Raw genomic sequence first — 57,447 nt, forward strand, 5'->3', positions numbered from 1 at the left:
TCCGGCGAGGAGCACATCGCCATCGTGGACGCCATCGAATCCGGGGACGGGGAGCTGGCCGCCGAGCTGATGCGCAAGCACCTCGCCCACAGCCGGGGCATCTGGGCCGGTCAGAAGGAAGGCGGCAGCTGAACCGGTCGGCGACTGTCGCCGCCGCATTCCCGGTTTCCCGGTCTCCTCGCCGCGGGGCCTTTTTTGCAGGCCGCCGACGCCGAGCGTCATGTCGGCTCTCGGGCGAGCCGGCCATGCGGGCGAAGCTCACGGGTTGATTGATTCGAACTCCGACCTCTTGACAGCCGCAGACGCTGCCGCTTCAGTGAGGTATCACACCTCAGGCCCGAGATGGTTTCCGGCCTGATCGCCAAGCCCGCACAGCGCCGGGCTGGTCACCCGATCGCCGGATGGCCCGAATCGGAGAGAAGACATTGGCCAGCAAGAAAAAGGTCATCGAGCTCGAAAACGTCGTGAAGAAATTCGGTGACCACACCGTGGTCGACAACGTGTCGATGACCGTGGCCCAGGGCGAGGTCGCTGCCATCATCGGTCCGAGTGGTGCGGGGAAGAGCACGCTGCTGCGCTGCGTCAACCTGCTGGAACAGCCTGACAGCGGCAAGATCCGGGTTGCCGGCACCAGCATCGACGCCGGCAGTCAGATCAGGGCCAAGGACCTCGCGAAGCTGCGCAGTGTCGTCGGCATGGTCTTCCAGTCGTTCAACCTCTTCCCACACCTGACTGTACTGCGCAACATTACGCTGCCGCAGGAGCAGGTGCTCGGACGCAGTTCGGAGGAAGCCCGCAAGCGAGCTCTCACCCTGCTGGAGCGCGTCGGGCTGGCGGACAAGGCCCAGCAGTATCCGAACCGGTGTTCAGGCGGGCAGCAGCAGCGCATCGCCATCGCGCGGGCCCTCGCGCTCGACCCTGAGGTGATGCTCTTCGACGAGCCCACCTCGGCGCTGGACCCGGAGCTGGGGCTCGAGGTGCTGACGGTGATGCGGGAGCTCGCGGACGAGGGCATGACCATGGTCGTGGTCACCCACGAGATGGAGTTCGCGCGGGACGTCTCCGACCATCTCGTCGTCATGGCCGACGGGGCCATCCTCGAAGAGGGCAAGCCGACCGACATCTTCGCGGCGCCCACGCATGCGCGCACCCGGCAGTTCCTCAGGGCGGTGGATCGCGATGGGGTCTGACGTCCTTCTCACGGTGCTCAAAGGGGTGCCGATGACGTTGCTGCTGACCGGGGCGAGCCTCGGGATCGGCATCGTCGGCGGCCTCCCGTTCGTCGCGGCCCGGACCTCGAAGCGCCCGCTGCTGCGCATGGTGTCCCGCTCCCTGATCGAGATTCTCCGGGGCATCCCGCCGCTGGTGTGGCTGTTCATCATCTACTTCGGCCTGGGCAACTCACTGCCGCAGATCGAACCGCTTCAGGCGGCGATCATCGGTTTCGGACTGATCTCGTGCGCCTACATGGCCGAGATCTACCGCGGCGGGCTCGCCGCGGTGCACCACGGGCAGTGGGAGGCGGCCAGAGCCCTGGGCATGAGCACCTCATCGATCGTCCGCAAGATCATCGCGCCACAGGTCCTGCGCATCTCCGTGCCGGCCACGGCCACGTACGGCATCGGCCTCTTCAAGGACTCCTCGGTCGCCTTCACGATCGGTGTCACGGAGGTTCTCTACTGGGCCAACGAGCAGTCACGTTCGACCAGTGACGCGATCAAGCCGTTCCTGGCCGCCGCCGTCGTCTACATCGTCATGTCGGTGGTCTGTGCGGCACTGGCCCGCTCCGTCGACCAGCGCCTGCAGCGAAGGGTGGCCCGATGACCTTCCTCACCGACTGGGGAAACTCCTTCCCGCAGCTCCTGGACGGACTCAAGACCAGCGTTCAGCTGTCGGCCGGCAGTCTCGGGCTCGGCATGCCGCTCGGACTCCTGCTCGCCCTCGGCTCGGCGTCACGGATTCGGCCGATCCGCTACGTGGTCATCGGCCTCGTGGAAATCGGACGCGGCACACCGGCCCTGGTGATGCTGCAGATCGTCTACTTCGGTCTCCCCAGCCAGGGACTCTCGCTGACCAACTTCGTCTCCGCGACGCTCGCCCTCGCCCTGACGACCGGCGCCTACGCGAGCGAGATCATCCGCGGTGGTCTGCAGTCCGTTCCGCAAGGCCAGTTGGAGGCGTCGGGCGCCCTCGGCATGAGTCGCTTCGCCACACTGCGCTTCATCGTCATCCCCCAAGGGCTGCGAGTCGCCATCCCCTCCCTCCTGGGGCTGGCCATCCTGATCTTCCAGGCCACCTCCCTCGCGTACACGATCGCGATTCCGGAGCTGCTGCAAGCCGCCTACCAGGTCGGCTCCGCCACGTTCAAGTACCTGAGCGTCCTCTCCCTCGCGGGCCTCATGTACCTGGCCATCACCATCCCCGCGAGCTGGCTGACCGAGCGCGTCGAGCGCCGCCTCGCCCGGCACGTCTGAGACCCCGGAGGCGAATCGCGTGTCCAGGCACCGCCACCCCCGCACACCCCCGCACACCTGAATGCGGCTGTCGGCTCCCGGCCGCGGACCGGTCAGGCGCCGACAGCCGCCTGCGGTGAGCGGCGCCCGCACGGCCCTGCGCGGCACGGTGAGGTTCGGCCACACCGAGGACGACCACCGGCGAAGGCATCGGCACGCACCCCACACAGGGCGCCGACCGTCACCAGCGCCCAGTCACTTGATCAAGCAAGCCGGGGGACCCGACAGAACCTCGGGACGAGAACGCGAAGCCGTTCGCCCGGGTATGAAACACCAGGGAGAAACAATGAACATCAAGTTCCCGGCCTCCATGGCCGCGGTCACGATCCTGGCAGCGGCCTCCCTCTCGGCCTGCGGCAGTGGTTCGTCCCCGACGGCCGTCAGTGCCGACTGCAAGCCCAAGCACGAGTTCAAGACGGTGAAAAAGGGCACGCTCACCGTGGCGGCCTTCGACTTTCCGCCGTTCAGCAAGATCCAGGGGAACAACCTCACCGGCGTCGACGGGGAGATCGCCCAGGCGATCGCGAAGATGGAGTGCCTCACTCTGACCGTCAAGCCCGCCGGCGCCGCCGCGGTCATTCCGACCGCGCAGGCGGGACGAGCTGACCTGGCGGCCGGAGACTGGTACCGCACCGAGGCGCGGGCGAAGGTGCTCGACCTGTCCGATCCGCTCTACCTCGACGAGATGGCGCTCGTGTCCGAGGAAGGCGTGAGCTCCATTCCGGACCTGAAGTCCAAGGGGCTCACGGTCGGCACGACGGAAGGCTTCCTCTGGGTCACGGAACTCAAGAACTACCTCGGCGGCAACCTGAAGACCTATGCCTCGCCCGTGAACTGCTACCAGGACGTCCAGGCCGGCCGCCTTGATGTGTGTGCCGACAGCTACGGCTCGGCCGTGTACACGACCAAGGGCAAGAATCTGAAGGTCGAGAAGGCCAAGCCCTTCGACGAGGTCGCCGCCTCGGTTCAGGCCGCCCAGGCCACCTTCCCCATGCCGAAGGGACACGAGGACCTGGTGAAGGCCATCAACGAGGACATCGCATCTCTGCGCAGCAGCGGCGAAATCGCGAAGATCCTCACCCGCAACGGCCTGCAGGCCAGTGCCGCCGAGGTCGGTGACCCGCGCCTGATCAAGTGACACGGGTGCTGAGCGGAGTTCGTACGGCAGCCGGAGACGCGACGGCCTCTCCGGCTGCCGCCGACCGGGCGTGACGCACATCCCGGCGAGTGGCATCCGGCAGGGCCGTGACGTGGTGCGACGCCCGGGGCCCCTGCCATGAGCTCGCCATGAGCTCGCCGGCTGCGCATGTCGCCGACAGCCGACAGCCGACAGCCCGGCAGGGGGCGTCCAGGGGTGGACAATCCACCAGAAGGCAAGGCGCTCTATATGAGGTGTTACACCTTAAATCTGGGTCACTGCAGCAGCCTCGGACTGGTCGGGCTTCCCTCTCCCGCAGGCGGACGCCCCGTTCCCCGCCCCCGCTCGCCCCAAGGGAAGCCGCCATGATCCCCTCACCAGCCATCACCAAGCCGCGCAGCTCATCACGGGTCGTGCCCCACCGCGAACTCCCCGCACGCAGCGCAAGCGACACCGCGTGCTTCTCCCGCCGCCGTACCCTGCTCACCCCCGAGACGGCGACGGGGCGCCACGCCGCCATCGCCCTGCCGGCCGAGGGGCGCAGGGTCCGCGACGTCCGACACTTCACCGCGGCCGTGCTGTCCCAGTGGGCCATAGCGGACGACGACGCCGACTCGGTGCTCCTCGTCGTCGGTGAACTAGCCGCCAACTCCGCCATGCATGGGCACGCTGAGCTCGAAGTGCTGCTCTCGTTGCACGGACACGTCCTCGACATCGAGGTCGTCGACAGCGGCTCCGTGCGAGGGCACCGCCCCTCAAGGTCGAACGACGACGGCGAGTACGGCCGCGGGCTGGACATCGTCGCGGCCCTCGCCGACGAATGGCAGACCTGCCAGAGTGCCTCCGGATGGCAGGCCTGTGCCCGAATCCGTGTCACTCCGCAGCCGCTCGCATGCTCGCTTCGCGCGACCCCTGAAGGCACATGAGAGGCACTGCCGCCTATCTCATGTCCAAAGGACGAATCGACACCATGAGCACACCGACGCTCGAACTCTCCGACGAACACCACTCCCTGCTTGCGGGAGAGGCGGGCGAGGCCGCCGCGATGTGCATGCGCATCGTCACCAAGGTGGCTCGCCTGCGCGGGGCGAAGCGCCTGGTCCCCATCGAGTCCGCGCACTTGGACGGTTGCCTCTATCACGGCCAGGCAGGTCTCGACTTCGTCAATCGGGTCGTCGACGGCGGCGGCAAGGTGAGCGTGCCGACCACCTTGAACGTCGGCTCTCTCGACCTGCTCCACCCTGGCCTGGTACGGACACCTGCCGACGAGACCACTGCCGCCGGCCGGCTCATGGCCGGCTACCAGGCCCTCGGCGCCCGCCCGACCTGGACCTGCGCTCCCTACCAGATCGGGCACCGCCCCCAGATGGGTAGCCATGTCGCCTGGGCGGAATCGAACGCGATCGTCTTCTGCAACTCCGTGCTCGGAGCCCGGACCGACCGCTACGGCGACTTCCTGGACGTCGCCGCCGCCGTGACCGGTTTCGCCCCGGAGGCGGGCCTGCACCTGACCGCCAACCGCCGGGCCACGATGATCATCGACTGCACGGGGCTGTCCGGCGCTCTCAGGTCAACCGACGCGCTCTACCCCGTGCTCGGCTACCTCGCCGGAGAACTGGCCGCCACAGCCGTGCCCGTCTTCACCGGCCTGGAGGACTTCGTACCGGGTGAGGACGCGCTCAAGGCCCTCGGAGCCACCGCAGCCTCCTCAGGCGGTGTGGCCCTCTTCCACGTCGTCGGCGTAACCCCCGAAGCACCTACTCTGGACAGTGCCCTGCAAGGTGCTGATGCCCAAGGAGTTCCGACCGTCACGCTGGACGCGTCCACGGTCCGGGCGGCACGCGACCGGCTGACCACTGCCTCCGGGGACGAGGTCGACGCGATCAGCCTGGGCACACCACACCTCTCGCTCACCGAATTCGCCGCCCTCGCCGACCTCCTCGTCGACGGCGAACCGTTCCACCCCGAGGTCACCGTGTGGGTATCCACGAGCCGTCTCGTGCTGGCCGCAGCCGAGGCCGCGGGATATGCCAAGACCATCACCGAGGCCGGGGGGAAGATCCTCGTCGACACCTGCACGTACATCACACCGGTCCTCAGCCCGAACACCCGCATCGTGATGACGAACTCCGGGAAGTGGGCGCACTACGCGCCAGGCAACATAGGCGTGGACGTGGTGTTCGGAAGCCTGAGCGAATGCGTCCGGTCGGCGCGGAGCGGAAAGGTTGTCCGTGACGATGACACGTGGCGTTGAGCTGCAAGGACGAAGCCTGCACCCGGGCGAAGCGACAGGCAGCATCCTGCGGCTGGAACCCTTGTCCTTCTGGGGCGGCACCAATCTTGAAACGGGTACGATCACCGATGAGCGCCACCCCCAACGGGGCCAGAGAGTGACAGGACGAGTGCTCGTCATGCGCACCGGACGCGGATCCTCCTCCTCGTCGTCCGTGCTCGCCGAACAACTACGCTCCGGCGTCGGCCCGGCAGCGATCGTCCTGGCACAGCCGGACTCCATCATCGTGACGGGTGCCATCGTCGCCGCCGAACTCTACGACCACCATCTGCCCGTCGTACAACTCACCCAGGACGAACTCGACAGGCTGCCGGACGGCGATTCCGTGTTCGTGGAAGCGGGCGTGGCGGCAGCGACCATCATCTCCGCCCCCGAACCACGGAAATGACGCAACCGTCGGCGCACGCGTCCCAGGCCGTGTCCGCAAAGTGTTTGGTGCGTTTTGACTCCACCGCCACGTGACCACGTGGTCAACGACATCCTGCGGCAGCTGTCGACCGGGGCGGCCTGTCGGGATCTGCCCGAGCGCTATGTGCCGTGGAAGAAAATCTACGAACGCTTCTGCCGCCGGTCCCCTGGCGCTCGGCAGCCCACGGCGGGCTGACGTCGAAGATCCACCTCGTGCGACGGTGAGCGCCATCCCGCTGGCCTTCACGATCAACGCCCGGAACGTCGACGACTGCACATCCGGGTCACCCTCGCCTGCCTGCAACTCTCGCTGCCCGTCTGCCTGCCTGACCTTGCGGACACGACCTACGGCTCCAGGGCCGAACCAACTGCTGAGAGTCTGCCCATGTGCGTCGATCACCGGGAACGTGGCCGCGCTGGGCCGCCGCCGACGTCGGGCGACACGTGGGCATTCTGGCGGCCCCCTTGCAGGCGGACCTGGACGCGCCGCCTCGAGCGCTACGACGCGGCGCAGTCGTTGTCAGCCGGTGTCGTGTCTGCTTTTCAGCCGCCAGGGGCGTGATTCCGGCTCCTGTCCACATCCGCCTGAATGGTGACTCTGGCTATCTTATGGGTGATACCCGTCAGATAGGGGCAAGTGGGCTGCCCTAGGGAAATCTTGTTCGAGCGTGGTGGCTCGGTGACCGGCGGCTGGCGCTGTGCAGGTGCGTGGCGATCCGCAACCACGAAGTGGGCCGGAAGACCGCCCCGGCCCTCGGGCGGCTGTCGCTCGCGTGGTGGCGCGTGTCGCATGCCGCGGCCCACTACATTGGCCCGCGGCCCAGGGGGCAGCCAGTGTGCTGGTAAAGCTCGGCCAGTCCCCCTAACGTTTTCGCCTGTCAGAGGCTGCTCCCCGCACCGGGGACGCCCCTCCTACGGAGGTCACCGCCATGACCCAGGACGCGAAGTCCCCGAAGAAGCTGCGGAACAACCGCTCCGCCCTCACCCACAAGGTCGGCTACGCCCTCACCCATCCCGGCCGCGTCGCCCCGTATCTGCGCCGTGCCGCACGGGACACCTGGCTGCGCTGGAAGCATCCCGACCACGTCGGCTACTACCGTGCGGTGATGGCCTGCGACACCCGCCGCAACCCGGAGGCCGCGGTCGGCAGCCAGACCCACGAGCGCTGGCTGGCCCTTGGCCAGATGCAGTTCGACTACCTGATCGAGCACGGGATGAGCCCCGGCAACCGGATGCTCGACATCGGCTGCGGCAACCTACGCGGCGGCTGGCGCTTCATCGACTACCTCGATCCGGGGAACTACTACGGCATCGACATCTCGCCGGACATCCTGATCGCCGCCAAGAAGACGCTCGTCGAGCGCGGACTGCAGGGCAAGCTGCCGCACCTGACCATCACCGGCGATCTCACGCTGGACTTCCTCCCCGATGATCACTTCGACGTCGTGCACGCGCACAGCGTCTTCTCCCACTCGCCGCTGGAGGTGATCGAGGAGTGCCTCGCCAACGTCGGCCGTGTCCTGACCGACCAGGGCTTCTTCGACTTCACTTTCGACCGCACCGAAGGTACCGAACACCAGGTGCTGCGGGAGGACTTCTACTACCGCACCGAGACCCTCCTGGCTCTGGCCCGCAAGCACGGCCTGTACGCCTGTTTCATGGAGGACTGGGAGCAGCGACCCCACGGCCAGTCGAAGATCCGGGTGAGCCGTTCCCCTCTGCCGGGCTCCGGCCACGACGACGGACTGTCCCAGCACCAGCCGCCAGTACGGACCCTGCCCGCGTAATGCCGTCGCGGGTCAGCCATCGCCATCGGCGAGACATCCGCCGATGGCGATGGCCAGGCTCCCTGACCAGCAGGCGGCCTTCCTTGCTGTGGAGTCAGCGTATGGCGCGCCGGTCAGCGACCCGACAGAAGCCGGGCCGCCGAGGTCGTCCCCGCGGGCCGTGCCATTGGCCGCGGTGTCCTGCGGCTGCCGACCGGGGCGACCTACGTACGCCTCGAGCGGAAGGCGGACGCGCGGGGCGGGGCGCACCGGCACCATGGGAGGGTGGGCCGCCGACGGCGTCATGGTGCGCGCCCAAAGCCTCTTCCGCGGCTGGGGGTCGTCCCCGCACCACGGGCGAGCCTGCCGGGGCCGGGCGGGGGCGGGGGTTGGTGCGCCGTGGTCTTCCCGTGGCGCCACCAAGTTCGCAGCTGGTCGCGCTGGCCGAGGATTGGGATCGCGACTCCACCCGACCCAAGGGCTGCCCAAGCTGTTCGAGGACTGGGGCACCGAGACCTTGCAGGCCCATGGCAGGGCCCGCGCCGCCCAGCCGATGTTCGCGACGCCGAGGCGGCGCAGATGCAGGCCGAGCTGAATGAGGCGATCTGATACCGATCACCGTCGACATCGACGTCATGCTCGCCAAGCCGAAGATGTCCGTGGGGGAACTCGCCGAACGCGTCGGCAACTCACCGAGTCGTTGAAGAACGTGCTAAGCGTGTGGGTGATCAGGATCATGGGGGCCTGTGCCTCGTCTTCGCCGCCCTCTGGCCGGTCTGCCGGGACATCACCGACCGGCGTGCCACGCGCCGACGCCAACGAACCGCTGAGCACGCCTCTGCCGCTCAGGCCGATCAATCCGATGAAAGCCCACCTGCGGCGTCACCAGCTCACTCCGGCTCCGACGCAACACCAGAGGCCGAGCGGAGTTCTGGTTCCTGAAAGCGCACATCGGAGCGCTACCTGCCTCCTCATGCGCGCAGTTGTACGCCGTTACGTCGTTACGCCGGTACGCCGAAGCGGCGGACACGGCCCTTGAAGCGGAAGCAGTCGCGTTTTCGCGGAGTCAGCTCGGCGGCACGGTCGACCGCGAATACGTGGTCCTGGCCGGCCAGATCACCAGTCAACCCCAGGCACTCGGCCGTGACGTCCCCGCGCTGATCCGTGCAGACTCCACCCCTCCTTGCCGACCCGACCGGACATGCGCCGGCCCCGGAGGAGCAGCCAACGTCTCCGGGGCCGGCGTGTCAGATGGTGCCGGGCGCTTGAGCAACCATTTGACGGTGCTTCAAGCGCCCGGGGCTCTCACTGCGGGGCTGCCCCGAAGCACCGGTCGGTGCCGTGCAGGCTCCACCCCTCGTTGCCGGCGGCGTGTGAGGCGAGGCTCTTCCAACCGCAGACCTGGAGCGCCCAGACGGGTCCGCTCACCTGAAGGTAATGCTTGCCCTGCAGGTCGATGCCCTTACGGTCGGTACCGCCCACGACATTGATGTCCAGCCACACCCGGTCTCCGGTGTTGTGAACCACGCCCAGCCGGAAGGTGGTGTCACCCCACTTGTTCCCGCTGCACGCGGCGCGAGCATTGCCGCTGGTGGTCGTCAACAGACAGTAGTCCGCGATGACCCCCGTCGTGATCGCGTCGATCCGGATGTTGTAGCTGCCTTCGGCGTGTGCGGTGGGCGCGGTCGTGGTGACCAGCCCCGCAGCCGCCACGAGTGTCGCTCCGGCCGTCATCATCTTCTTGGCGATGTGGACCATGTTGACTGCTCCTTCAGTGAGATCAAGAACGGGAACCTTGAGAACCGGCACCTGCGCCGGCTGGCTCGGCGGGCGATGCGGATACGGGCCTTCCAGCGGGGTCCGGCCGCCGCCCGGCGCCTGGGTCAGCTGGGGAAAGGGACGGCGTCGGCGGGGTCGGCGTGCCAGTTGGTGGCGATGGGCCTGTCGACCGTGGCGGTGCCGGGCAGGTCGAGGGTGATGGTGTTGGCCTCGTCGCCTGCGATGGACAGGTGGAGCAGTTCGAACTGCTTGCCGTAGTCGTTGTTGGTGGTCTTGGGGTTGATACCGGCGTAGGCGGCGGTGGAGCGGGAGAGAGTGACGTTTTCGCTGACGGCATGCTGGGCCGGCGACACCTCGGTGTCGGGGGTGTAGCCGAAGGACGCGGAGGGGAAGACCCCCTTCAGGTAGCAGGTGACGCCGGGCTTGGCCGTCGCGGTGATGAGGTAGTAGCCACCCGCTTGCGTCTTCGAGCTGACCTTGAAGGTCAGGTCGTTGGTCTTGCAGGCTCGCACGGTGTTGCCTCGGCTGTCGGTCGTGGCGCCGGCGGTGGCGGTCGCAGTGGCGGCGAGGGCCACGGACGCGGCTGCGGCCAGGGCGAGGCGGGCGGAGCGGGCGGCAAAGAGCGAACGCATCGAAATCTCCATGGTGCGAAAGTGGGTCGTCCAGCGGACTGCTTGGACGACCACAGCTTGTTCCGCCATCCGTCCCGCCCACCACACAAGGCGGCCACTATGGGACGCTGGGACGCTGGAACGGGCGCTGACCAGCACTGACGCTGACAGCCTGGAACGGAGTGCCGGGACACGGGTAGCCGCTGATCCCTCGCGCGGGCCCGTGCGATGTGCCACTCCCACCCGTCACCCGAGAGAGCATGCCGGGGCTCTGACTGCAGACGCCGTCGCCTTGGAGGCCCGCAGACGCTCCGAAGTCGATGACGAGATGCCCCAACCCCAAGTCCAGCACCGGGGTGGGCGCTCCTGGGCGTCACGGAAAAGGAACGGGAAAAGGGAGCGGCCGACTGTCGGCCCCCTCCGTACCCTTGGCGCCCAGCCGCTTGGGCTGTGGCCCGTGCCGGGCCTTGGATCACGGGAAGCGGGACCGCACAGTGACATCGATCCAGCCCTCCTCCCCCCCCGACGACGGAGCACCGATGAGATGCGGCTCGTGAGGTGACGCAATTCCGATCGCGGGGGGCATGAGATGTGCGAGCACCTCCCGCCCCTGATTCCCTCACCGACGCCGGGGTGGGTGTCAGTGAGAGGTGGAACAGTGTCCCGGAATGACGACATGAGGTGGGGACGATGGGTGACTTCTTCGAACGGATCGTCGACATCGAGGTGGCCGACGAGGAGGCCGGGCCGCTCGCGGAGCGGATGGTTGCATGGATGATCGGCGAGGGACTGATCACGCGCGAGCTGTCCAGCGACGGGGTGTACAGCCTGACCGTGGACGAGGGCTACCTGCCAGGCCCCAACTGGGCACAGGCCGTTGCCGATTCATCAGACCCGGGCTGGTTGCCGGGCCCCGTGGCCGTCATTGTCGGGCGCAACTACCACGTCGGCGGTCAGGGGGCGGATGAAGCGGAGGACGCCGTCTGCCCGCGCTGCGCAACCAAGATCGTGATCATCAACTACCCCGAGGAGTTCGAGGCGGACGAGGAGGTCTGGAAGCCGTTCAGGGACGGCATCGCCGCCTGGAAGGAAACGGGTGACGGGAGTGCCCCCTGCCCCACCTGCGGCGCCTCGGTCTCGGTCACCGAGTGGCAGTGGGACTCAAGTTTCGCGGTGGGCGCCCTCGCTTTCGACTTCTGGGGCTGGCCGCCACTTTCCACCGGCTTCTGCGCGACGTTCAGCCGGCAGCTGGGACACCGCACTGTCGAGCACATGGGCAAGTTCTGACGGGAAACCTCGTACGTAAGCGCGGAAGCGCACGCGACACGAGCCAGGTTCTCGCAGGTCAGGGGCTTCCGCCAATAACTCACACCCCGGTGGGTGCCGAAGGCCGAGGCCGACTTCCAGACTGCCGTCGACGGCGGCCTGTTCGAGGAGTGCCACCACCTGGACGTGAGGAAGGCCCCGAACAGCAAGGGTGACAACAAAAGAACTGGCGCGCGACCAGTGGCGCCCCCCGAGGGCCTCCCTGACCATCGACTGCGGAGTCTTCCAGCAGTTCGGTGACGACCTGGTCGTAGCCGGGGCGGGACGGGTCCCGGTTGAGGCGGGGTTCCATGGCGACCATGATGCGTAGAACGTCATCCACCGCCGTCGTCGCCGTTGTTGTCGCTGTTGTGTTCGCCGCTCTCACGTCGTGTTCCTCGGACTCTTCAGACGGGTCCTTCGGCGAGCGTGAGCCCAGCGTGTCCGGTTCCGGGTCACCGGCGTCCGACCCCACGCCGACTCCCACAGAGACGGCCACGCCGCCGACGTCGGCGGCGCCCGCCGGGCCGTGCGCTGACGGTACGTGCGAGATCGAGGTCGCCGTGGGGGACGTCGTGACAGTGCCGGAAACATATGGCCTCGGGCCGATCGAGGTGACGGCGATCACCGGCGGCACGGTCGAGATGGCTGCGCCGCTGACGGGGTCGGGCTACGGAGTTTCGGGCTGTTCCGGTGGCGGCGGCGTTTCGTCGCAGGGCGGCGGCATCGGGCTGAGCTGTGAGGAAGGCACCGTCGCGACCATCAACGACGCCATGAGCCTGGAGGTCGTCGAGACCCTCGACACCGCCGCCGTCATCCGTATCGAACCCGCCGGGTGACGTGCGGCTCGCCTTTTGGGGCAGGGCCTGCCGGCCGCATGGTACGCGCTCGCGCGAGCCAGCCGTCAACACGGTGCCGCAGCGGCATACCAGCTGCTGCTCCTGCGGGCTCCGGCGCGCTCCGGCGCGCTCCGGCGCCAGGAGTGAGGCCCCCTTTGATCCATCACGCTGCGACGGTCACCCGAATGGCGGAGCATCCCACAGAAGCCGGCAATCTAACTTTGAGTGATCGATGCTGGTCATCTGCGTGGAGGTGCCGCCCATGCCCACCAGTTCCGCCCGCCCGGAGCGCCTCGGGCCGACCGAAGTCGGCCCGGGGGACGCCCGCTACGAGGCACTGCGCCGGGGTTTCAATCAGCGGTGGATCGCCGCACCGGATTACGTGGTGGTGGCCGTCGGCACCCGTGACGTGGTCGCCGCCCTCGACACCTATCTCGCAGGCCAGACCCGCGGCGGCTCGCCCTCGTCCGGCCGTATCACGGTCCGTTCCGGCGGGCACTGTTACGAGGACTTCGTATGCGGTGACGATGTCGCCGTCATCATCGACGTCAGTGCCATGAACGGGGTCTACTACGACTCGGAGATGGAGGCCTACTGCGTCGAAGCAGGCGCCGGCAACTGGCACACCGCCTCCCAGCTGTACCGGTGTCACGGCCTCGCGCTGCCCGGCGGCTCGTGCTACTCCGTCGGCGCCGGGGGGCACATCTCCGGAGGCGGTTTCGGCCTGCTCTCACGCCTGCACGGGCTGACGGTCGACCACCTGTACGCCGTGGAAGTCGTCACCGTGCGCGACCGGACCCACGCCGAGGTGACCGTGGCTCGCAAGGACTCCCCGGAGCCGGCGCTGCGGGACCTTTGGTGGGCGCACACCGGTGGCGGAGGTGGCAACTTCGGCGTGGTGACCCGGTACTGGTTCCGCGGCCTTCCCGAGCCACCGGCCCAGGTGCTGCTGAAAACCCTCGCCTGGGACTGGAAGATCTTCAAGGACCGGCCGGAGAAGTTCACCGCGCTCGTGCGCCGATACGGCCAGTTCTTCGCACACGAGCGCACCGGCGACGGCCCCGACTTCCAACGCGCCTTCGACTACCGCGACCTGTTCACCCTGCTGAAGCTGAACAACCACGCCGCGGGCAAGGTCGGCCTGATCCTGCAACTCGACGGCACCCGGGACGACTCCGCCGAGCGCCTCAAACTCTTCCTCGACTGGCTCGCCCCCGAAGCGGACTACCCCCCGTCTCGGCTGGACGTACAGATGGGCGAGCACCCCCCGCTCGACTCACTGCACATCCCCACCCGGCTGCCCTGGCTGACCGCGACCCAGAACCTCAACGACTCCGGCCCCAGCCGGTGCGGCAAGTACAAGTCCGCCTACCACACCGCCAACTTCACCGAACGTCAATTGCAGGCGATCCACCGCCACCTGACCAACCAGCGCTACGCCAACGACCAAGCCCTGCTCCAGGTCGACTCCTACGGCGGCCGCATCAACGACATCGACTCCGCCGCAACCGCCGTTCCGCAGCGGTCCTCCGTCCTGAAGCTCCAGTACCAGACCTACTGGACATGGGGAAAGGACGCCAACCACGACGGGGCGTTCGACTACCAGGACGCCCTGGCCGACCCGGCCATCGCCGCGCCGCACCTGGCCTGGATCCGTGACTTCTACCATGACATGTACGAAGAGACCGGCGGCGTGCCGACGGTGCGCACCGCTCGTGCGCAGGAGCCGTACCCCAACACCGACGGCTGCTACATCAACTATCCCGACGCGGACCTCAGCGACCCCGACCTGAACCCGCCGGGTGTGGGCCAGCCCTGGCACACGCTCTACTACGGGAGCAACTACCCACGGCTGCAACGAGCCAAGGCGTACTGGGACCCGCGCAACGTCTTCCGGCACCGACAGTCGGTCCGCCTCCCGAACACCTGAGAAAGGCAAGGGGTACCGGCGCCGTTCATGTAATACGGCGTGCCGATGGGCGGTGCCTCGCGACCCTTCAGGTCGGCCGCATCGCCTTTGCGTACGCGGACTGGAGTGCCCCAGTTTTCCCGACCCCTGAACACCGCCTCCGGATACGCACTGCAGCCGACTGTCGCCCACGCCGCCGCCGACGCCCTCGCCTTGGCCGCCACCGTGGTGCAAGACAGCCTTTCGCTCGTGCAGTGGGCCATGGATGACATCGGTCTGACCGCGGAGGTCCAGGGCCTGAACCGTCTCTGCTGTGCCGGCGGCGGCCAGCCGCCGCAGCGCAACGCCCCATGCCCCTGCGGCACTGGCCGTAAGTACAAGCGATGCGTTCACCGATGGGGGCAACCGGGCACCCCACCCCCGTCAGCCGTCGCACAGTGAGAGACCGGTTGCGGGCCTGTGGAAGGCGCCCACACCGCTCGCCGTACCTGCCTTGCGCCTTGGCCTGCGATGGCCCGGTGAGATCGTGCAACCGGCGGACGGATCGGCAGCCCACCCCTGGCAGCACTCCGGAGTGCCTCAAAGGCCCGTAACGGCGACCACTCCGCGCCCAGCCGCCGAGCTCCGGCGGTCGTCATGCTCGCACGCGTCCAGCGCCAGGCCGCCCCCGGACCGGAGCTCTCCGGAAAGACGTCATCGAGAGCGTATGGGCGAGGAACGGCATCTGCTGCATTCCAATGCCATATGTGCAACGCTTGTTTGAATTGATGCGAGAAGGAAGAGGCCCGTGCCCACCTACGAACTCGCCAATCGCCTGGTCATTGGAATCGCCTCCAGCGCCCTGTTCGACCTGGCGGAGGCAGATGCTGTCTTTCGTGAGCAGGGCGAAGAGGTTTATCGGGCCTACCAGGAGGAGCATCTGGACGACACGCTGAGCACGGGGGTCGCCTTCCCCTTCATCCGCAGGCTGCTGTCCCTGAACGATCTGAGCCCACTCGACGACCCCCTGGTGGAGGTCATCGTCTTGTCCCGCAACGACCCTGACACCGGCCTGCGGGTCATGCGGTCCATCGAGTCGCACGGCCTGGCGATCAGCCGGGCCATCTTCATGCAGGGACGCTCGCCCTACCACTTCATGCCGGCGCTGAACATGTCCCTGTTCCTGTCCGCGAACGAGACCGACGTCCGCGAGGCCGTTGCTCTCGGTCTCCCGGCAGGCCGTGTCCTCGGCCCCGCTGCAGCCGACGACACCGAAGACCAGGACCTGCGGATCGCCTTCGACTTCGACGGAGTCCTCGCCGACGACGCCTCTGAACAGGTCTTCCAGAGCGACGGCATTGAAGGCTTCCGTTCCCACGAGACCGTGAACGCCGCGACGCCGCACGATCCTGGCCCGTTGCGGGACTTCCTCGCCAGCCTCAACCGGGTCCAGCGGCGCGAAGAAGATCAGCGGACCAACCACCCGGACTACAAGATCCGCGTCCACGTCTCACTTGTCACCGCCCGCAGCGCCCCGGCCCACGAACGTGCGGTGCGCAGCCTGAAGGGGTGGGGCGTGACCGTCAACGACGCCTTCTTCCTCGGCGGCATAGACAAGAGCACGATCATGCAAGTGCTCAAGCCCCACATCTTCTTCGACGACCAGGTCAGCCACCTCGCCGGAACCTCCCGCAACACGCCCAGCGTGCACGTCCCCTTCGGCAAGATCAACGAGTGAGGCCTGGGTGAAGCGACCGTCGGTGGTCACGGCCAGAGCCACGCAGACGGACCGGTTGGCAACCGTACCGTCCTGGATCTTCACATGGATGGCATCGATGAAGACCACAGGATAGACGGCGTCGAGGGGACGGCTGTGCCATTCGGCCATGCCCTCCAGCACCTTGTCGGTGATGGTGGAGATGGTCTGCCGGGAGACCTCGGCGCCATAGACCTCGGCCAGGTGCGCCTGCACCTCGCCGGTGGTCAGGCCCTTGGCCGCCAGGGAGATGACCATCTCGTCGACGCCGGTCAGGCGCTTCCGCCGCTTCTTGACGATCTTCGGTTCGAAGGAACCGCCGCGGTCGCGGGGCACGGTCATCTCCACCGGTCCGACATCGGTCAGGACAGTCTTGGAGCGTTTGCCGTTGCGGGAGTTGCCACCGTTCTTGCCGACCGGGTCGTGCTTGTCATAGCCGAGGTGGTCGGTGATCTCGCCCTCCAGGGCGGACTCCAGCAGCCGCTTGGTCAGCTGCTGCAGCAGGCCGCCATCGCCGGTCAGTTGCAGGCCCTCGGCCTGGGCCCGGCTCACCAGCTCGTCGATCAGCTGGTCGTCCACAGCCTTTGCCCGCAGCCTCCACGGGCTCGACAGCCTCGGATCCGGACACGTTCTCACTGGTCATCGATGCATCTTCCATGATCGGGAGTTACACCGAACGTCTTCCAGTCCCGCATACGGCCGAGGAAGCCGGCCGCTGCGGTATCGCTCAGGCACCAGCCACCTACCACGCCACCCTCGACGCGGTGTGTGCTGAGGCGTCTGCCACGCACATCCAATGGCGCCGCAGTGTCCAACACGACGCCTGCCTTGCGCTCTTGCTCGCCGCCAAACGGACGACTGAGGCAGCCGAGCGCAGGAGCGTTCTTCGCGTTGGCGGTGGCTCCACTGTGGTTGGGCGTTTCAGTGGCATGGTGGCGCGCCAGGCGCTGTACTAGTGAACACCATTGATTCCACAGGACAACTTCACTCAGTTTCACTCAGTGCAGGCGCAATCAGAACTCAGTGGACGCGCCATCAGACGGGGGTGTACGTGTCGGACATCGAATTCATGCTGGGTCAGATCGTTCCGGCCGCGGGAGCGGCAGTGGCCGTGTACGGAGCTGCTGTGCTGCGACGGGTCGAGGACGAGGCAGCAGGAGCCACCCTGCGGCTCGGCCAGCGGTTGCTCGCCCGCATTCGGGGCCGCGCTGCCGATCCGGCCGCGATCGACCGGGCCGTGACGGACCTCGCCGCCGATCCCGACGACCCGGACGCGCTGGCCGCATTGCGCCTGCAGATCAGGCGGGCCCTCGCGGCCGACCCCGCGCTCGTCGATGAGATCGCCGCGCTGCTCCCTGCGCCCGGACATGCTCAGAGCAGCGGAGCCCGAAGTGTGGCGGTGAGCGGGAACGTCACCGGAATCGTCTCGACCGGAGACGGTGCGATGAACGTCCAGCGCCAGCGACGGGCGACGGCAAGGTGCCGGACCTGCCGGTGATCCCCCCGCACCCGACGCACGAACCGAGCGCCGCCGAGCCGATGGTCAGGACCGACGGCGGCGACGCAAAAGTCGTCGTGCACGGCGACGTAAGGGGCATCGTCACCACTGGCTCGCACACCATCAACGTCATCTACGACGGGAAAGCCCTCGTCGAGATCACCAACCTCCGTGACCTCACCCCGCACCAGCCGCCGCCGCTGCCCTCCGCGGGCCGCAGCAAGCTGTTCGGCCGGGGGACACTGGTGGACGACGTAGTCGCGCAGCTCGGCGGCGGCTCCAGCGTACAGCTGTACGGGAAGCCGGGGGTCGGGAAGAAGGCCGTGGCCGCGGCGGTGCACCGGAAGCTGGCCGCCCAGAGAGTTCGGGGCCACGTCCTGTACCCGCGTGCCGGGCTGGACGAGGACGATTCGCTGCAGGCGCTGTACAGGCGGCTTGCTGGGGCGTTCTTCGGTACGCACTTCCTGCGGGACATCGACGAGACGCAGCTGCGTGCGGCCGTGGCCACCGCGGACTTCTCCGGTGCGCACGTCACCGTCGTCGACTGCGCATTGCCACAGAACGATCTGGCGCGACTCCTTGAGACCTTCCCTGGCTGCACGTTCCTGTTCACGTCCCCCTACGCGACGCTGCCCGACACCGACGCGACCCATCTCGTCCGGCCCCTGTCCCGCACCGCCGCCATCGAGCTGCTCAGCGCGGAAGTGGGGCTCTCACTCGGCCCGGCGGGGCTGCAGAAGCTGCAGTTCGACCATGTATGGGACGAGTCGGGCGGCGCGCCTCAACGGATATGCCAGTACGCCCGGTTCATCAAGGCTTCCGCCCAGTGGGAGCGGCGTGCCCGTGGGGCCGACGAACCGCGGGACGAGCCGCCGCCCGTCGATCCGGCGCAGCTGAGCCCACGACGCCAGGCGGAAGCCCTGGCCGTCGACCTGAGCGAGCCGGCGCGTCGAGCACTGGTCGCGCTGGCGACGTTCGGCACGGCGCTTCCTGCTGCCTGGATCGCTTCCGTCACTGGCGATCCACAGGACGGAACCGCCGCTTCGGAGTTGCACGACCGGCGCCTGGTCAAGCACTTCGCCGGGACGTACTGGATCACCGAGGACGCCGCCGCAGCCGTCCACAGCCAGGGGTGGGCTCCGGCCGCTGCGACCACCGCGGCGGAGGGGCTGCTTGCGGCACTCGGGAAGCAGGACGGACCGTCAGGCCCTGAGCCGGACACGTACCTCTTCCTGGCCATCGCCCGCGCGCTGGTCCGAGAGGAGCAGTGGGCGCTCACCTCACGGTTCGTGCGCATCGCCGGTCCTCGGGCACTGACCGAGGGCCGCGGTCAACTGGCACTACAGCTGTACGTGTTGGGCCGGATGGCGGCCGCGCGGGGAGGGATGAGCAAGGACATCAAGTTCTACGACCGGGCCGAGAAGCTGACCCGCGACCTCCTTGACGGAGACAAGGCAGGCACCACCGCGGCAGCCGCGGTACTGCTCGCCCCGGCGCTCGGGGCGGCCGCGGTCGAGAGCGGCAAGGCACTCGGTTTCTTCGGGAAGATCTTCGCCACCGTCTCCACCAAGACGGGTGCCTCCGTGGCTGCCGGCGCTGTTGTGGTGGCGGCGACCACAGCGGTCGTGGTGGCGAATGCGAACGACATGCCTGCGGGATGCGAACCGGCGTACGCGGCGCTGGAGGCGTACGACACCGGTGACAAGACGCGTACGTATGACGAACTTGCCAAAGAGACCCGGGAGTTGACCTCGGAGCTCAGGGCTGCTGCTACGGAGGCGTCCGAGGCGGACATTCGGTCCAAACTCAACCAGCACGCGGACGACCTCGACGCCAAGACAGCGGCCGATGTGCGCGAGAACGACGAACAGATGAACGTGAAGTACCCCCCTCACCCTGACGTCGTCGCGGCCCTGGCGGCCGGCGACGGGCTGCAGAACAACATCTCGACCCTGCAGGCGATCAGGGCGGTCTGCCCCAGCGAATGACCCCTGAGCGGCGTCCGGGCCCCGCACCCGGGCGCCGCTCAGGCCACCGACCTGATCCGCCCCGCGGGCGCCTGCCCACCGTCGGGGTGGATCGGGGTATGCGCGCCGGTCAGCGTGAGTTTGAGCGCCAGGTCGGCCAGCTAAGCACTCCTCCTTCCCAGTGCGGTAGGCCGGCGTCATGCCGCCCTCGCGGTCGCCGTTGTGGCCAGTTCGCGCAGGGCCGTGACGACGGCGAGTGGGAGTCCGGCACGTTCGAGGGCCAGGTCTGCCTGCGTGCGGTGCGCGGTGATCAGGCGCTCGACCGTGGCACGGGCACCCGTGGCGGTGAGGATGCCGCGGATGACCAGCGTGCCTTCCACGTCCATGTCCCGGTCGCCGATGAGAGCGTTCATAGGGCGGCGCTCGGCCGGAGTGGCGTGCCGCCATGCCAGTGCCAGCAGTGCGGTGTGTTTGCCCGCCGGATGTCATCCAGAGCGGGCTTGCCGGTGATCTCCGGGGCGCTGAAGGTTCCCAGCAAGTCGTCCCACAACTGGAACGCCTCCCCCCACGGCAGGGCTTACGCGCTCAACTCTGCGCGCAGTCGGGGGCTGCCACCGGCCAGGTCCGCTCCGATGTGCAGGGGGCGCTCCACCGAGTACTTCGCGGTCTTGTACCGCGCGATTGCCAGGGCCTGCTCTACTGTGCGACATCCCGCAGTTCGAGACCGATGTACTCGCCGGCTTCGTGCTCGCGCGGCCTTCAGCGGGCCTGGTGGACGGCACGATCCGCGGGGAAGTCGGGCACCTGGAGCTGGAACAGACAGCTGAGCACGCACCATCGCCTTCGGGAAAAGCACTTGGCCCGGACTGACGGGACTTGAAGAATGACTGCCATGCAGATTCGACAGGCACGGTCTGATGACGCGTCAGCGGTCGCCGGTGTCTACGTGCGGTCGTGGCAGGCGGCCTTTCCCGGTCTTGTTCCCCAGCACTACCTCGACGCAATGGACCCAAGCCGCGAAGAGTCCGAGTGGAAGACACGGATCGCGGAAACACGGTGGCCATCGTCGGGGGTACTGGTAGCCGAAACCGAGGCCGGGATCGTCGGATTCGCAAGTTTCGGCCCGTCTCAGGACATCCCCGTCACCGCGGAAATCGGCACGCTCTACGCGATGCCCGAGGTCTGGGGCACAGGGAGCGGAAGGCAGCTGATGCTGGCCACGTTGGCGGCTATCGGACAGGCCGGCTACACACAGGCCACCTTGTGGGTCCTGGAAGACAACGAACGTGCCCGGCGCTTCTACGAAGCCGCCGGCTGGGGCGCAGACGGCGCAGCCGTGGAGGACTCCACAGGCGGCGCCTCTCTCAACAAGTTGCGCTACCGCTGCCCTCTTGGCTAGTCCGCTCCCCGTTTTGTCCGTCCACGGAGCCCGGAAGCGGCGTGTTCGCGGGTTCGAGTCGAACTCGCGGGTCCGATGCCGTTCGGCATGACGACTCTCCCGCCGCAAGGGTTGAGCTTCCGGAACCTACCGGGGGTGCCCGGGCATTGCGAAGTCCTCCGCGCGGATCTACCGGATCTCGCTGACGACATGGGGGTGGATGCTCGCCGGCGAACCGGCGTCGGCCTGCCGGGCGCGAAGCCGCCCGTCATCCCCGTCGCCGCGATCGACGACCCGGCGCTGCCGGAGGTGCTGGCCGAACTGGTGGCGGCGCCGGCGGACGAGATGGACGCCGACACCGTCAACCGGGAGCTGTCCATCGCACGCGAGGCGATCGGCTGGTGGCAGTGTTGGCCGGATCGACGTCGACCCCGACGATCGGCATCGAGCGGCGGCCAGCACCGCCCGACCGCACCAAGACCCTGACCGAGAACCAGATCGCCGCCCTGCGCCGCCTGGACGTCGCCCTGCGGGAGAGGGCGTGCTGGAAGATGCTCTACGAAGCCGCGGCAAGGGCCGATGAAGTCCTGTGCCTGAACGTGTAGGACCTGTACGCGCAGGACAAGCGCGGGAAGATAACCGCCAAGGGCAGGGCAACAGAGGGGATCCACTGGCAATCCGGCACCGCCCGACCCCTGCCCCCGCCTGATCGCCCGCCGCGCCCGCGGCCCGCTGTTCCTCACCGAGCGGTTCGTCCACGCATCAGCAGCCGACATCATCAACCAGCCCACCAACGTCTGGGCCTTCGACAGCAATGGTGCCCGAAGCCAACTCACGGCCCTGTTCTCCCGAAGCTACGGCGAAGTGACAAGTAACTCTCTGTAATCAGAGTGACGCTCGGTCAGGGAGAGCAAGGCGGGGCCCGGGGAGTTCGCCGGCCGCCTGGAGGGCGGCGAAGTCGGCGTGGGCTGCCTCGACGGCTTCGGGGTATGCCTCGCGCTTGGCGTGTTCGGCGAGCGCCCGGTAGATGCTGGCCACCGAGGGGTTCTGTCCCTTGCGCTTGCCGGTGGGGATGAACAGGTCGGGCTGGATCTGCTCGACGGACTCGCCGAGCGCCCGGCGCCGGAGCACGGTGTGGAGCATGTCGTCGGTGATGACCGGGGGCCGGCCGCCGTGCTTGCCCTTGCGGGCCGCGGTGTCGAGCCCCTCCAGGGTCGACTCGCGGATGTTCTCCCGCTCGGTCTCCGCCATCGCGGCGAAGAACGCGAACAGCAGCTTGCCGGGGCCGGTGGGGTCGTAGATGCCGGCCAGGGGTCCGGCGAGCATCTCCAGGACCAGGCCGTGGGCGGTGAGGTGGTCGGCGAGCGCGGTGAGTTCGGCGGCGTCCCGGCCGAGGCGCTTCATCTCGTACACCGTGAAGCTGACCCGGCAGTGCGGGGCGTGCGCCTTGACCTCCCGCGCGGTCCGCAGCGCCTCCTCGAACCGGGTGCGTACCCGGACGCGGGTGCTGATCTTCTCGCTGAAGATCTTGTCCCTCGGGATGCCGTGCTTGCTGAGCGCGTCGAGCTGGGAGTCGAGTTCCTGCCCGAGGGTCGAGCAGCGGGCGTAGCCGATGCGGATGTACGCGCTCGGCAGGTGGGGGTCGATCGGCGCGGGCGGCGGGGTGCCCGGCCGCCACGGCCGGCCCGGTCCGCGGTCGGCCGGGGTCGGTACCCGTAGCGCCTTCTTCAGCCGGGGCACCATGGTGAAGCGGCGGGTGTGGTAGGCGGAGGCGACCGCGCCGCCGCGCGAGCGGCAGGGCGAGCCGGGCTGGGCGTCGCACTTCGGACAGGCGTGCTATTCGACGTCGTCCGCATCCGACCGGTCGGTTGGCGAGGGCTGCTGAGGGGCCGTCATGGGCCCGCATTTTCGCACAATGCAAGTCTCAGAAGGGGGTCCGTCCCACTTTTGAGTGAGAACGGGTTCCGAGAACCGATCGGGTGCCGAACGGGGTCCGGCGTCCGATTGTTGATCTTGCTCGCGCAAAGGAACGTTTATGAGAGTTGAGAGTTCGTGTTACGTCGCTTTTGGCGGGCTTCGGCGACTGAGGTGCTTGATACTCAGCGAGGTGGGGTTACCAAACCCGTCTCATAGGCGGTGATGACAAGTTGGACTCGGTCGCGGGCTTCGAGTTTGGTGAGTAGCCGCGCTACGTGTGCCTTCGCCGTGGCCACGCTGATGTAGAGGTGGGTGGCGATCTCGCTGTTGGACATGCCGCGTCCGACGAGGAACAGTACCTCGCGCTCCCGCTCGGTGATGTTCCCGACCGGTCGTGGATGCAGAGCTGGTTCGGGGCGGGCGGCGAACTCTGCGATGAGGCGGCGCGTGACGCTTGGGGCGATCAGGGCGTCTCCGGCGGCGACAACGCGGATCGCCCCGAGGATGTCGTCCAGTGCCATGTCCTTGACGAGGAATCCGCTCGCACCCGCTCGGAGCGCGCCGTAGATGTACTCGTCGTCGTCGAACGTGGTGAGGATAAGGACGCGCGTCGCTCCAGCGGCTGCTGTGATCAGCCCGGTGGCCTCAATGCCGTCCATGCTTGGCATGCGGATGTCCATCACCGCCACGTCGGGCCTGGTGTCCCGGACCAGTTGGACCGCTTCGGCGCCGGTTCCGGCTTCTCCCACGACGTCGATGTCGGGGGCGTCGGCCATCAGGACGCGCAGACCGCTGCGGACCAATGGCTGGTCGTCGGCGAGCACGACGCGGACCGTCATGAGATGTGCACTCCTTCGGGGAGGGGGAGCCGGGCTGCCACACGAAAGCCGCCCTCGGGTAGCGGCCCGGCGGTGAACTGGCCGCGCAGCAGGGTGACGCGTTCCCGCATTCCGGTGATGCCGTATCCGGTGCCGGAGGCGGGGCCGCCGCGGCCGTCGTCGGCGACCTCGATGGTCAGTTCGCCGTCTTGGTAGCCGATGGTGACGCGGCATTCGGGGGTGTCCGCGTGGCGTACGACGTTGGTGAGGGCCTCCTGGACGATCCGGAAGGCGGCCAGGTCGATATCGGGCGGTAGGGGCCGTCGTTCTCCGAGCCATCGCACGTCGGCATGGACGCCCGCGTCCTTCGTTGACGCGGTCAGCCGGTCTAGGTCGGCCAGTCCCGGGGCAGGCTCGCGCGGCGGGGCCTCCGCCCCGGTGCCCGGTTCGGTGCGGCGCAGTGCACCCAGGGTGCGCCGCAGCCCGGCGAGGGTTTCCCTGCTGGTGTCTTCGATGGTGGCCAGTGCATTGCGGGCCTCGTCCGGCTGTGTGTCGATGACCCGGCGGCCCACGCCTGCCTGGATGGCGATGACGCCGATGCTGTGCGCGATCATGTCGTGCAGCTCACGGGCGATCCGGAGCCGCTCGGCTGCGACGGCCTGGGCGGTGGTCTGCGAGCGCAGTGCCGCGGCGTGCTCGCGGCGTTCGCGAACCGAATGGCCGGTCATCCAGGCGGCGGCAAGGGCCAGGATGAGGACCACGACCGTGCGGGCGAAGCCGTCCGTCCCGGTCCCAAGACGTGCGGCGAAGGCGACCTGTACGCCGAGCGTCGTGACGGCAGCGGTGACCGCGATGCGGCGAGGCCGGGTGGCCACCATGTATCCGGCGGCGAGGTCGTTCGCCAGAACCAGCAGATACACGACCTGCCAGAACGGCGTCGTCGTCGCCGTGACGTACGTACCCAGAAGCATCAGTGCCAGGGCCGGCAGCGGACGGCGGCGCAGCAGTCCGAGAGGCAGGACCGTGACCGCGGCCGCCGACACGAAGGGCAAGCCGGGGGAGTCGAAAGGCGTGCCGCGTGCCGCGAAGAACAGCACGAACGGGTAGGCGATCGCCCCACACCAGGCCAGAGCCACCCGCGCGGCCGGCTGCAGGTGCCAGGACAGCAGGGGACGCGGCTTGGCGGACATGGGGCGATCGTAATCGCCTGACCAGCGGCGGAACATTGGCCCGTGGGCGTACGCCCATGGGATACAAGCCCTCCCGCCAGTGCAGCCGACGGGCCGATGCCGGACGGGCACTCTCCCCGGCACCGTTGGCCGGGTGATCGAAGTCAACGAACTGACCAAGCGATATGGCAAGGCCACTGCCGTCAACGGCCTGACCTTCACCGTGCGCCCCGGCCACGTCACCGGGTTCCTCGGCCCCAACGGTGCAGGCAAAAGCACCACACTGCGGATGCTCCTCGGCCTGACCGAACCCACCAGCGGCACCGCCACCATCGACGGTCACCCGTTCCGGGACCATCCGCGCGGCCTGCGCCACGCCGGTGCCCTGCTCGACGCCCATGATGTCCACGGCGGTCGCAGCGCAGTGGCCTATCTGTCCGCCCTGGCCCGCAGCAACGGTATTCCGCGGCGCCGGGTGGACGAGGTCCTTGAGGAGGTAGGACTGGCTCCTGCGGCCCGGCGCCGCATCGGCGGGTTCTCCCTGGGCATGAAACAGCGGCTCGGCATCGCCACGGCTCTGCTCGGGGACCCTCCGGTGCTGCTGTTCGACGAGCCGGTCAACGGCCTGGACCCGGAGGGCGTGCGATGGGTGCGCGGCCTGTTCCGGCGGCTGGCGGCCGAGGGGCGCACGGTGTTCGTCTCCAGCCACCTGATGAGCGAGATGCAGAACACCGCCGAGCACCTGATCGTCATCGGCCGGGGCGAGCTGATCGCCGACGAGAGCGTGGCGGAGTTCGCGGCCCGCGGCACCCGCCAGCGCGTGACCGTGCGGACGCCCGACCCCACCGCGCTGGCAGCCGTGCTCGAAGCCGAGGGTGCTTCGGTACAGCCGGACGACTCGGTCACCGACGCAGAGGAATGGCTCACCGTGACCGGCCTGAGCGCGGCCCTCATCGGGGAACTCGCCGCCCACCACCGCATCGTGCTCCTTGAGCTGGCCACCCGCACCGCCTCGCTGGAGGAGGCGTTCATGGAACTCACTGCCGACAGCGTCGAATACCTCGCAGGAGAATCCCGATGACCTCGACCACCACACAGCAGACGGGGGTCTCGACTGCCGTGCGCGCCGCCGAGCCCGGCGCCCGCTTCCGGGACCTCCTTGCCGCCGAGTGGATCAAACTCTGGTCGCTGCGGTCCATTTCCTGGGCGTTCGGGGTCAGCGCGCTGGTCATCATCGCCATCAACATCAGCGCGGCCGTCGCGGACTACAACAACTGGCCGACCTACAACGAAGGGATCCGAGCCCTCTTCGTTCCCATCTGGGCCATGCGGGACGCCTTCACCATCGGCGCCTGCATGGTCCTGATACTCGCCACCGGCAGCATCGGCGCGCTTACGGTCGTCGGCGAGTACAGCACCGGCCAGATCCGCACGACCTTCGCGGCAGTACCGGCCCGCCGATCGGTCGTAGCGGCCAAGATGGCCGTCGTGACGGCAGTCATGCTCGTCTACGGCGCGGTCGTCGCGGGAACCTCTTTCGGCGTGACACAGGCCATCCTGTCCGGTCGGGGCATCGGACTGTCCCTCGGCTACCCCGGCGCGCTCCGCGCCGTCGCGGCGTCCGCGCTGCTCGCTCCGGTGTGCGCGCTCGTCGGGATGGGACTCGGCGCCCTCATCCGGCACACCGCAGCCACCTTGGTGACGTTCACCGGAATCCTTCTGCTGCTGCCGTTCCTCCTCAACGACCGCCACCGCTGGTCGTCCGCCATCCTTCACGCACTGCCCCGCAGTGCGTGGGAACGACTGGTGCAGATGGGCGACCCCTTCGAATCAGCCCCCTACCCGGCGACCATCAGCGGGTCGTGGATCGTGTACGCGGCTTGGCCCCTCGCCGCAGCAGTCGTCGCCGTGGTTGCCGTCCGCCGGCACGATCTGTGAGCCCGCAGGGCCTGGCTGTCAAAGATGCACACCGGGCCGTTGCAGCAGGCTCTTGGTCCGTACTCGCCGGGTGCCAGGCGGGAGTGTGACGGCTCCGCCCCGCGCTCAGGCTTCCGGCCTGGTCATGCCGCGCGGTGCAGGTTGAGGGGTCTGCGAGTCGGACGCCCTACGGGGGCCGGGCACCAGGGATGCCTCGGCGGCGAGGGCGAGGTGTGAGTTCATGTCCAGCTCGAACCGACCGTAGGGGGTTCACGTGGGTCCAGAACAGCGGGGACAGCGCCCGCCGATCGGCGTCGGTGAGCCGCTTCTGCCACTTCTCCTCGCTCAGGATCTCCTGGAGGAGCAGCGTGTTGACGTGCACCAACGCCGACTGGAGCAGGTGCAAGGCGAGCATGGAGACCTCCTGGGACTCCTTGTCGGAGCCGGTCAGGTCGCCGTCCTTGCCGTAGAACAGGTCGTGGTTGGCGGAGTTCCAGTTCTCCACGACCTGGAGCCCGTCGTTGATCTCGCGCCGAAGGTCCGCGTCGGCGAGGTAGTCGCAGATGAACGCCGTACGTACCGCGCGTCCCAGTTCCTCGATCGCCCGGTACGTCGGGTGCTTGGGCCCGCCGCGGGTGAAGCGGCGCAGGACCTGCTCGGCCTCGGCGGTGCCCAGGCGCAGGGCGGTGGTGTACTTCACGATCTGGTCGTACTGCTGGCGGATCAGGTCCCAGTCGATCGTTTTGGTCGACAGGACCGGCGCCAGGTTCGGCCACTTCTCGTCCTCCCCGGCCGCCGGCCGGTACAGCCGCGCGGAGCCGACGTTCTTCAGCCTGGGCAGCAGGTTGAAGCCGAGCATGTGGGCGAAGGCGAACCCGACGATGGAGGCGCCGTGCGTGTCGGTGTACTGCCGGTCGATCTCCACGTCCGTGCAGTGCCGCAGCACGCCCTCGATCATCGCCGCGACCTCGGAGGCCGAGCAGGACTTGAGCTGGCTGTAGACGCACAGCGACTTCTTCTCGACGTGCCAGTAGATCATCACGCCGGGTCCGCGGTACCGCTGGTGCCACTCGGTCATGAAGTTCGAGGACCAGACCGTATCCGGGGCAAATGGGTGAACAGTGGGTGTTCGCGCAGGTAGAGCGTTTGCGGTCGTGTCCGTAAGAGATCGATGTCAGGAGGTCTCGTGGCGGGGGCAGGTCATGGCCTGAGGCAGCGTTGTCGCGCCGGGCGACTTCGAGCACCTGCTCCTTCGACAGCCCCGGCGGATAGGGTCGACCACGTCCGAGAGAGCGCCGAAGCCCTGGCTCTGGGCACCGAGGAGTCGTCGATGCACCATCCGGACCCGCGGTATGCCGCGCGGCTCGCCGCGTATGGGACGGTGGCCACGCGTCTGTCTCTGCTGAGTGACTGTCGGCTCGGTGAGGTCGTGGCCGCCGCAGCCCCGCTCGGGTCCGGCATCGGCGGCAGGTCTGCGGAGCTGGACATCGATGGCACGCGGGTGTTCGTCAAGCGGGTCCCCCTGACGGACACCGAGTTGCGGCCAGAGAATGCGCGGTCGACGGCGAACCTCTTCGGACTGCCGATGTTCTACCAGTACGGGGTGGGCTCAGCGGGGTTCGGGGCCTGGCGAGAGCTGGCCGTGCACGTCATGACCACCAACTGGGTCCTCGGGAACGAGTACGAGGGTTTTCCGCTGATGTACCACTGGCGCATCCTGCCCGACTCCCCTCCAGAAGGATTCGCCGACGAGTTCGGGGGCATCGACGGTGCGGTCGCGCACTGGGAGGGCTCATCGGCCGTGCGCGAGCGTCTGGAGTCCATCGGGCGGTCTTCGTCCAGCCTGGTGCTCTTCTTGGAACACGTCCCGCAGACACTTGGCGACTGGCTGCACGACTACCGGACCGCCGCGCCGGAGGGCGGGGAGGGATCGCCGTACTTGTGGGTGGAGGAGGCCCTTTCGCGAGGGACTGCCTTCATGAGCTCGCACGGACTCGTCCACTTTGACGCCCACTTCGCCAATGTCCTGACCGACGGTCGGCTGCTGTACTTCGCGGACTTCGGACTCGCCCTGAGTTCCGGCTTCGAACTGTCAGCGGCCGAGGCAGAGTTCCTCTCCGACCATCTTTCGTATGACCGCTGCCATACTGCGAGTCATCTGCTCCGCCACCACCTGCCCGATGGCCTGCGCGGCGATATGGAACACGAGGCGTTCCTGCGCGAGTGGATCGCCGGCCACCGGCCCGATGGCGTCCCACGCGAGATCGCCGCGATCATCGACCGGCATTCCCGAGCTGCCGTGATCTTCGGCGAATTCGCCCGCCGTCTGCTCACCGAGAGCAAGCGGACGCCATTTCCGACCGCCGAGATCGGGCGGGCCTGGAGCACCACTGCGGTCGCGGCGCCCCACTGAGGCCGGACTACGGCAGAAGGTCGCCGTCAGGATGTTTCGGGATGGGTGGTGTGCCGAGGGCCGAGGCGGCGCCGCAGTTCGAGGTTCTCGCTCTGGGCGGCTTCGAGGGCCTGCCTCAGGGCTTGGACCTCGTCGCGGTGCCGCCGCTTGAGCTCGGCGAGCTGGGCGGTGAGGGTGCGCACGACGCTGCTGGGCGAGTCGTCGGGCGGCTGCGTGGCCGACTGTGGCGGGTGGCTTCGCTGCTGGGTCCGCAGCTGCTCGACTCGTCGGCGAATCTCGGTGCACCGGTAGAGGAAGTCGAGCGAGACGCCTGCGGTCTGGGCGAGGCCGCGGAAAGTGATGGGCTGCCCTTGGCGGATCAACTCCCGCAGGCCCTGCTCGGCGCGGGCCTGGGCGGCGGCGCTCTTGCGGGCTGCGGCCTGGCGGAGGTTGTCGGGGTTTCCGCGCATGCCGGTCACCTCCCGTCCCGGTCACGGGTGATCGCATCGGTGCGGGCTTCGACGCCGGCCCCGCGGACGGCCTGCAAGGGCCCGTCGGCGCGACGGGTCTGTTCCAGCTTGAGGATGATGTGGCCGAGGGCGTCCTGCTCCTGGCGGCGCCCGGCGAGCCAGACGTTGTCCTCGCCCATCGGCTGCCCGGTCCGGGCCGTGAATGCCTGCTGCCGTTCCTCGATGAGTTGGGCGGTGCGCTGCCGCTGAGCCGTGAGTTCCGGGAGGAAGGTGGCGTCCGTGGCGAACTTGTCGCAGGTCAAGCAGGCGTTTCCTTTCGCGCATGCCTGACGGGGCGGCAGCAGACACAGCCCGTTGGGCAGGATCCGGTCGGTGCGCTTGTCCAGCTCCAGCATGTCGTAGAGGTCGTGTGGATCGGTGGACAGCTCGCGGGCGTCGGCGGTGATCTTCCGGTAACGCAGGAACTCCCGCTCGTGGGTCTCGGCCAGGGTCTGCGCGTAGTTCATCAGCATGGTCGGCGACATGTGGCCGAAGTACCGCTGGACGACGTGCAGCGGGACCCCGGCGTTGAGCAGGCTGGTGGCCTTGGTGTGCCGGAATCGGTGGGTGCGGTTGAAGTCCACCAGCCGCCCGGCCTCGTCCCGGATGTCGAGCCGGGCGGCGAACTCGGTGAGCTTGTCGCGGACGACCTCGACGGTCAGCGCCCGGTCGGCCCGGCGGTTGAGCTTGCGCGCGAGGAACAGGTACTTCGGCCGGGTGCCGGGGAGCCAGTCGGCTGCCCGGTGCTCGTCGACCCACTGCTGCTGAGCCTGGATGATCGCGACGATCTCGGAGTCCACCATGATCGTGTCTGGGGCTTTGTCGATCTTCGTCTGCTGGTAGCGGAGCTTGGCGACGAAGGCGCCTTCGTCCTCCGGGGCCGGGGTGGGGCGGTTCAGGGGCAGCAGTGGGTCGCGGTCGAGCATGACGATCTCGCTGATCCGCCGCCCGGTGCGGGCCAGCAGCATCAGCACGTGCATGACCTGCGGGTCGCCGAGTCCGCCTTCGTCCTCGGGGCGTCCGAGGAGGTCGATGTTGGCCATGATCTGGCTGAGTTCGCTGTCACCGATGACGTACTGCAGGTCGGGGCGGACACGGGGACGCTTCTTCTCGCTGCGCCTCCAGAGCACCGTGTGATGGGGTCCAAGTTGCAGCCAGCCGGGTTCGTCGAGAGCGCGGGCGGCCGTCTCCTGGTGGTCGTGCATGAAGACGTAGAACTGCTCGACGTCGGTAATCAGGTCGGTGATCCGCAGCTGGGACAGCGGCTGACCGCGGTTCGGCCCGCCACGGGCCGGCAGCTGGCACAGGTGGCTGCGGTAGTCGAGCATGAATGCCCGCAATGCGGCAGCGTCGTCGCACAGCCAGGGGCCCGGCACGGGCTGCTGTTCGAGGTAGTCGCCGAGGAAGCCGATGCCCCCGCGGCGGGCCCGGGCGGTGGACCAGGTCAGTTCGCCGGTCTCCATGTGCACCTTCAGGTACCACTGGAGTCCCCGCCGCAGCCAGAACGGATTCAGGCTGTGGAAGGAAAGCCGGCCCGCCCCCTGCGGTTCGTGCGGGCGGCGGGGGATGCGGGGATCGAGTCGCAGTCCCCCGGTCTCGCGCTGCCACCACGGCTGGTCGTCACAGGCCCACCACAGCATCTGGTAGCAGCGTCGCAGCACGCGTTCCATCGCCCGGCGCGTACTGAGCGCCGGAAGCTCACCGGTCCGGCGGGCGCGGGTGGCGGCCAGCGTGCGATACCACCACTGCGGTGTGCGCTCCAGCAGAGAGGCCGGGATCTGGCCCTGGGGCATCGACTCGAAGGCGTCGTTCAGCCGCCGTACCAGGGTCTGGAAGGTGGGCACCGGGACCTTGGCGCCGATGGCGATGAACTGCCATGCGCACCAGGTCAGTTCGCGGGAAATGGCGGGAGGCAGGCTGGCGAAATCCAGCGTGAAGCGGTGGCCGGGCGCGCGTCCGGCAGGCCGTGTGAAGCCTTCCGTGAACTCGTCGGGGATGTCTGGCGAGTTCCAGGTCACTGTCCGCAGGCCCGCTGGGATCTGCGACCACAGCACGTCCAGGGTCTCCGGGCGGAAGCCGATCGGCTCGCTGAGCTTCTCCAGCGTGACGTTGACGCTCATGAACACAGTCCGATCGCTTCGATGGCCTCGATCGAGGCCCGCCACCTGGCGGTCAGCGCTTTCCAGTCGGCCACGGCCCGCAGTTCGGCGTCCTCGGTGACGTGGGCGTACGTGTTCAGCGTGGTCTGCACGTCGGCGTGCCCGAGTCTGCGGGAGACCACGTGGACCGGCACCCCGGACAGAAGCAGCGCGGTGGCGTGGCTGTGCCGGAACCAGTGCGGCGTCCAGTTGTCGGGGACACGTCCGGAAAGCTGGCGGCGGAGCCGGTCCACCAGGTCATAGACACTGTCCGGCTGCCATGGCGCAAACCGGGGCTCACGGGCGAGGTTGACGAAGACGTACCAGTCGTCGAGGTCGCCGACCGCCATGTCCGCTCCGGCGTCGCACAGCTGCCACAGGTACTCGCCGTAGAGCCGATCCAGTTCGTCGGAGATGTAGAGCTTGCGGTAGCCGCCGCCCTTCACGCGCACCCGGTGCGGATGCTCGCGTGGGACGACCTCGATGAACGGCGTGTCGCCGCGGCCGGTGTGCCAGTCCCGGTGCCGCAGCCCGAGCGCCTCGCCCAGCCGCAGCCCGGTCTCGGCGAGCAGGGCCCACAGCAGGCGGTCACGTACGGACCCCCGCCACTCGCGCAGGGCCAAGTCCCAGACCGCGCACGCATCGCAGATCCCATCGATCTGCTGCGGGGTGAGCACCGGGGGCGCCCCGGCATGGCGCTGGCGGACCCGGATGACGCTCTCGCGACGACCTTTGCGCCGCGCGATGTGCTCCAGCAGCGGCTTGTAGCGGCCCCCGGCACTGTGCACCAGGCGGTGCAGATCACGGCCGACATCGACGCCGTTGAGCTGGTGGAACTCGTAACAGGACAGCACCCCGCGCAGCCGCACCGCGACCGTCGACTCACCGAACCGAGCTTCCCCGGGCGTCAGAGATGTGATCTGCGGCCCTTCACCGGTCCGTAGCCAGGTCAGGAAGGCGCCGAAGTCCTCCAGCGTCACCACGTCCCACGACAGCCCGAAGGCGTCCAGGAACTGCCACCACAACGCCAGGGCCCGGGCGTAGGACTTCACCGTGTTCGGCGAGACCTTCTGCGCCCGCAGGTATTCCAGGTACTCCTCCGCCGGCCCCACCACGCGGTGGTCACGGCCGAGCACTGTCCACGTCCGCTCGCCAGTACCAAGTGTGAGGCGCTGCGTTCGGGGCCCAGAGAGATCCATTGCTGTCGTCACGGGCCGCAACGTACGCGCCCCGGATACACCGTCCGTGACAGCAGGAGAGACACACTCTAGAGATCACTCATGCTGCGTAGCGGACGGCCTCCGGCCGCCCCGGATAACAGGAGCCGAACTTCTTGGAGTCGCTCGCGCAGGCGGTGCCCTCGCCCCACCACGCCTGATCGCGGGCGGCGAAGGTGGCGTTGACCAGCCGCACCAGCGCCGCGCGCATGTTGGTCCGGTTGACAACAGGTGCCGTACGCGGCGCAGGACGGCCTCGCTCTCGCCGTGCTTGCCGGTGACCGCGACGCGCTTGATGCCCATGTTCGTCTCGAGCGCGAACAGCACCAACAGCAGCCGGCGTCGCAGCACCGCCTTCGGGACCGCCTCCCTGGTGGCGACCGAGGTGAACTCGCCGGTGAAGCCGGTGGCGAACTCGGCCTCCTTGAGGATGTCGATCAGGTCGATGGTGCCCCAGCGGCGTTCGATCTCCGTCTTCAGCGCGACGAGGTTCTCCGGCTCCTCCTGCTTGCCCAGCGGCGAGACCTTGATCCATGGCTCGCCGTGTCTCTTGACGATGTCCACCCCGCCCGTGGTGCCCAGCTCCAGCGCCGTGTCGAAGCGGGTCAGGGCCTCGCGTAGCCGATTCTGAAGAGCCTCGATGAACTTCTCCGGGTCCTGCGGCGTCCTCGGGGTTCTGCCACCGGTTCGCGCCCGGCACCCAGATCTCCCGCCGCCGCAGCGCGTCCCGCAGCGCCACGAGCACGCACAGCTCGTACGGGATGCGCTCGACCCGGCCGCGCTCATCCACCACCGCCTTGCGCCACTCCTCGCGCACCACCCCGGCCAGCGGGATCTTCTCCGCCTCGTCGAAGAACGCGCCCTCCTTCGCGATGGGCTGGTCCAGGTACCGCTTGAGCAGGTCGATCGCGTCCATCACCGGCCGGTAGGCGGTGTTGTTGCACTTCAGCTCCAGCGCGTTCAGCAGCGGCGAGAGCATCCGCCGCCAGTGGTTGGAGTACGACGAGCGCAGCACCGTGCGCACCCGGGCCCGGTAGCGGGCCTCGTTCGCCGCGGCCTCCGCAGCGAGGGCCTTCAGCGTGGACTCCCCGGCCACCGGATAGATCACCTTGCGGACCGTGCCGCCCGGCTCCGCGACCGCCGCCTCCGCCAGCCGCAGCAGGATGCCCTCCTTGCCGCGGACCCGCTTGAGCTCCTTGGTGAACTCGCCCTCGACCTTCTTCTCCGCCCGCGTGTTGATCTTCTGCACGAGCTGGATGAACAGCTCCACCAGCGAGTCGGTGATCTCCGTCTCCCGCACATGGCACAGCGTCGACAGCAGTGTGTACCGCACCGGCCCGGCCGCCGCCCGCAGGTCCGAGGGATACTCCTTGGCCGCCCGCGCCCGCCAGGCCGCCACCAGCTTCCCCGACACGTCCCCGAACAGCTCCGGCGGGAGCTGAAGCCCGCGCACCCGCTGGAGCTTGTTCACCTCCGCCAGCAGGCTGTCCAGCCCCAGCGCGCCCGGGTCCGCCTTCAGCTCGGTGAAGAACGTGCCCCCGCCGCCCGCGCTGTCCGCGTCCGCGTCGGCGTCCTCGGCGATCAGGTCGTCCAGCCGGGACCGGGTCGCCGCCGACAGCCGGCCTACGGTGGCCGCGCAGAACCGTTCCTCGAAGGTGCTGACCGCCTTGCCCACCAGCCGGTCGATCTGTCCCGGGGCCGGCGGCTCCAGCCGGTCCTTGCGGCAGCGGGCCACCACCGCCTCCGCCAGCCGGTCCCGGTTCAGCTCCACCCCGCACAGCTCGACCGCCAACCACTCGGCGAGCTGGGCCTGGTCTTCCTCGGTGCACTCACGGAAGCCGAACGCGCCCCGGATCTCCATCCGGTGCCGCTTGATCGCCCGCCCCGACCAGTCGTACGCGGCCCACTCCTCCGCCGCCACCCTCACCTGCTGAGCGACGTACGACACCGCCGGCACCGGGATCTCTCCGGCGTCTTCCGGGAACCGGGCCTCCACCTCGAAGAACTTCAGCAACAGGGCGAACCCCAACCGGTTCGCCCCCGACTTGTTCCGCAGCCGCTCCTGGTCCTCCTCCAGCAGCGTCCAGACCTCGATCAGGTCCTCCGGCTCCCACTCCTGCCGCACCCCAAGCTCCTTCCGGTCGTCATGACCGGACCAACCTCGCCGAGCACCGCCCTCGATGACCCCAGAAGATCAAAAACGCTGACAAGCACACCCCAGATCCGCTACAGAGAGCTACTTGTCACTTCGCCGTAGCTTCGGGAGAACAGGGCCGTGACCGCCGCCTGGCCGCCTGGCTGGAGACCATGCGCTGCCGCGCCGACACCGGCCACCTCGCCCCCGCCCGCATCGCCTCCCTCAACGCCATCGACCCCTTCTGGAACCCGCTCTGGAGCCTGCGCTGGCAGTACACCTACGCGCAGATCAGACGCCGCCTGACCACCAGCACCTGGCGATGCACCTACCACCGCCACGACAGCCGTGACTCCGCCTGGGACAGCTGGCTGGACCGCCAGATCACCCACTCCCACCTGCTCGATCCCCAGCAGAAGCACCTCCTGGCCGCCCTGGCCCGCGCCTGCCCCGACGCCCACCCCCACAGCATGCTGCTGACCCGCCCCACCAGCCTGCGCGAGAGGGCCTTCAACCGCGGCCTACGCGCCGCCCGCCAGTACCACCAGCGCCACGGGCACCTCGACATGCCCCAGGACCACACCGAAGAGATCCTCGGCGACCAGGTCCACCTCGGTGCCTGGCTGATCCGGCGGCGCAGGGACAGCGCCCAGATGACGCCCCGCCAGCAAGCCGGCCTAGAGGCTCTCGGCTTCCAGACGATGCCGGTCTTCCTGCCGCCCGCGCAGCCGCTTCGCGATGCTGCTGCCTGAATCAACGAGCACGCTCCGCCGCGGCGGCCGGAGTTCAGCCCTTACCCGTGCCGTTGTCACTAGCCGGTCCGGCCGCCGCAGGTATGCCGGCCGAGAGGTAGAAGACGCGCGAACCGCGCTTGGCCCGCCGCGCCCGCCCCTGCGCCACCAGCGCCTCCAGCGCGTGACGCATCGCGGGCTCCTTGATCCTCCTGGCGGGGTGCGCCCGAGCCAGTGCGGCGGCGACATCGTGCGACGAGCAGGGCTCGCCCCGCCGTTTCAGCTCACCAGCCACCAGATCCCGCAGCGTCGGCGCCTTCTTCGCGGCCACCGGCGTTTCCTCCGGTGCCGCGGCCGCCTGGCCAGGACCGGCGGCGGCACTGCCGTCCGTGAGCGGCATGCCGTCGGGCACGGGCGGAGCGGCAGATCTGCTGCCGGTCGTGGCTGCACCGTCTGTCCCCGGCGCCAGGCAGGCGGCGGGGGAGTGATCCGAAAGGGCCTCCCGCATGCTCAGCAGCAGAGCGTGATTGTCCTCCAGCGTATGCAGCTGATCCTGCAGTACGGTGATCTCCGCACGGACCCGCTCGCGGTCCTTCTCGACGAGCTCCAGGTCGGCATCGAGCTTGGCCGCGTAGTCCGTTCTGAGAGTGAGAAGATCCGAGACCGCTTCCACTATGACGTCCAGCCTCCCGCAGCAGTGCACACTCCGGTGGACGCTAGCGTCCGCACCGCCATGCCCGGCCACTAAGAACAAAGCATGTCGACTTCCTGCCCGAACGCGTGCGCGCGTGACTAGTTGCGGCCATTTCGACCGGTTACGCACCCCTTGAGCCGAGCGGGACGACCGGCCAGCGGTGGGTTCACCGTCCTGGTGTGGCGCTGCTCAGTGTGTCGCGTTCGGGCAGGCGCCAGGAGATCTCGTCGTGCTCCCTGAGATGGTGCCAGGCGGCCAGGAGGCGGCAGCGGACCAGTTGGTCGAGGAGGTCCTCCACCTGTTGCGGGGACTGACCGCCCAGCCGGGCAAGGACGTCGAGGTCCGCGCTTCCGACGCTGTCGGACGTGTGGGCTGCCAGGACCAGAGCGGTGAGCTGCACCACGGGGGACATCCCGCGCGGTGCGACCAGCGGAACAGGACGCAGGGCCCAGTGCGCCGCACGGGCGCGGGCGCCGCGACCGGATGTCTGGGTCTGCATGTCCGCATCCAGCAGACGCGCTTCCACGTGGGCACGCCGCGGGATGGAACAGCAAAGCCACCCGGCATGTTCCAGCTCGCTCCAGTTCGGCACGGCCATGCAGCCGCATGCTGCGCAGAAGACCACTGGGCAGCCGGACGCGGCCTCGGCCGTCGGCGCGCAGGGCACACTGCAGGGCCAGCAGCCGGGCGGCGGGGGAGGAGAAGCGGGGCAGCGCCCCCCCCCCGAGGTAGGTGAGCATTTCCCGTACGCGCAGCCGCTCGCCCGGTCCGTGCGGTGGACGGGCGTGCCTGGCTGCCGCACCGGTCGGCCGCGCGCGTGCGGAGGCGAGCAGGGTGTCGGGTACGACGGCGGTGTTGGTGGTGGCGGCCGCGCAGGCGGCGCACGCGTCCGCGAGGCGCCACACGCGGCCGCTGCGGTCGCAGGTCAGCGCCAGGAGCACGGGGCCGGCGCAGCCGCGGTGGCGCGGATGCCAGGAGCAGTTCCGGGCCCGGCACTGGCAGGTGCGCAAATGCCCGGGCAGCACGTCCCGTCGGGCGTGGCGGGCCAGGTGCGTCAGGGCGACGGAGCGGGCAGAGGCGGCCGGCAGTCGGTAGCCGTGCAGCGTGCATTGAGGGCAGCTCAGCAGCGGCCCGCCCGGCTGCGGGTGCAGCTGAATCGTCCAGATGCGCTGCACCGTTTCGTGCGTGGAGAGCCTCATTGGGCTCGCTGTCCTCCGATCTGATCCGTGCCGTCGAACGGGTGTGCCCCAGGCGTCGTCCGGGGCGGTGAGAGGGCACGCCGCAGCGCCTACTCCACCACCGCCGAGTGCCACTCCTTCCCTAGCAAATAGTGCAGAGGTCTGCACTGACAGGGCAGGGTCCTGCACCGTCGGATGGTGGGGTGACGATCTTGCCGCCCGATCCCGACCTCCTCGCATTGCGTGTGACGCTGGCGAGGCTGCGGGGCGAGCGCGGCTGGACCTTCGACGAACTCGCCCGTCGTAGCGGCCTGGCCCGGCGCACCCTCATCGACCTGGAACACGGCCACACCACCGGCAGCGTCACTACCTGGCACGCCCTCGCCCATGCCTTCGACGTCTCCATCGACGAGCTCCTCGGCTCCCTCTGCGCAGACCACACCCCACCCGGCACGCCGCAACTCTGAACCGCCCGTCAGGCCACTCCGCCGCCCCGGCGCGACATCACCTGAACAGGCGACCCGGCATCGAGCGCACGTTCGTTCAGTCGTGCGGGCGTTCCCCGGGATTGCGCCATCCGCAGGACCCTCTGAGGCGCTGTCCCGGCACAGCGGCGTGCCGCCTGGCACCTTCGCCGCCATGTGCCCCAACTCCGCCTCCGCCCCCTGCCACTGGGACGGCAGCCCCCGCGCTGCGCGGCCCCGACGGCCGCTGCGTGTATCCGCCACCAGCCCCAGCCGCCTGCTGCGCACCGGCCAGAGCGGCCGCTGCCGCGCGTGCGGCAATCACATCGACTTCTACCAGCGCGCCGATCAGCGCCCCATCGCCCCGCACCCCGCCGAACTGGCTGCCGCTCACGTCCCCGCCTCCTGCCGCTGGCATCTGAGCAGCGGGATTGCCCACCCGCACGGCGACGGCAGCGCCTGGTGCCGCATCCCGCACGCCGTGCTCTGCCCGAGCCGCACTCCAACGGCCCGCCTGACCGCCCACGTCCAGGAGACGCGCCGCCAACTCGGCGTCCGCTCCCGGCGCCTGATCGACTCAGGTGCCTTCGCCCCGTCCACGCCAGCCGCTCCCGAGCCGGCTGCCGACAGCGCCTGTCCCGCCCGTCCCGTCGTGCAGCTGCTGCTGGGCCGATACCTCGCCGACCGGCCGGTCGAGAACATCCAATGTGTGGCCCAGACCCGGCACCGCCGCCGCTGCCCGCTGCCCGTGCTCGCCCCCGGCGCCCCCAAAGGGGTCTGGAAGCTCCTGCCCGCCTGCCCGCAGCGTGGGCAACTCACCCTGCCCGCCGGGCTGATGGCCGTCTACGACCTCAGCCGCCTGCCGTACGGGGAGCAGGTGCGCTGGCGTACCCAGCGCAGCCCCGCCCACGCCCCCGCGCCGAACGCCGCCGACCTTGCCCTGGCCGGATGGCAGGTCTTCGACCCCCTCCTGCATGCAGCGCACATCCGCGCCCGCCTTCCGCACGGCCCCGGCGGCGAGGCGTGACGATGGCGCACCACGCCCTGGAAATCACCCTGACCCGACCCCTCACCGCGGCCGAACTCCATCACGCCGCCCGCACGATGCCGCTCGCCGCCAACTGCGACGCCACCCGGCTCATGACCGTCGTACGCGCCAAGACTGCAGGAAAGGCCCTCACCCGGCTGCGCCGGAGCGCCACCCGGCTGCCCATCGACGTCATCACCACGCACTACCCCGACCGATGCGGCAAGATCCTACTCAACGTCGCCTTCCCGCCCGCCGCACACACCGCCCTCAAGGCAGCGGCCGGCCGCGCAGCCCAGACACCCCAACGCTTTATGGAACTGGCCGTTCACCGGGCCCTGGCCGAGCACGCCAGCGCCGAGGCCGACCGCCTCGACCGGGCCCTGCAAGACCTGCTCGCCCACACCACGCCCGTCCATCTCATCGCGGCCGTCGAGCACGCCTTGACCCGCACTTCCGGAGCCGCGCCGTGCTGAAACCGACCGACGAACAGGCCGCCGCGGCCGCCGCCTTCCACGCCGGAGAACACTTGGCCCTGCAGGCCGGGGCAGGCACCGGCAAGACCACCACCCTGGCCCAGCTCGCCCACGCCACCGCGCGCCGCGGCCGCTACCTCGCCTACAACCGGGCCATCGCCCAGGACGCCACCGCGCGCTTCCCCAAGAGCGTCCTGTGCAAGACCGCCCACGCCCTGGCCTACGCCGCCGTCGGCCACCGCTACGCCCGTCGTCTGAACGCCCCCCGCCGCCCCGCCTGGCAGACCGGGCAGGCCCTCGGCATCACCAAAGCCCTCCGCATCGGCGACCGCGACCTGTCCCAAAAGACCCTCTCCTACGTCACTTTGCGCACCGTGGCCCGCTTCTGCCACACCGCCGATACGACGATCACCCGCCACCACATCCCGCACCTGCGCGGCCTGGAAGAGCCCAGCCTGCACGCGCAACTCGCCTCACACATCGTCCCGTTCGCCCGCAAGGCCTGGGTGGACCTGCAACACCCCGACGACGGCGCCATCCGCTTCGACCACGACCACTATCTGAAAATCTGGGCCCTCACGAGTCCGAAGATCGAAGCCGACTTCCTGCTCCTCGACGAGGCCCAGGACACCAACCCCGTCGTCGAGCAGATCTTCCTCGCCCAACGCGACCACGCCCAGCTGGTCATGGTCGGCGACTCCGCCCAGGCCATCTACCACTGGCGCGGCGCCAAAGACGTCATGACCGGCTTCGACGGCACCCAGCTCGCCCTGTCCCGGTCCTTCCGCTTCGGCCCCCGCCTCGCCGAGGAAGCCAACCGCTGGCTGCATCTGGCCGACGCCCCCATCCGTCTCACCGGCGCCGACACCGTGCCCACCGAACTCGGCCCCGTCACCCGGCCCGACGCGGTGCTGTGCCGTACCAACGTCGGCGCGATGGCCCAGGTCATGGAGCTGCTGTCCGGCGGACACCGGGTCGCACTGGCCGGGGGAGGAGACAGCCTGCGCGCTCTGGCCCTGGCCGCCCGCGACCTCAAAGAAGGACGCCGCACCACCCACCCCGAACTGGTCCTGTTCACCACCTGGGGCGACCTGCAGGACTACGCTGCCCACGACCCCGCCGGCCGCGACCTGCAACCCCTGGTCGACCTGGTCGACACCCACGGCGCTGACGCCATCCTGGCCGCCGTCGCCCATCTCGCCCCCGAAGACCAGTCCGAGGTAACCGTCTCCACCGCCCACAAGGCCAAAGGCCGCGAATGGGCGCAGGTGAAGATCGCCGACGACTTCACCCCACTCTCCGACGGCCCGCCGCACGACACAGGGCAGGGGGCGGCCCGCCGGATCGACGACAAGGAGGCCTGCCTGGCCTATGTGGCCGTCACCCGCACCCGGCGCCGCCTCGACATCGGCGGCCTGTCCTGGATCAACGAGCATCCGGAAGGAGCATCGGCCAGTCCCCAGCCACCGCAGTGATACGCAGGGCGGGTCCTGGGCGTTCGGTGCCTCCGACTGGAAGGAGCGCACGGGGGAGCGGCGGTACGGAGCGTCATGATCCGGGACGGTGCAGCACTGAGCGTGACGGGCGCCGACCTTTGTCGGTGACGGGCACATGCGACAAGCCCTCAATGGCCGCCCGCTGTCCACAGGTGACCCCGGGCAGGCTTCTTGAGTTATGGACATCAGCTCGCCGGGCATCGCCCGGAACAACAAGAAGGCGCCGCGTTGCGAGCGCCATGACGCCTTCCTCCGCCCGGAAGATCAGAGCGAGTCCGCCGCACGGTTCCCGGCCGGCTACCAGGCGCAGATGACCTTTCTCCTGGCCAACTACGCCGGCAACGCCGCTGCGGTCGCTGCGCTTCTGGGCGTCCGGGTGCGTACGGTCCACCGTCACTCCCGCGGGTGGCCGCCACCGCCCGGGCTCCGGCTGCGCCGGGCCCTGCGCCACCGTGTAGTGGACCTCGTGTGCCCGCGATGTCTGTCCGATCGTGCGGTGGAAGAGGCACGCCAGACGAAACGGGAAGCCCGGCGCGCGGCCCGCCGGATTCCACGTGAGCGAGGCGGGCCGGATCGCTGAACTGCCAGCTTGAGCCAGAGCCCTCAGCTCCCGATCGACGGCTAAAGCTTTTCCGCATTACTGATAGCTATAAACTGATTCACATGTGAAATCTGCATCGATTCAAGTAAGATGGTGGCATGGGATTGCGCTTGGAGGAGTCGCTGCGGCTGACGGTGGCCGCGTTGATGCAGGTAACGGGTGAATCGCAGCGGTCGGTCGCGGGGGTGCTGGGACTGACGCAGACGCAGGTGTCGCGCCGGCAGTCGGGCGCCATCTCGTGGAGCCTGCGCGACGTCGACGTCCTGGCCGAGCACTACGGCATCGGCGCGCTGGATCTCCTGGCGGGTCCGACCAGAGCGTGCGAGGCGCTGCCCGCCGACAGGCGCCGTACCGTGCGGACCGAAGCGAGGGGGACGGGCCGGTGAGCGACTTCGACGCGATCGACTCGCTGCTTGACGCCGTCGGCCCCCAGGCCGAACTCCCGCCCTGCCACGTGCGCCGCGAGCTGCGAGAGCGGGCTCGGCTGTCCAAGGCACAGGTGGCACGCGCGCTCGGCGTGAGCCCCTCAACCCTCAGCGGATGGGAAAGCGGCCGGGACCCGGCCGGCGAGATCCGCACAAAATACGCCTACCTGCTGGACGGGCTGAACGCCAAGCTCGCCACCGGGTCCGAGACCGAGGCGGCGTCGGCTGCGGAGCAGCCCGTCACGTCAGGCACGGCCGCGACCGTCACCCCCTTGTCTTCGCCCGACCTCGGCCAGGACGAGGACGGGGACGGGGACGGGGACGAAGTGGAGCTGCTCGTCGCCCCCGAGCCCTGTGTGCTGTGCGGCAGTCCGGCCGGACAACGCGTGGCGGGGTTCGCTCAGCACCTGACCCCCGCCGACTGCCGGCCCACCGCCACCGGAGCCCCAGCTGCCCCGCCAGCCGGACAGCCCACCGCGCACACCTCGAAAGCGCCGCTGCGCACGACACGTCCGGCGCGTGCGACGGAGCGTTCCAAGGGCCCGGCCCGCCACGCGTTCCAAGAGACGTCCGGCCCGGTCGACCTGATCCGTGAGGCCGTGCAGGGTGCGCTTGCCGAGCACCGGGGCGACGTCGACGCAGCCACGGCGGCGCTGTTGAAGCGGGCCATCCCGGACGCGATGCGACTGCTGGACGAGACCCGTAAGGGCGCCCGCTACGACGTGATCGCGCACCCCTGGATCCCCGACATCCTCAAGAAGCAGACCGCGCGCGGCGCCGACCAGATCTGGGAAGCCCGCCCCAAGTGGACCCGTCACGAACTCCCGCCCGGCAGGCATCAAGTGACCGCGCTCGACATGAACGGCGCCTACCTCTCCGCCCTCAAGACGCACCTCCCCCTGGGCCAGCTCGAGCACTCCACCGGCCTGGCCCACGACCGCCGCCGCTCCGGAGTCCACCTGATCACCCCGCCCGAGTGGGAGCACGAGGCGGTGCTGCCCAACCCGATCGGCCAGAGGGACGAGCCGGGCCCGCTGTGGGTCACCGAGCCGACGCTCCGCCTCCTGTTGCGGCTGTCCGGTCCGAAGCACCAACTGTGCGCGCCTCCTCGGATCCACGAGTCGTACACCTCCGGGGCCACGGAGAACCTGCTGGAGAAGTTCCGCATCGCGTTGAAGGATGCCCGCGACACGGCGATCGAGCAGGGCGATACGGTGACACTGGAGTACGTGAAGGCGATGTACTCGAAGTTCGTCTCCACGATGGGCGAGTCGAACTACAACCGGGAGCTCTACCGTCCGGACTGGATGCACCTCATCCGCAGCCAGGCCTTCGCCAATCTGTGGCTCAAGGCGCTCAAGGCCCATGACGAAGGCCTGGCCGTCGTCCGAGCGATGGGCACCGACGAACTCCACGTCATCGGTGACTGGCGCCGTGTCTTCGCCGAAGGCCGAGGTGTTACCGAGGTCAAGGTCAAGGACACGTACACCGCCGGAACCGACGCCGGTGAGCCTGCAGGCGAGGGGGAGTAGTGCCGGAGAAGAACATCGACTTCGGGAGGTTCGGCGCCCGGGGCATCAAGGGCAGCGACGCCGTCGCTCGCAAGCTCGACGAACTCGCGGGCGGCATCGCCACTCCCGTGACCGCCAAGCGTGGCTGGATGGCACGCCTGCACTACCTGACGAAGTCGGCCCAGACCCTGAAGGCCGCGCAGGACGCCGGACTCACAGTGACCCACCGGACGCTGAAGGCCTGGCTGGATGGCCAACGCCGCCCCTCCAAGGCCAACCTGGAACGCATCGACCAGGTGTACCGGGCGGTACGCCGCCACAACGTCGCCCGCCATCTCCTCAGGCGCCTCAACCGCGACGGACGCGGTACTCGAGTGGAGATCCACCCGCTCAACCAGTCTCAGGTGCCGCAGCCGCTGCAGCGCGTGGTGGAGTACCGGACGATGAACGTACGCCGCTGGGAGCGCATCGTCGGCTCCTGGGCGGCCGGCGACCACCAGAGCCTCGACGCCGCGTGGCAGGACACGATCGTCGACCTCGGCTCGCAGTGGGGCCAGTACGAGTACGTCACCAACGTCGGCTTCGCCGCATAGCGCCCTGCACCGGAAGGTGGTCTTCGGCGCCTGCTGGGATGGCGTACGGTGGGGATACCGACGCGGGGTGGAGCAGCTCGGTAGCTCGCTGGGCTCATAACCCAGAGGTCGCAGGTTCAAATCCTGTCCCCGCTACTTCTAAAGAGGGCCCGGATCCACCCGATCCGGGCCCTCTCGCACTCCCTGGGATCCGACTGGCTGAGGCGGGTGATGCTTCGGCCTGGCGCGCGGGACGCCGGGGTGCCGGTGAAGTGAAGGAGTGCCGCGCAGCGGATGGCACCCGCTCGCCGGCCGGACCGCTCAGCTGCCGGGCGACCGCAGAGGCGCCCGGCAGCGACTCGCGTACAGCGTCCCCGGCCGCGCCCGGCACCTGCGCAGCCTGAGGCAGGTCGTTGCGGTAGAGGTGGCGATGCCACTGCCGCTGACCGCGGTGCCCAGCGCACCGCCGACCTGCATCCCCACATCCGCGACCGCGGAGCCTGCACCGACCTGGCGGGCGGCGGAGACGGCCAGGACGGTGTCCAGCTCTCGCGCTCATCCGTTCGCCGGACTCGCCGGAGTCGTCCGCGGCAACCTCACCCGGCTCCAGGCCACCGCCGTCAGCGACCGCTGGGGCACCACCCACTACTCAGTGTGTCTATGACCAGATGGAAACGAGGAGCGCGGTGAAGGCGATACCGAGGGAGAGCGCGCTGGCGAAGGCGATTCCTGCGCGGGTGATGGCCGCGGGGATGCTCGCGTTGTCCCAGCGGGCCAGCGCGGCGGCAGTGATGCTTGCGGCCAGGGCGAGCGTGAGAACGATGGCGAGCAGGACCAGCACGATCGTGGAGCGGGGGGACACGCGTAATACCGCCTGTGACTCGGGTTGTCGGTTCGTCGGATGCAGTTCCACGATTTCCCGGCGCCCGCCGGTGGACGAGCGGTTGGATGTTGTTGCAGAGATAAGCCGGGGGTTGTGGCAGAACAATCGGCAAGAGAGGGTTGCGTTTTGGGGGAGCGGACTCGGGCTGGGCGACCGTGGATGCCGGCGCGCGGTTCATGCGCGGAGATCAACGAGCTCGTCGGAATGCTCCGCTCGTGGTTGGACACGGCAGGAGTGCCCGTGGCCCACCTTCATCAGCGCCTGACGGCCGAACACTTCGTTAGTGGCCAGGTGCCGTCGCTGACCAGGCTCCGTAAGCAACTGGCGGGCGAGGGCCTGTCGTGGGATCTGGTGGAAGCTGTGGCTGACGTCTGCTACCCGGACGACGACAGCGAGACAGCCGACCAGCGACTGGTCCCCCTGCAAAAATTGTGGCGTCTGGCGCAGACTGCGCCGACGGCCACCGACGGCAGCGGCCCACAGGTAACCGCGCGGGAGGTGCTGGAGGTTCAGCGTCAGGCCATCACGGCCTATGAGGAACTCAACCGCGCCCGTCGGGCCTTCGAGGCCAGTGAGCAGGGACGACAGCAGGCCCTGCAGATCGCCACCATCCTCTTCGGCATGCTCGGCCAAGCCCAGGCGAAGGTTCTGGAACTCACCCGCCGTATTGACGCACTGAGGGGTTCCGCCCTGCGGGCCCCAGCGGATGTCGAGCGCCTGGAACAGACACGACGACGGGCCGAAAGCCAGGAGCTGGAACTGCGCACGCAGCTGGCCCGTGCCGACGGCGACCGGCAGCGGGCACAGGCGGTCGCCGATCACGCAGCACGGCGGATCCAGGAACTGGAAACCGAGCTTGAGGCCCTCAAGGCGAAGACGACGACCTCAGCCCAGTCCGACGGCGGCAGACTGCTGCCCGCTCCGCTCACGCCGCCAGCACCCGAAGAGGCCGGGCTCGACGCCGTTGACGATGCGCTGGAGAAGGTGCGTGTCGCACTGGATTTGGAGCACGACGCCGTACAGGAAGCCGCAGAGGACCTCGGCATGAATGTCGCCGAGGCTGCCAAGGACGGTCGCAGTGGTCGTACGATCCCCGGCCAGACCGTTGGGGACACATCGGCGCCGGCTGCAGACAGCACGCGAGCCCAGGCGCAAGACGGCAGTCCATTGTTGGCAACAACCGCACACAACCCCGTGACCATGCCATTCGAGCCGGGCGAGCTGGTCGGCGGACCCGTACCATCGCTGGACCGTATGCGGCTCGCCTCCGCCGCCACAGAGCGCATCGCCGCCGGCATCACCGTCGAGGAAGTCGTGACAGGCCTCGGCGGTGCAGCGGTGCCGGAGTTCGCCGACGGAATCCTCATCTACCTCAGAGAGCCACTGCAGGACTACGAATCGTCGTCTCTGGGCGATGTGCGCCTCGCTCACCGCCAGAACGCACCCAAGCCAGCGGCTCTCGTCCCGCTGCCGTCGGCGCCCGAGGAACTCACCGTGCCGAAAGGCAGCCCCCTGGCCGAGATCCTCAGCAGCGTGCGCCCCGTCACTGTCAACGATGCCCTCTCTCGCGCTGCGCTGGCAGACGTCACCGCAGGCCTTCTCCCAGCCCAGGCCAGCGTGATCATCGCTCCCCTGCAGAGCAAGAGGCAACTGCTCGGATTCGCCGTGTTCCTCCGTCACCATTCGACGCGATACGACGAGGCGGACCTGCTCGTCGCGGCACAGATGGCCACGCATACCGCCCTCGGTATCGACCGGGCACTCCTGGTCCGAAGTCAGGCCATCGCCATGGACGAACTGCAGCGCACCATGCTGCCTGCAAGCCTCGCCCAGCCCACCGGCATCCGACTCGCCAGCCGCTACCTGCCAGCCACCGAAACCGCACGCGTCGGCGGCGACTGGTACGACTCCATCCCCCTGCCTGGCAGCCGAGCCGCCCTGGTCATCGGCGATGTCATGGGCCACGCCACTGTGTCCGCCGCCATCATGGGCCAGTTGCGGACCTCACTGCAGACCTTGGCCGGCCTCGACCTGCCGCCTCACGAAGTCCTGCACCACCTCGACGAGCAGGCCCAGCGACTGGGCGGGAACCATATGGCGACCTGCCTGTACGCCGTCTACGACCCGCTATCACACCGCCTCACCATTGCGAACGCCGGACATCCCCCGCCGGTCCTGCTGCACCTGGGCGGCAAGGCCGAGGTGCTGCAGGTACTGCCCGGCACCCCTGTTGGTGTGGGCGGCGTGGACTACGAGGTCATCGAAGTGGATGCCCCCGTCGGCGCCACACTCCTGATGTACACCGACGGCCTGGTGGAATCGCGAACCCGAGACGTGTGGGACGGGATAGAACAGCTGCGCGAACAGGTGGCCGCAGGCCGTCCGGCCAACACCAACCGCGGGCCAGTGGAGTTGGAGACACTCTGCGACAACGTGATCGACGCACTCGTCGGACCAATCGAGAGAGTCCGAGGAGACGATGTGGCATTGCTCGCTGCCCGCTTCGACGGCCTCGCGCCGGGCGATGTCGCCTTCTGGCACCTCGACGCAAAAGACACGGCACCCCGCAAGGCCCGGCACCACGCACGGCGCGCGCTGTCGCGCTGGGGACTGGAAGAGCTAACGGATCCGGTGGAACTGCTGGTCAGTGAGATCGTGACTAACGCTGTGCGTCACACCTCCCAGCGCGTCACCCTGCGGCTGCTACGAACCGACGTATTACGGTGCGAAGTGGTCGACGATGAGCCGAGCCTGCCCAGAGCCCGTCAGCCCAACAGCACGGACGAGACCGGCCGTGGACTTTATGTTGTCAACCGGATAGCCAGACGCTGGGGAGTCAGCAGGCTCTCCACGGGCAAAGTGGTCTGGTTCGAGCTGGCCCTGCCCGATGAACCGCGGCAGGGTGCAACTCTCGCAGCCTTCCCCAGCAGCGCCGGAACTGACAACTCGTCCGAAGCCAGCCAGGATCAGTGAACGACAGTATCCCGTCGCACCAGTTCCTGACCTGTGCAAAGCGCCGGTCTGCCGCAGGCAGGCCACCGAGCCGACGGCGCGGCGGGTGCTGCGGGGCGTGCGCCAGGGCTCAGTGAGCCCACGCGGCGTGTCCGCAGACTGCGGCCCAGGTTTTTCGAGGAAACGGCGGTGGTTCTGCCGTGCGATCGGCGATATAGCACTGTGGCAAGGAATGGGCGGGTTTTTGGAACGTTTGGACGAGGCGGCCGTGCCCCATCGGGTGGGATAGTCGGGGCCGCCGGGTGCGGCTGAAGTCGGATGAGGCAGGGTGAACGGCATGGTGACCTTGGCCAGCCCGTCGGTGGGCACATCGGTACGCGCAGCCTCCGCGGCCCTGCTGGATCCGGCCGCGCTGTCTGTCTCGCTCCAGCTGATGGGCAGCCAGGCGCTGCTGTTCTACCGGCTTGACGAGGAAGAATGCGCACGCCGCGCCCGCGTCTCAGCGGCCCGCCTGGACAGTCTTCATGCGCTGCAGACTCTTCTGGAGCTGCCCGTCGACGAGCCCGTCGCGCTGGCGTCGCTGCCCGCACGGCTGCGTTCGGCGGTACGCCGGCTTCCGGCCGGTGCCGCTGAGCTCGACCGCCGTGAGGTCACCCGTCGCGCGGTGCGGCCGCTCACCATTGATCTCGCCGTGGTGCGGGCAAGCGCCGCGGGCTGGCGCGGAGGACTCGAGCAAGCCGGCCGTTTCGCCCCCTTCTGCCGGCGCGCCCTTCTGCTGGACAGCGCTCCACCGGCGGCTGAGGAGAAGCTGATGGAAGCCGCCTTCTACGGCATCGGCGTCCTGGTGGCCGACGGCGAGAGCGTGGACTTGCTGCTGGAACCCCGGCCTTACACCCCGCGCCGCCATACCCCCGCGGCGTGGTGCTTCACCGAGGAGTTCCACCACCGCATCGGCTAGTCACGGCTCACGGCGCTCCACGCCCGCCACCGGGCGTGCCGTGGTGGGGGCTTGCGGGGCGACGGGGGCTTGCGCCCACTGCAGCAGCTGCTGGGGCACCTTGAAGGCGCTGAACCCGGGATGGTCGAGTTCAGCGTTGAGTACCGGGTAGCGGTCCACCGCGTGGTGGCAGCGCTGCTGCCACCACGCGGGCCGCCCGTCCGGCTCGACGGCGTCCATGCTGCGCAGCCACTCCATCAGCACCGCCGCGTTGTGGGCGGCCGCCGGCACCTGCCAGTGATTGCTGACGAAGGTGTCCAGCACGAGCCCGTCACAGGCCGCGCACCGGCACACCGGCGCCAGGCCCGCGGCGAACCTCTTCGCCAGCGTCTCGCCGAGGAAGAAGTCCATCAGCTCCGGCAGCAGCACGGAGGGCGAGTTCGGTCCGCCCGGGGACCGCTTGGCCGCCTGGCCGGGCGGCACGATGTGCCGCACGCTGCTGGTGGCGCCGAAGGCGGTGAACGCCGCCCCGTGGGCCAGAGCCCCGAACGCCGCGAGGTCGGCACGCAGCAGCGCGGTTCCGGGGACCTCCACCAGCAGCCGCTTGAGGTTGCCCACTGCCTGGGAGAAGCCGGCCAGCGGGTCCATCTGTCCGCCGAGCATGACCGCTTTGGGGTTCGGCACGACATTGAGCCAGGCGATCAGCTGCCCGACCGCGTCGTCGCGCAGCCACCCCACGTCCACGGGAACACTGAAGAAGACGTGAGGGTCCTCCAGCTTGAGGACCTGGTGGACGGCGGCCTTGAGGGCGCCGGAGTCTTCCGCGTGCAGATATCCGGTGGGCGTCATGGCCGCCGTCGCGCCCACACGGTGGCCCACCTGCTCCTCGATCGACAGCCTCAGCGGGTCACCGAAGGCCAGCTGGCCTTCCGAGACGTCGGGGAAAGGGTCGTCCTCGCCGGCCGCCGCCACGGTGTAGACGGCGGGATCCGCCAGCAGCGGTCCCGTGAACCCCTCCTCGCGCAGCTTGCGGACTTTCACCGCAGCCCCGGAACCGCTGACGACGAGCCCGCTTCGCACCGGATCGAGCTGCTCGCGGATGTAACCGACCCGGCTCACTCCGGCCTGCAGCAGCATCCGGCCCCGCAACTGCTGCGGTACAGAGGGCGGTTGGGGCAGAGGGGGGTCGGGAGGCTCCGCGGGATCAAAACCGGAGCCTGGGCGCGGGGAGGGGAACGACTCAGTCATGGCCTCACCTTCGAAGCGGAATCCACCGCCGCGCCTTCGCGCGGGGCGTACAGCAGCTGGAAGTCCTCGGGCAGCAGCCGCGCACAGCGGGCCAGCTCCTCCTCGCTCATCCCCGCGGCCAGAGCAGAGCGGATCAGCCCAGGGACGTACCGGGGCCGCTCCTGGTCTATCTCGACCGGTTCGGCTGTGCGGTATCCCAGCGCGGACATCTCCACCATCACGCTGCGGTACTGCCAGTCCGTGACGATGTTCAGACTCTGCGCCCGGCGCAGCAGCGCGGCCATCGACACCTTCCACTCCCGCTTCAGCCGGGCCAGCAGTTCCAGGTCGACGCGGGGCGTGAAGGCGGAGCGGATGTCACGCGCGGGCATGAGGAACTCGGCGGCGAATTCATCGGCCTGCCGCTCCTGCAGGGCGCTGTCGCCGGGGGACTGGTGCAGGACCAGGTGCCCCAGCTCGTGCGCCAGGCTGAAGCGGTAGCGGTCTGCGGGCGCGTGGTCGTTGGCCAGGATGAGCGGCGGCTGCGTTCCGTCCCACTGGCTGACCGCGTCGAGCCGGCCGCTGCCCAGATCACGCGCGACCACCAGGGCCCCGGCCTCCTCCAGCGATGCGGTGATGTCTGCCGCCGGGCCCGGCGGTATGCCCCAGGCCTTGCGAACCTGCCGAGCTGCGTCCTTGGCCGTGGTCAGGGCGTCGATTGCGACAGTGGGAATGGCCGCAGCCCGCACACCGAGACCTGCGCGGCACGCGGCGATGCCCTGCAACTGCACCCGTGTCAGCGCGAGATGGGCATGCTGGTGCCGCAGAGCGGAGACGGTCAACGACGCACGCTTGCGGTGGTGGATGAGCCCCACGCCGACCCCGTGCACCTGCGGATCCAGACACAGCAGATCCGGCGGATACCCCAGCGCCGCCGCGTACAGCTCCAGCCGCTCTCCCGAGACCGCCAGCCGGCCGCTCTCGGCGCGGCTCACGTACCCCTGGGACACCGCCGCGTCACCGCCGGAGGCCTTCACCATCACCTCAGCCACGTCGGCTTGCGTCATGCCGCGGAACTCCCGGGCCACCACCAGCATCCCCGGCTGCGCCGGACGTACGTCGCTCACGTCGTACCACCTCGGATCAGACCTCAAAAGATTAGCTTCAAATATTCCTCCATGTATCGAAGTTGACAAAAATGACAGAACGTCAAGAAAAGCAGCCGACCGAGTGATGGCTGGGCAGCCTGCCCCTTCTGGTTCACGCCGACGGCTGCTGTGGGAACCCAGGAGAACTGATGAGTTGGCCGCGATACCCGTAATGAAAGGCCCCGCCATAACGGACGCGACGTCCGAGCTCCCGATCCGGTGCCCCTCGGCTCTCAACCGCCGTGCGCGGAACCGTGCATTCCGGGTTCGCACTGGTCAAAGACGTTCACTGAGGCTGCGCCGGTGCAGCGCCCGGCTTCTGCGGGATACGGCGTTCCACCCTCAAGCGGAGAGGCCCAGCCTCTCCTCGCCCAGACGCTAACTGGCGCAATACGGGGCACGGTTGCTTTGCGTGCCTCTAGGATGACTGCCTGCGCCGAGGCCTCAAGCGCCTCATCCGCACGCGTAACGCCCGCACGCCACACCCCTGTCCGTCGCCCGGCGGAGCGGGGAGATACGGAGCAGCTCGACCGTGCACCTCATCCGCTTCTCCGCGTGCGGGTTCCGCTCTCTGACCCATGTGCAGGACATCCCGGTCAGCAGCCCGACGATCCTGGCCGGCCGCAACGACGGCGGCAAGAGCGCGGTCCTGGCCGCGCTGGCCTTCCTGCTGGGCGAGCACCGTCTGACGGACGAGGATCGCACCTACCAGCAGGACGAGGGCGTCAAGGGACAGCGCTGCGCGGAGACATGGGTGGAGGGTGTCTTCCGCCTGGACACCGCCGAGCAGGCCGCAGCGGCCCCCTTACCGGCCGAGGTCCGTATCCGGCGCCGCTCACGGGCCGGCGAGGCGGCGTGCTGGGAGTTCTTCGGATCGCAGCCCGCCGACAGCCGTCTGCAGGGCCTGGGCCGGCTGATGAAGAAGGATTTGACCGAACTGGTCGCCGAGTTCGGCCTCGTCCCGTCGGGCACGCTGAAGGAAGACCTGCTGGCCGCGCTCACCGCGTACGCCACGACCGTCCCGCAGACCGACCAGTGGCAGCCGCTGCCGAAAGACCTCGAGGCGCGGCTGCCGCGGCTGCTGGCGTTCGGCGGTAAGGACGAGAGCCCGGACGACGCGGTGCGCACCGCTTTGAGCAGCTGCTACGAGACCCATCTGGAGGACGAGACCCTCCAGGGACAGGTCCGGGAGATCGAGAAGGAGATCACGCAGAGGCTGGAGAAGGAAGCGGATTCGCTGTGCCGGCACATCCGCCAGCACTGCCGTGAGTTCGTCGGCGTGGAGGTCAAGCCCGAGGTCTCCTTCAAGGGCGGTTTCAAGAGGGCGCCGCTGGAGGTCTCCAAGGCCGACGGCGAGCCCGTGGACCTGACCCGCTCGGGCCAGGGCAGCACCCGGCGCATTGCCCTCGCCGTGTGGGAGTGGACCAGCAGCCTCCTCGAGAGCAGCGAACTCGCAGCGACGGGCGAACAGGACGAGCCGCAGCCCACGCAGACCATCGTCGTCTACGACGAGCCCGACACCCACCTCGACTACCGCCACCAGCGCACCGTCATGGACATCATCCGCAAGCAGTGCGCCCTGCCTCACGTCAGCGTCATCGTCGCCACCCACTCGATGAACCTCATCGACGGCGTCGACATCGCCGACGTCGTACACCTCAAGCTCAGCGACAGCGGCCGCACCCTCGTCGAGCGTCTCGACCACGACACCCACGACGGCATCGACTTCCACCTCGGGCAGATCGCCGCCGCGGTGGGACTGCGCAACTCCGTCCTGTTGCACGAACGCTGCTTCCTGGCAGTCGAGGGCCCTACCGAGCAGCAGTGCGTGCCCCTGCTCTTCCGCCTCTCGCAAGGGCTGCCCCTGCAGGCGGCCGGCATCGCCCTGTGGGCCTGCGACAACAACGAAGGAGCACTCCACCTCGCGGGCTACCTCGTCAGGCACCACCGCACCGTCATGCTGATGGTCGACGCCGACAGCCGCACCAATAAGCACTTCAAGACCGAGAAACTCATCAAAGCCGGCCTCGACCTCACCAAGCAGGTCTCCTACGTCGGCGAGAGCGAGGGCTACAACGAGTTGGAGGAGCTCTTCAGCGACATCCAGTGGGCGGCCGCCGCCAACGCCCACTGGCCCCGCCCCGAGGGCCAGCCATGGAGCGCCGACGACTTCACCGAGCACCGGGGCGGCAAGTTCAGCGACCGCATCCTCTACATGATCAAACAGCAGGCCGAGGAGAGCAGCCCCAACGGCAAGGCCGACATGCTCTACGCACTGGTGTCCATGCTCACCACCCCCGAAGAGGTCCCCCAGCAGCTACGGGACATCTTCACCGAGGTGCAGGCCCTCGCCTGCTGATCTGCTGCTGCGTTCGCCGCTGCAGCATGCGCTCCTTGCGCTGCTCAGTGGTCGGCGCCGTCCAGGCGTGCCATCCGGCCTCCGCAGTCCATTGCCGCGCGTGCGCGCGGGCTTCGATCCCGCACCACCGGCAGCCCCCGGGCGCCACGGTGTGCTCGGTCCTGGCAGAACGCGATAAAGACATCACATCCTCCTTCCCCCACTGCTTATCTTGCCTCCTGCCACTGACAATCACCCTGGGAGCCGCGTCCGGCTCCGCCGCCCGGCGGCGCAGACGAAGAAACCTTTCCCTCACGTGTCCCCAAGCCTCTGAAACAAGACCGTTTATCGGGAAAACCGCCCGTAGCTCCCACCACTCTGGTTACGGTCTGTGCCCATGAGGTTCCTGCACACCTCGGACTGGCATCTCGGCCGCCGGTTCCACGGGGAAGATCTGATCGACCACCAGCGCACGGTCCTGGACCACATCTGCGCCACCGCCCGCACCCAGAAGGTAGACGCCCTGCTGATCGCGGGCGACATCTACGACCGTGCCATCCCGAGCCTGGACGCGGTACGCCTGTTCGACCGGGCTCTGCACCAGCTCGCCGACCTCGGCATCCCCACCGTCATGATCAGCGGGAACCACGACTCGGCCCACCGCCTCGGCGCCGGCTCCGGCCTGTACGCCAAAGCCGGCGTCCACCTGCGCACCAACCCCGCCGACGCCGCCCGCCCCGTCCTCCTCGACGACGAGCACGGCCCCGTCGCCGTCTACGGAGTGCCCTACCTCGAGCCCGCCCTGGCACGCACCCAGCTGGACGCCGAGACAGCCTCCCACCAGGCCGTTCTCACCTCAGCACTGGACCGCATCCGCGCCGACCTCTCCACCCGCCCGGGCACCCGCTCCGTCGTCCTCGCCCACGCCTTCATCACCGGCGCCACCACCAGCAAAAGCGAACGCGACATCAGCGTCGGCGGCGTCGCCCACGCCGGCGCCGACCTCTTCGACGGCATCGACTACACCGCCCTGGGCCATCTGCACCGCCCGCAGAGCGTCAACGACCGCATCCACTACAGCGGCTCCCCGCTTGCCTACTCCTTCTCCGAAACCAACCACACCAAATCCCTCACCCTGGCCGACCTGCCGGCCGACGGCGCCCTCACGGTCACCCGCCACGACATCCCAGCCGACCTCCACCTGCCGCTGGCCCGCCTGACCGGCCGCATCGAAGACCTGCTGACCAACCCCGCACACGAACCGCTCAGCGAAGCCTGGCTGCAGGCCACCCTCACCGACACCGCCCTGCCGTACGAGGCGATGGCACGCCTCAGGCAACGCTTCTCCAAGACGCTGGACATGCGGCACGTGCCCGCCGGCATCCCGGCGCAGGCCACCGACAGCCCCACCTACCGCGAACGGGTACGCGGCCGCGGCGACCTCGACATCGCCCACGACTTCATCACCGCCGTGCGCGGCACCTCACCCACCACCGCAGAGGCAGACCTCCTACAAGAGGCCGTCGACGACATGCGCGTGCGCGCCCAGGAGAAGGAAACCGTCTGACATGCGTCTGCACTCCCTGCACCTGCAGGCCTTCGGCCCCTTCGCCCGCCGCCACACCGTCGACTTCGACGCCCTGTCCGCAGACGGCCTGTTCCTCCTGCACGGCGACACCGGCGCCGGCAAGAGCACCCTGTTCGCCGCCATCTGCTTCGCCCTCTACGGCCTGCCGCCTCACGAACGCAACATGCGGCTGCGCAGCGATCACGCTCCCGCAGGCCTGCTGACCGAAGTGACCCTGGAAGTAACCCTCGCCGGCAAGCGCCTACAGATCCGCAGAATCCCCGCCCAGAAGCGACCCCACCTGCGCAACAGCGCAGAACTCGTCGACCAGAAGCCCGAAACCTACCTGCACCAGTGGGTCCTCGACGAACACGGACACGGCCAGTGGGAAGGCATCATCAAGTCCCACAAGGAAGCCGGAGAAGAGATCAAGTCCCTCCTGCGCCTGACCCGCCAGCAGTTCTGCCAGGTCGTCCTGCTCCCGCAGAACGAGTTCACCAAGTTCCTGCGCGCCGACGCATCCGAACGCCGCATCCTGCTCGGCACCCTCTTCGGCACCCGCCGCTTCGGCCTCATCGAAGAATTCCTCGCCACCCGCAAAACCCTCACCGCCAAGACGCGCGACGAGGCCCGCGCCGACGTCCTGCGCCTGGCCGAACGCATCCAGCAGGCAGCCGGCGACGACCTCGAACCCGCCCAAGACGCCCCCCGGGCCGACGACCCCGCCACCCTCACCGCACCCACCCGCGCCTGGGCCAGCGCCCTGCACCGCCAGGCCCTCACCCTCCAAGACGCCGCAACCACCGCCACCGAGACCGCCGAGCAGCAGCTGGCGCACGCCCGCATCGCAGAACATGCCGTCCGCGACCTACACCGTCTCCAGCAGACCCACCGCACCACCGCACGCGACCTCGGCCTGCTCCACGAGCAGACCGCCCACCACGACCGCCTCGCCGACCGCCGCGAGCGCGCCGTGAAAGCCCAGCAACTGCAATCCGTCCTGGAGACCGCACACACCGCCGACCTCGAGCACACCCGTGCCCTGGACGACGACAGCCGCGCCCGCGCCCTTCTGCTGGCCGAACACGCATCACTCGACGCCGCCGCCCTCACTCACGCCGCGCAGCAACTGCACGCCGACACCGGCGCCGTCCAGGCGCTGCTGCCCGAGGAGGCCACCCTCCAGCGCCACACGGCAGAACTGGACGCACTCGACCGCGAGCGCCGGCAACTCACCGAAACCCTCACCGACGCCCAGGAACGGCTCAACACCCTTCCGCAACGCCGCGCCGACCTTGCCGCACGCCTGGAAGACGCCCGCAGCGCACAGGAGACCAGCCGCGAACTCACCCCCACCCTCAACCTCGTCGAAAAGCAGCTGGAAGCCGCCAGACGCCGTGACGCCCTCGACCAGCAGATCAGCGCCGCCCACAAAGTCCTCAGCCAGGCCAAGAAGGACTCCGAGCAAGCCGCGAAAACGTACATCGACATCCGGCGCCGTCGCACGGACGGCATCGTCGCCGAGCTCGCCGGCCGGCTCGTCGACGGTGAAGACTGCCCCGTATGCGGTTCCCCCACCCACCCCGCACCCGCCACCGCCCAGCCGGGCCAGCCCACCGCCGCCGACGAACAGGCCGCCGCCCACACCCGCGCCCAGCAGAGCGAGAACAAAGCCAAAGAGACCCTGGCCCACCTGAACGAACAGGCCGCCACAGCACGCGGTGAAGCCGGCGGCGACACCCCCCTCGCCGACCTCACCGCCCACCGCACTACCCTCGAACAACACCTCGCCGACGCACTCTCCCAGGCATCCGACGCCGGACCGGCCAGCGAACAACTCGCCCTCCTGGAAAAGGAACAGGCCGAAACC

At 68.9% G+C, this 57,447-nt stretch carries 50 protein-coding genes, 1 tRNA gene and 5 pseudogenes (1 of these 56 only partly in view); 38 read left to right on the forward strand and 18 right to left on the reverse strand.

The window, feature by feature from the left end; all coding sequences use genetic code 11:
* Positions 1-15 precede the first annotated feature (15 nt).
* The 11 genes and pseudogenes from ABZ078_RS31265 to ABZ078_RS31315 form a co-directional block, all read left to right on the forward strand.
* On the forward strand, positions 16-132 hold the full coding sequence (locus tag ABZ078_RS31265; RefSeq protein ID WP_356580895.1) for an FCD domain-containing protein: 117 nt from the start codon (positions 16-18) through the stop codon (positions 130-132).
* A 293-nt stretch (positions 133-425) separates the two neighbouring features.
* Positions 426-1,190, forward strand: a complete 765-nt coding sequence (locus ABZ078_RS31270) for an amino acid ABC transporter ATP-binding protein (RefSeq protein ID WP_356580802.1) — start codon at positions 426-428, stop codon at positions 1,188-1,190.
* Complete coding sequence (locus ABZ078_RS31275) at positions 1,180-1,824, forward strand: amino acid ABC transporter permease (protein ID WP_356580804.1); 645 nt, start codon at positions 1,180-1,182, stop codon at positions 1,822-1,824. The genes ABZ078_RS31270 and ABZ078_RS31275 overlap by 11 nt, the downstream gene beginning before the upstream one ends.
* Complete coding sequence (locus tag ABZ078_RS31280) at positions 1,821-2,474, forward strand: amino acid ABC transporter permease (protein ID WP_356580806.1); 654 nt, start codon at positions 1,821-1,823, stop codon at positions 2,472-2,474. The genes ABZ078_RS31275 and ABZ078_RS31280 overlap by 4 nt, the downstream gene beginning before the upstream one ends.
* Before the next feature lie 325 nt (positions 2,475-2,799).
* Positions 2,800-3,651, forward strand: coding sequence for a transporter substrate-binding domain-containing protein (locus tag ABZ078_RS31285; protein WP_356580808.1), 852 nt, complete (start codon positions 2,800-2,802; stop codon positions 3,649-3,651).
* Between the two features lie 365 nt (positions 3,652-4,016).
* Positions 4,017-4,577 carry an ATP-binding protein gene (locus tag ABZ078_RS31290; protein ID WP_356580810.1) on the forward strand — a complete coding sequence of 187 codons (561 nt, stop codon included), beginning with the start codon at positions 4,017-4,019 and terminating at the stop codon, positions 4,575-4,577.
* A 44-nt stretch (positions 4,578-4,621) separates the two neighbouring features.
* A complete protein-coding gene (locus ABZ078_RS31295) occupies positions 4,622-5,905 on the forward strand; it encodes an aconitase X catalytic domain-containing protein (protein ID WP_356580812.1) in 1,284 nt (427 codons plus the stop codon).
* Positions 5,889-6,332 carry a DUF126 domain-containing protein gene (locus ABZ078_RS31300; protein ID WP_356580897.1) on the forward strand — a complete coding sequence of 148 codons (444 nt, stop codon included), beginning with the start codon at positions 5,889-5,891 and terminating at the stop codon, positions 6,330-6,332. The genes ABZ078_RS31295 and ABZ078_RS31300 overlap by 17 nt, the downstream gene beginning before the upstream one ends.
* Before the next feature lie 72 nt (positions 6,333-6,404).
* Positions 6,405-6,506 (forward strand): annotated as a pseudogene (locus ABZ078_RS31305) (IS5/IS1182 family transposase); the annotation flags it as partial.
* Positions 6,507-7,281: 775 nt separating this feature from the next.
* The gene (locus ABZ078_RS31310; protein WP_356580814.1) at positions 7,282-8,139 is read left to right on the forward strand and encodes a class I SAM-dependent methyltransferase; all 858 of its coding nucleotides are present in this window, start codon (positions 7,282-7,284) and stop codon (positions 8,137-8,139) included.
* A gap of 587 nt (positions 8,140-8,726) precedes the next feature.
* Positions 8,727-8,816 (forward strand): annotated as a pseudogene (locus tag ABZ078_RS31315) (transcriptional regulator); the annotation flags it as partial.
* Positions 8,817-9,423: 607 nt separating this feature from the next.
* On the opposite strand, the gene ABZ078_RS31320 reads toward ABZ078_RS31315, so the two are convergent.
* Complete coding sequence (locus tag ABZ078_RS31320; RefSeq protein WP_356580816.1) at positions 9,424-9,876, reverse strand: hypothetical protein; 453 nt, start codon at positions 9,874-9,876, stop codon at positions 9,424-9,426.
* 125 nt (positions 9,877-10,001) lie between these two features.
* Positions 10,002-10,529: a DUF4232 domain-containing protein gene (locus ABZ078_RS31325; protein WP_356580818.1), complete on the reverse strand. Its 528-nt coding sequence runs from the start codon at positions 10,527-10,529 to the stop codon at positions 10,002-10,004.
* Between the two features lie 669 nt (positions 10,530-11,198).
* Here ABZ078_RS31325 and ABZ078_RS31330 point away from each other — a divergent pair.
* The 5 genes from ABZ078_RS31330 (at position 11,199) to ABZ078_RS31350 (ending at position 16,278) form a co-directional block, all read left to right on the forward strand.
* Positions 11,199-11,795 carry a hypothetical protein gene (locus ABZ078_RS31330; RefSeq protein ID WP_356580820.1) on the forward strand — a complete coding sequence of 199 codons (597 nt, stop codon included), beginning with the start codon at positions 11,199-11,201 and terminating at the stop codon, positions 11,793-11,795.
* 329 nt (positions 11,796-12,124) lie between these two features.
* Positions 12,125-12,652: a hypothetical protein gene (locus tag ABZ078_RS31335; protein WP_356580822.1), complete on the forward strand. Its 528-nt coding sequence runs from the start codon at positions 12,125-12,127 to the stop codon at positions 12,650-12,652.
* Positions 12,653-12,914: 262 nt separating this feature from the next.
* The gene (locus ABZ078_RS31340) at positions 12,915-14,582 is read left to right on the forward strand and encodes a BBE domain-containing protein (protein WP_356580824.1); all 1,668 of its coding nucleotides are present in this window, start codon (positions 12,915-12,917) and stop codon (positions 14,580-14,582) included.
* Positions 14,583-14,822: 240 nt separating this feature from the next.
* On the forward strand, positions 14,823-15,002 hold the full coding sequence (locus tag ABZ078_RS31345) for an SEC-C metal-binding domain-containing protein (RefSeq protein ID WP_356580899.1): 180 nt from the start codon (positions 14,823-14,825) through the stop codon (positions 15,000-15,002).
* Positions 15,003-15,348: 346 nt separating this feature from the next.
* On the forward strand, positions 15,349-16,278 hold the full coding sequence (locus tag ABZ078_RS31350) for a 5'-nucleotidase (protein WP_356580826.1): 930 nt from the start codon (positions 15,349-15,351) through the stop codon (positions 16,276-16,278).
* A 15-nt stretch (positions 16,279-16,293) separates the two neighbouring features.
* Here the strand turns inward: ABZ078_RS31350 and ABZ078_RS31355 are convergent.
* Positions 16,294-16,854 (reverse strand): annotated as a pseudogene (locus ABZ078_RS31355) (transposase); the annotation flags it as partial.
* Between the two features lie 493 nt (positions 16,855-17,347).
* On the opposite strand from ABZ078_RS31355, the gene ABZ078_RS31360 reads away from it, so the two are divergent.
* Together ABZ078_RS31360 and ABZ078_RS31365 are read left to right on the forward strand one after the other, a co-directional pair.
* Positions 17,348-17,794: a hypothetical protein gene (locus ABZ078_RS31360; protein ID WP_356580828.1), complete on the forward strand. Its 447-nt coding sequence runs from the start codon at positions 17,348-17,350 to the stop codon at positions 17,792-17,794.
* Entirely contained in the window at positions 17,791-19,782 is a 1,992-nt protein-coding gene (locus ABZ078_RS31365) for a hypothetical protein (protein ID WP_356580830.1), read from the forward strand. The genes ABZ078_RS31360 and ABZ078_RS31365 overlap by 4 nt, the downstream gene beginning before the upstream one ends.
* A 176-nt stretch (positions 19,783-19,958) precedes the next feature.
* Here ABZ078_RS31365 and ABZ078_RS31370 read toward each other — a convergent pair whose 3' ends face one another.
* Entirely contained in the window at positions 19,959-20,174 is a 216-nt protein-coding gene (locus tag ABZ078_RS31370; protein ID WP_356580832.1) for a hypothetical protein, read from the reverse strand.
* A 479-nt stretch (positions 20,175-20,653) separates the two neighbouring features.
* On the opposite strand from ABZ078_RS31370, the gene ABZ078_RS31375 reads away from it, so the two are divergent.
* Together ABZ078_RS31375 and ABZ078_RS31380 are read left to right on the forward strand one after the other, a co-directional pair.
* Positions 20,654-21,160 (forward strand): GNAT family N-acetyltransferase, encoded by a 507-nt coding sequence (locus ABZ078_RS31375; protein ID WP_356580834.1) that lies wholly within the window; start codon positions 20,654-20,656, stop codon positions 21,158-21,160.
* Between the two features lie 380 nt (positions 21,161-21,540).
* Positions 21,541-21,744: a hypothetical protein gene (locus tag ABZ078_RS31380; protein WP_356580836.1), complete on the forward strand. Its 204-nt coding sequence runs from the start codon at positions 21,541-21,543 to the stop codon at positions 21,742-21,744.
* A gap of 280 nt (positions 21,745-22,024) precedes the next feature.
* Here the strand turns inward: ABZ078_RS31380 and ABZ078_RS31385 are convergent, their stop codons facing one another.
* From ABZ078_RS31385 to ABZ078_RS31395, 3 genes are all read right to left on the reverse strand, one after another.
* Positions 22,025-22,882 (reverse strand): recombinase family protein, encoded by an 858-nt coding sequence (locus ABZ078_RS31385; RefSeq protein WP_356580838.1) that lies wholly within the window; start codon positions 22,880-22,882, stop codon positions 22,025-22,027.
* Positions 22,883-23,238: 356 nt separating this feature from the next.
* Positions 23,239-23,895 (reverse strand): response regulator transcription factor, encoded by a 657-nt coding sequence (locus ABZ078_RS31390; protein ID WP_356580840.1) that lies wholly within the window; start codon positions 23,893-23,895, stop codon positions 23,239-23,241.
* On the reverse strand, positions 23,892-25,064 hold the full coding sequence (locus ABZ078_RS31395; protein ID WP_356580842.1) for a sensor histidine kinase: 1,173 nt from the start codon (positions 25,062-25,064) through the stop codon (positions 23,892-23,894). Before ABZ078_RS31395 ends, ABZ078_RS31390 begins: the two co-directional genes overlap by 4 nt.
* A 133-nt stretch (positions 25,065-25,197) precedes the next feature.
* On the opposite strand from ABZ078_RS31395, the gene ABZ078_RS31400 reads away from it, so the two are divergent.
* On the forward strand, positions 25,198-26,124 hold the full coding sequence (locus ABZ078_RS31400; protein WP_356580844.1) for an ABC transporter ATP-binding protein: 927 nt from the start codon (positions 25,198-25,200) through the stop codon (positions 26,122-26,124).
* Positions 26,121-26,981, forward strand: coding sequence for an ABC transporter permease (locus tag ABZ078_RS31405; RefSeq protein ID WP_356580846.1), 861 nt, complete (start codon positions 26,121-26,123; stop codon positions 26,979-26,981). Before ABZ078_RS31400 ends, ABZ078_RS31405 begins: the two co-directional genes overlap by 4 nt.
* Before the next feature lie 105 nt (positions 26,982-27,086).
* Here the strand turns inward: ABZ078_RS31405 and ABZ078_RS31410 are convergent.
* A pseudogene (locus ABZ078_RS31410) lies at positions 27,087-28,038 on the reverse strand (Tn3 family transposase); the annotation flags it as partial.
* A 252-nt stretch (positions 28,039-28,290) separates the two neighbouring features.
* Between ABZ078_RS31410 and ABZ078_RS31415 the strand changes: the two are divergent.
* Complete coding sequence (locus ABZ078_RS31415) at positions 28,291-29,373, forward strand: protein kinase family protein (RefSeq protein ID WP_356580848.1); 1,083 nt, start codon at positions 28,291-28,293, stop codon at positions 29,371-29,373.
* 26 nt (positions 29,374-29,399) lie between these two features.
* Here the strand turns inward: ABZ078_RS31415 and ABZ078_RS31420 are convergent, their stop codons facing one another.
* The 5 genes and pseudogenes from ABZ078_RS31420 to ABZ078_RS31440 all read right to left on the reverse strand — a co-directional run.
* Positions 29,400-29,822, reverse strand: coding sequence for a DUF6262 family protein (locus tag ABZ078_RS31420; RefSeq protein ID WP_356580850.1), 423 nt, complete (start codon positions 29,820-29,822; stop codon positions 29,400-29,402).
* Positions 29,823-29,827: 5 nt separating this feature from the next.
* Positions 29,828-31,981 carry a tyrosine-type recombinase/integrase gene (locus ABZ078_RS31425; RefSeq protein WP_356580852.1) on the reverse strand — a complete coding sequence of 718 codons (2,154 nt, stop codon included), beginning with the start codon at positions 31,979-31,981 and terminating at the stop codon, positions 29,828-29,830.
* Positions 31,978-33,135, reverse strand: a complete 1,158-nt coding sequence (locus ABZ078_RS31430; protein WP_356580854.1) for a tyrosine-type recombinase/integrase — start codon at positions 33,133-33,135, stop codon at positions 31,978-31,980. Before ABZ078_RS31430 ends, ABZ078_RS31425 begins: the two co-directional genes overlap by 4 nt.
* A gap of 138 nt (positions 33,136-33,273) precedes the next feature.
* The gene (locus tag ABZ078_RS31435; RefSeq protein WP_356580901.1) at positions 33,274-34,002 is read right to left on the reverse strand and encodes a Tn3 family transposase; all 729 of its coding nucleotides are present in this window, start codon (positions 34,000-34,002) and stop codon (positions 33,274-33,276) included.
* 940 nt (positions 34,003-34,942) lie between these two features.
* Positions 34,943-35,341: pseudogene (locus ABZ078_RS31440) on the reverse strand (DUF4158 domain-containing protein); the annotation flags it as partial.
* Positions 35,342-35,523: 182 nt separating this feature from the next.
* Here ABZ078_RS31440 and ABZ078_RS31445 point away from each other — a divergent pair.
* Positions 35,524-36,102: a helicase associated domain-containing protein gene (locus ABZ078_RS31445; RefSeq protein ID WP_356580855.1), complete on the forward strand. Its 579-nt coding sequence runs from the start codon at positions 35,524-35,526 to the stop codon at positions 36,100-36,102.
* Between the two features lie 34 nt (positions 36,103-36,136).
* Here ABZ078_RS31445 and ABZ078_RS31450 read toward each other — a convergent pair whose 3' ends face one another.
* Together ABZ078_RS31450 and ABZ078_RS31455 are read right to left on the reverse strand one after the other, a co-directional pair.
* Positions 36,137-36,754, reverse strand: coding sequence for a hypothetical protein (locus ABZ078_RS31450; RefSeq protein ID WP_356580857.1), 618 nt, complete (start codon positions 36,752-36,754; stop codon positions 36,137-36,139).
* A 187-nt stretch (positions 36,755-36,941) separates the two neighbouring features.
* Positions 36,942-37,274, reverse strand: coding sequence for a hypothetical protein (locus ABZ078_RS31455; RefSeq protein ID WP_356580859.1), 333 nt, complete (start codon positions 37,272-37,274; stop codon positions 36,942-36,944).
* 882 nt (positions 37,275-38,156) lie between these two features.
* Between ABZ078_RS31455 and ABZ078_RS31460 the strand changes: the two genes are divergently transcribed.
* The 10 genes from ABZ078_RS31460 (at position 38,157) to ABZ078_RS31505 (ending at position 45,189) form a co-directional block, all read left to right on the forward strand.
* Positions 38,157-38,420 (forward strand): helix-turn-helix transcriptional regulator, encoded by a 264-nt coding sequence (locus ABZ078_RS31460; RefSeq protein WP_356580861.1) that lies wholly within the window; start codon positions 38,157-38,159, stop codon positions 38,418-38,420.
* A 172-nt stretch (positions 38,421-38,592) separates the two neighbouring features.
* Positions 38,593-39,444, forward strand: coding sequence for a DUF6083 domain-containing protein (locus ABZ078_RS31465; protein WP_356580863.1), 852 nt, complete (start codon positions 38,593-38,595; stop codon positions 39,442-39,444).
* A 2-nt stretch (positions 39,445-39,446) separates the two neighbouring features.
* Positions 39,447-39,920: a hypothetical protein gene (locus ABZ078_RS31470; protein WP_356580865.1), complete on the forward strand. Its 474-nt coding sequence runs from the start codon at positions 39,447-39,449 to the stop codon at positions 39,918-39,920.
* A complete protein-coding gene (locus ABZ078_RS31475; RefSeq protein ID WP_356580903.1) occupies positions 39,917-41,395 on the forward strand; it encodes a UvrD-helicase domain-containing protein in 1,479 nt (492 codons plus the stop codon). The genes ABZ078_RS31470 and ABZ078_RS31475 overlap by 4 nt, the downstream gene beginning before the upstream one ends.
* 199 nt (positions 41,396-41,594) lie before the next feature.
* A complete protein-coding gene (locus ABZ078_RS31480) occupies positions 41,595-41,996 on the forward strand; it encodes a hypothetical protein (protein WP_356580867.1) in 402 nt (133 codons plus the stop codon).
* Positions 41,997-42,115: 119 nt separating this feature from the next.
* Complete coding sequence (locus tag ABZ078_RS31485) at positions 42,116-42,403, forward strand: helix-turn-helix domain-containing protein (RefSeq protein ID WP_070201824.1); 288 nt, start codon at positions 42,116-42,118, stop codon at positions 42,401-42,403.
* A complete protein-coding gene (locus tag ABZ078_RS31490) occupies positions 42,400-43,974 on the forward strand; it encodes a helix-turn-helix transcriptional regulator (protein ID WP_356580869.1) in 1,575 nt (524 codons plus the stop codon). Before ABZ078_RS31485 ends, ABZ078_RS31490 begins: the two co-directional genes overlap by 4 nt.
* Positions 43,974-44,546, forward strand: a complete 573-nt coding sequence (locus tag ABZ078_RS31495; protein ID WP_356580871.1) for a transcriptional regulator — start codon at positions 43,974-43,976, stop codon at positions 44,544-44,546. The genes ABZ078_RS31490 and ABZ078_RS31495 overlap by 1 nt, the downstream gene beginning before the upstream one ends.
* A 61-nt stretch (positions 44,547-44,607) precedes the next feature.
* Positions 44,608-44,681: transfer RNA gene (locus tag ABZ078_RS31500), tRNA-Met, on the forward strand.
* 124 nt (positions 44,682-44,805) lie between these two features.
* On the forward strand, positions 44,806-45,189 hold the full coding sequence (locus ABZ078_RS31505; protein WP_356580905.1) for a hypothetical protein: 384 nt from the start codon (positions 44,806-44,808) through the stop codon (positions 45,187-45,189).
* Here ABZ078_RS31505 and ABZ078_RS31510 read toward each other — a convergent pair.
* On the reverse strand, positions 45,184-45,387 hold the full coding sequence (locus ABZ078_RS31510) for a hypothetical protein (protein WP_356580873.1): 204 nt from the start codon (positions 45,385-45,387) through the stop codon (positions 45,184-45,186). The genes ABZ078_RS31505 and ABZ078_RS31510 overlap by 6 nt on opposite strands.
* A gap of 261 nt (positions 45,388-45,648) precedes the next feature.
* On the opposite strand from ABZ078_RS31510, the gene ABZ078_RS31515 reads away from it, so the two are divergent.
* Positions 45,649-48,381, forward strand: coding sequence for a SpoIIE family protein phosphatase (locus ABZ078_RS31515; protein WP_356580875.1), 2,733 nt, complete (start codon positions 45,649-45,651; stop codon positions 48,379-48,381).
* Between the two features lie 307 nt (positions 48,382-48,688).
* Positions 48,689-49,318, forward strand: a complete 630-nt coding sequence (locus tag ABZ078_RS31520; RefSeq protein ID WP_356580877.1) for a hypothetical protein — start codon at positions 48,689-48,691, stop codon at positions 49,316-49,318.
* On the opposite strand, the gene ABZ078_RS31525 is transcribed toward ABZ078_RS31520, so the two are convergent.
* A complete protein-coding gene (locus ABZ078_RS31525) occupies positions 49,319-50,545 on the reverse strand; it encodes a hypothetical protein (protein WP_356580879.1) in 1,227 nt (408 codons plus the stop codon). It abuts the gene before it with no gap.
* Positions 50,542-51,651, reverse strand: coding sequence for an ImmA/IrrE family metallo-endopeptidase (locus tag ABZ078_RS31530; RefSeq protein WP_356580881.1), 1,110 nt, complete (start codon positions 51,649-51,651; stop codon positions 50,542-50,544). The genes ABZ078_RS31525 and ABZ078_RS31530 overlap by 4 nt, the downstream gene beginning before the upstream one ends.
* A gap of 2,756 nt (positions 51,652-54,407) precedes the next feature.
* Here ABZ078_RS31530 and ABZ078_RS31535 point away from each other — a divergent pair.
* Together ABZ078_RS31535 and ABZ078_RS31540 are read left to right on the forward strand one after the other, a co-directional pair.
* Positions 54,408-55,577: an exonuclease SbcCD subunit D gene (locus ABZ078_RS31535; RefSeq protein ID WP_356580883.1), complete on the forward strand. Its 1,170-nt coding sequence runs from the start codon at positions 54,408-54,410 to the stop codon at positions 55,575-55,577.
* A 1-nt stretch (position 55,578) separates the two neighbouring features.
* Positions 55,579-57,447, forward strand: the 5' portion of a protein-coding gene (locus ABZ078_RS31540; protein WP_356580885.1) for an SMC family ATPase. It continues 201 nt past the right edge of the window; 1,869 of the gene's 2,070 nt are visible here — the first part of the coding sequence; its start codon is at positions 55,579-55,581; its stop codon lies beyond the right edge, outside the window.

The organism is Streptomyces sp. NPDC006385 (assembly GCF_040612485.1).
In the GTDB taxonomy this organism is placed as follows: Bacteria; Actinomycetota; Actinomycetes; order Streptomycetales; family Streptomycetaceae; genus Streptomyces.

Bases quoted from the DNA above. Each gene is read 5' to 3' on its own strand.
- ABZ078_RS31275 (WP_356580804.1), top strand. From the start codon at position 1,180: ATGGGGTCTGACGTCCTTCTCACGGTGCTCAAAGGGGTGCCGATGACG.
- ABZ078_RS31280 (WP_356580806.1), top strand. From the start codon at position 1,821: ATGACCTTCCTCACCGACTGGGGAAACTCCTTCCCGCAGCTCCTGGAC.
- ABZ078_RS31285 (WP_356580808.1), top strand. From the start codon at position 2,800: ATGAACATCAAGTTCCCGGCCTCCATGGCCGCGGTCACGATCCTGGCA.
- ABZ078_RS31290 (WP_356580810.1), top strand. From the start codon at position 4,017: ATGATCCCCTCACCAGCCATCACCAAGCCGCGCAGCTCATCACGGGTC.
- ABZ078_RS31295 (WP_356580812.1), top strand. From the start codon at position 4,622: ATGAGCACACCGACGCTCGAACTCTCCGACGAACACCACTCCCTGCTT.
- ABZ078_RS31300 (WP_356580897.1), top strand. From the start codon at position 5,889: ATGACACGTGGCGTTGAGCTGCAAGGACGAAGCCTGCACCCGGGCGAA.
- ABZ078_RS31310 (WP_356580814.1), top strand. From the start codon at position 7,282: ATGACCCAGGACGCGAAGTCCCCGAAGAAGCTGCGGAACAACCGCTCC.
- ABZ078_RS31320 (WP_356580816.1), bottom strand. From the start codon at position 9,876: ATGGTCCACATCGCCAAGAAGATGATGACGGCCGGAGCGACACTCGTG.
- ABZ078_RS31325 (WP_356580818.1), bottom strand. From the start codon at position 10,529: ATGCGTTCGCTCTTTGCCGCCCGCTCCGCCCGCCTCGCCCTGGCCGCA.
- ABZ078_RS31330 (WP_356580820.1), top strand. From the start codon at position 11,199: ATGGGTGACTTCTTCGAACGGATCGTCGACATCGAGGTGGCCGACGAG.
- ABZ078_RS31335 (WP_356580822.1), top strand. From the start codon at position 12,125: ATGGCGACCATGATGCGTAGAACGTCATCCACCGCCGTCGTCGCCGTT.
- ABZ078_RS31340 (WP_356580824.1), top strand. From the start codon at position 12,915: ATGCCCACCAGTTCCGCCCGCCCGGAGCGCCTCGGGCCGACCGAAGTC.
- ABZ078_RS31345 (WP_356580899.1), top strand. From the start codon at position 14,823: ATGGATGACATCGGTCTGACCGCGGAGGTCCAGGGCCTGAACCGTCTC.
- ABZ078_RS31370 (WP_356580832.1), bottom strand. From the start codon at position 20,174: ATGAACGCTCTCATCGGCGACCGGGACATGGACGTGGAAGGCACGCTG.
- ABZ078_RS31375 (WP_356580834.1), top strand. From the start codon at position 20,654: ATGCAGATTCGACAGGCACGGTCTGATGACGCGTCAGCGGTCGCCGGT.
- ABZ078_RS31385 (WP_356580838.1), bottom strand. From the start codon at position 22,882: ATGGTGCCCCGGCTGAAGAAGGCGCTACGGGTACCGACCCCGGCCGAC.
- ABZ078_RS31390 (WP_356580840.1), bottom strand. From the start codon at position 23,895: ATGACGGTCCGCGTCGTGCTCGCCGACGACCAGCCATTGGTCCGCAGC.
- ABZ078_RS31395 (WP_356580842.1), bottom strand. From the start codon at position 25,064: ATGTCCGCCAAGCCGCGTCCCCTGCTGTCCTGGCACCTGCAGCCGGCC.
- ABZ078_RS31405 (WP_356580846.1), top strand. From the start codon at position 26,121: ATGACCTCGACCACCACACAGCAGACGGGGGTCTCGACTGCCGTGCGC.
- ABZ078_RS31415 (WP_356580848.1), top strand. From the start codon at position 28,291: ATGCACCATCCGGACCCGCGGTATGCCGCGCGGCTCGCCGCGTATGGG.
- ABZ078_RS31420 (WP_356580850.1), bottom strand. From the start codon at position 29,822: ATGCGCGGAAACCCCGACAACCTCCGCCAGGCCGCAGCCCGCAAGAGC.
- ABZ078_RS31425 (WP_356580852.1), bottom strand. From the start codon at position 31,981: ATGAGCGTCAACGTCACGCTGGAGAAGCTCAGCGAGCCGATCGGCTTC.
- ABZ078_RS31435 (WP_356580901.1), bottom strand. From the start codon at position 34,002: ATGAGCGCGGCCGGGTCGAGCGCATCCCGTACGAGCTGTGCGTGCTCG.
- ABZ078_RS31445 (WP_356580855.1), top strand. From the start codon at position 35,524: ATGCGCTGCCGCGCCGACACCGGCCACCTCGCCCCCGCCCGCATCGCC.
- ABZ078_RS31455 (WP_356580859.1), bottom strand. From the start codon at position 37,274: ATGCAGACCCAGACATCCGGTCGCGGCGCCCGCGCCCGTGCGGCGCAC.
- ABZ078_RS31465 (WP_356580863.1), top strand. From the start codon at position 38,593: ATGTGCCCCAACTCCGCCTCCGCCCCCTGCCACTGGGACGGCAGCCCC.
- ABZ078_RS31470 (WP_356580865.1), top strand. From the start codon at position 39,447: ATGGCGCACCACGCCCTGGAAATCACCCTGACCCGACCCCTCACCGCG.
- ABZ078_RS31480 (WP_356580867.1), top strand. From the start codon at position 41,595: ATGGACATCAGCTCGCCGGGCATCGCCCGGAACAACAAGAAGGCGCCG.
- ABZ078_RS31485 (WP_070201824.1), top strand. From the start codon at position 42,116: ATGGGATTGCGCTTGGAGGAGTCGCTGCGGCTGACGGTGGCCGCGTTG.
- ABZ078_RS31525 (WP_356580879.1), bottom strand. From the start codon at position 50,545: ATGACTGAGTCGTTCCCCTCCCCGCGCCCAGGCTCCGGTTTTGATCCC.
- ABZ078_RS31535 (WP_356580883.1), top strand. From the start codon at position 54,408: ATGAGGTTCCTGCACACCTCGGACTGGCATCTCGGCCGCCGGTTCCAC.